Genomic DNA, 54,365 nt, shown 5'->3' with positions numbered 1-54,365 from the left:
ATCGGGCGCCCGCGCCCTCTCTTTATTACCCCCCCCCCCGCGGGGGGCCCCCGGCCCCCGGTGGGGGCGGGGCCCCCCCGCGGCTCTTGTCGTGCGTACGCGGGTGTGGGGTGTCGTGTCGTACGCGGGTGTGGGGCCCGGTCGCCGGTGCCCCGGTCACCCCGCGCGGCTCACGGTGTCAGGGGCGCCCGGGGACCGTCGTCGTTCCGCTGCGGGTACGTCTGCGCCGGGCTGTCCTCGCGGACGACCTCGCCCTGGACGACCTTGCCGTCCGGCCGGTGCATCCGTGCCTGCTGGAAGACGTCACCGAGGCTGCCGGGCTGCCGCACGGCGTTCATCCGGCGCTCCAGGGACTTCTCCGCGTACCGCCCGAGCGCCCTGCGCACGGGCGGCAGCAGGACCAGCAGTCCCAGCACGTCGGAGAGCAGCCCGGGCAGGACGATCAGCAGCCCGCCGAGCATCAGGAAGCCGTTGCCCGAGCCCTTGCGGTCCTGGTCCGCGGACGGGTCGTAGGTGCCGCCGCTCTGCTGCTGACGCTGGATCGTCTCGCTGAGATTCCTGAAGGCGCGGCGGCCCGCCCGCTTGATCACGGCACCGCCGAGCACGGCCCCGCCGGCCAGCAGCAGGAAGACGGTCAGTCCTCCGGCCTCGCCGGCCACGAAGGTCAGCAGCCAGATCTCCAGCACCAGCCAGGCGGCGATGCCGAGAGGAACGAACGTACGGGCGCGGGAGCGCTTGCGGGCGGTCGTCGGGGCGGGCGGGGGCGGGGTGCCGGTCGTCATGCCCCCAGTGTGCCTGGCAGGGCGCCTGAACGGCGTAAAGAGGGCGTGAGGGCGGAACCGGTGCCGGTCGCCGGGGGCGGGCGTCAGTCGGGCTTGCGGCCGAGCATCTTGTTGGCGCGCGAGCCGACACCCCAGGCGGTGACCCGCCAGAGCGCCTCGACCAGGATGTCGTTGCTCATCTTGGAGTCGCCGCGCTCTCGCTCGACGAAGGTGATCGGGACCTCGACCACGTGGTATCCGGCGTCGACGGTGCGCCGCGCCAGGTCGACCTGGAAGCAGTAGCCGGCGGAGGCGACCTCGTCGATGCCGATGCCTTCGAGGGTCTCGCGGCGGAACGCCCGGTAGCCGCCGGTGACGTCGCGGATCGGGACGTTCAGCAGCAGGCGCGAGTAGGTGGAGCCGCCGCGCGAGATGTACTCGCGGTACTTGGGCCAGTTCACGATGCGGCCGCCGGGCACCCAGCGCGAGCCGAGCACGAGGTCGGCGCCCTTGAGGGCGGTGAGCAGCCGGGGCAGTTCCTCGGGCTGGTGGGAGCCGTCCGCGTCCATTTCGACCAGGACGCCGTATCCGTGGTCCATGCCCCAGCGGAAGCCGGCGAGGTAGGCGGCGCCCAGGCCCTCCTTGCCCTTGCGGTGCAGGACGTGCACCTGGTCGTCGGCCGCGGCGAGCTCGTCGGCGAGCTTTCCGGTGCCGTCGGGGCTGTTGTCGTCGGCGACCAGGACGTGCGCTTCGGGAACGGATTCCCGGACCCTGGCGACGATCGGCTTGATGTTCTCGGCCTCGTTGAAGGTCGGGATGATCACCAGAACGTTGCCGAGCGGGCCGTAACGTTTCTGACCGCCGTCGTTCACTACTGCCCCTTTTCATGCCCGAACACAGAGGCACCCACCATAGCGAGCGTGTATCGGCGCGCGGCGCAGGGTCTTTCGTTTCCCCTGTGCGGGTTCGGCGGAGGCCGTGGTCTGCGGATGGGGGCCCGGCGTCCTTCGGGCCGGCCAGGTGCCCGCCGGCTGCGGACATCCTCGCCGTTGTCTACTGAACGCCGGGGCCCTACCCGGGTCGCACCGTCCGTCGGAAAAAACCTTCCCTCGCCCCCGAGGCGCGGGCGCTGAACCTGGTTCCCGGGGCGGCGTGCCGGTGCGGCACTCCGTCCCATGACCCAGCGGCGTTCGACGACTGCGTGGAAGGTTTCCGGCCGGACGTTTCGTGGTGGACCCGGCCGAACCTACCCGCCGGTGGCCGCTTTCTGTCAACACCCGTGCGACCTGCGGCGATTCGTCGAATCAGCAGGTCAGTGCCGAGAGGACGGAGAACTCCCCGGCGGGCCCGGCGTCACCGATCGGCGGTACGCGGAGCGTCCTGTGTCACGCGTTCGGCCGTACGTGGACGGTGTGGCCGGCCACCACCGTGCGCAGACAGACCGGCAGGGGCGCGTCCGGCGAGAGGTCCGGCAGCCCGGGCGTGCCGGAGCGCGGGTCGGTGGACCAGCGGGCGACCCGGTCGTCGGGGGCCTGGACCACCAGCTCCCCGGTCTGCCAGATCGCGTAGTCGGCGGGCGCGCCGGGCACCAGGGTGCCCGCGTCGTCGCGGCCGACCGCCCGCCAGCCGCCCCTGGTGTGGGCGGTGAACGCGGCCCGTACGGAGACCCGGTGCTCGGGGGTGCGGTGGTGCGCGGCGGCCCGGACTGTGCCCCACGGGTCGAGGGGGGTGACCGGGCTGTCGGAGCCGAGGGCGAGCGGGATGCCGGCCTTGAGCATGGCGGCGTACGGGTTGAGGGTGCGGGCCCGCCCGGTGCCGAGGCGCTGGGCGTACATGCCGTCCTCGCCGCCCCAGGCCGCGTCGAAGGCGGGCTGGACGGAGGCGGTGAGGCCGAGGTCGGCGAAGGCGGTGAGCGTGTGCGGGGTGAGCATCTCGGCGTGCTCGACGCGGTGGCGGGCGGCCCGTACGCGGGCGAGCCCGACCTGCTCGGCGGCGGTGCGGAAGCCGTCGACGACGGCGCTCAGAGCGGCGTCGCCGATGGCGTGGAAGCCGGCCTGCAGGCCGGCTTCGGTGCAGGCGACGACATGGGCGCCGATGGCGGCGGCGTCCAGGTGGGCGGTGCCGGTGTGCGGGGCGTCCGCGTACGGCTGGTGCAGGCAGGCGGTGTGCGAGCCCAGTGAGCCGTCGACGAAGAGGTCGCCCGCCGCGCCGACGGCCCCGAGGTCACGGACGCGCTGTGCGTCCTTCGCGTTCGCGACGAGTTCGGCCCAGTAGCCGAAGACGCGCGGGCCGGGTTCGGCGGCGGCCGTCTCCAGCAGTCCGAGGAGGTCGTCCTCGCTGGAGATGTCGGGGCCCGCGCACTCGTGCACGGAGCCGATGCCGAGGGACGCGGCCCGGGCGAGCGCGGCTCGCTGGGCGGCGGCTCGCTGGGCCGGGGTGATCGCCCGGTGGGCGGCGGCGCGGACGGCGTGGTGGGCGGCGCCGGTGAGCGGGGCGTCCGGGTGGAAGCCGGTCATCTCCGTGACACCGGGGACCAGTTGGAGCAGCGCGGTGCTGACAACGGCGGAGTGGACGTCGATGCGGGGCAGGTAGAGCGGACGTCCGCCGGCCGCGGCGTCGAGTTCGGCACGCGAGGGGTGGCGCCGCTCGGGCCACCGGGAGGCGTCCCAGCCGCCGCCGAGCAGGACTTCACCGGCCGGGCGGGTCGCGGCGTACGCCCGTACCGCCTCCAGCGCCGCGGCCAGCGTGCGGGCGCCCGAGAGGTCGAGACCGGTGAGGGCGAGCCCGGTGGCCGTCGTGTGCACATGTGCGTCCGTGAACGCCGGGGTGACCAGTGCGCCTTCGAGGTCGAGCACCTCGTCGACCCCGCTCGCGAAGGCGTCGGCCGCCCCTTCGGAGCCCACCCAGGCGATGTGTCCGCGTTCGACGACCATCGCCGTGGCGAAGGGGTCGGCGGGACTGTGGACCTCGCCGCCGCGCAGCAGCACGGTCCGGTCGGAGGGGGTGGGGGCAGAGGGGGCGGTGCGCTGGGTCATGGGGACCAGTCTCGCGCAGCCCGCGGGGCGCTCACGACCAGGGGGCCGCACGACCGGTGGCCGCGGGACGGGACGGCCGGATGCCGCACCCGCCCGGCTCCGCGGTCGCCCGGGCCCGCATGCGAGGGGGGACACGCGGCGGGACTAGTGGACGCGGGGCGGCCGGGCTTCGTAGGGGGTGGAGAGGACGACGGTGGTGCGGGTGGAGACGCCGGCCAGGGTGCGGATCCTGGTGAGCAGGTGCTCCAGTTCCAGGGGAGTGGCCACGCGCACCTTGAGGATGTAGTTCTCGTCGCCCGCGACACTGTGGCAGGCCTCGATCTCGTCGATGCCCGCCAGCCGTTCGGCGATGTCGTCGGGGGCACTCGGGTCGAACGGCGCCACCGAGATGAACGCCGTGAGCGGCAGCCCGACGGCCGCCGGGTCCACGACCGCGGCGTACCCGCGGATCACCCCGCGCTGCTCCAGCCTGCGGACCCGCTGATGCACCGCCGAGGTGGACAGGCCGGTGGCCTTGCCCAGGTCGGTGTAGCTCATCCGCCCGTCCTTGACGAGCAGGTCCACGATCTGACGATCCAACTCCTCCATGGGCCAAGAACCTACAGGGCGCGGCGTCCGAACGGCACCGGAGCGTCCGGCGTCTTGCCTGGTGGAACGGCGGATGCCGGGCGGACGTCCGGGTGCACTCCGGGAGGGCATCTGCGAACGGCATGTGACGAAGACCACACATCTGTGACCGTGTCCTTCTCGGTTGTGGGGTTATCGCGCAGGCGCGCAGGGAAGTGCTTGCTGTGGCCGAGGCCGCAGCGCCTTGTCGGCCCACCTCGAGGGGGAGAGTCTCCATGCAGAGCCTGAAGCGCACCGGTCGTTCCGAACCGGAGCCCTCCGATATCGTCGATATCACCGACGCCGCTTCCTTCGACGCCGCCCGGTACCCCGGTGCGGACTCGGAGCTGGACCCGGACGCGGACCCGGACTCGTACGACACCTTTGAGATGTTCCGGGTGATCTGCCCGGACTGCGCTCAGCCGATCGCGCTGCTCGCCGGGGAGGACGTCCTTCCGGAGCACGCGAAGTGCCCCACCCCGTGGAACCCCTTCGGCCTGACGGCCTGTGCCGGTACGGGGCGCCCCGCGTCCGACGCGCGTCCGGCCGACGAGACCCGGGCGGTCCAGGAGCAGGACACCGCGCTGCTGCTGACGCTCCCTCAGGGGCTCGACTGGCGGACGCAGCCGTTCTCGCACGTGGGCGGTCCCGGCTCGCGTCCGCTCAAGGTGCCGCGTCGGCGCGCGGCGTAACGGCCCCTACCGGTAGCCCAGTTCGCGCCAGTAGGTGCCGCGCACCATGGCTTCCAGCGAAGCCGGGTGCAGGACGAGCACATCCGGGTCCTCGGGGACCCGGACCTCGCCGAAGTGCACCTGCCGGTAGGCGATGCGCAGCATGACGACTGCATGCCGGAGCGCGGCGTAGAGGGTGTGGAACTCCATGTCGCGCGGAGTGTGGCCGGTCAGCCGCGCCTACCGTTCCTCGATCGCGTCCCTGCGCAGGAAGTCCGGCAGGCCTGCTTGCCCGAAGGACTCCGTGAGGTCCTGGAAGAAGCGGTGCAGGTACACGGTCCAGCCGAGGTCGAGTTCGCGGGGGCCGTAGGCGGCCATTTCCCAGTCGAGCACGGCCGCGGGCTCGAAGCCGTCGTAGACGATGTTGCCGATCCGGGCGTCGCCCCAGCAGAGCACCGGCTCGCCCTCCTCCTGCGGCCGGCGAGTGTCGAGCAGGTCGAAGGCCTCCTCGATCAGCGGGGAGCGGGGCAGCCCGTCGACCACCCACTCGTAGAAGGAGCGCTGGGCTTCGATGTGGCGGCCCAGTGGACTGCTCGCACCTTGCGGGCCGTCTGGGCCTTCTGGGCTTTCTGGGCGTTCTGGGTCTTCTGGGCCTCCGGAAACTTCCGAAAGCAGAAACTCCGCCTCCTTCGCGGGGAATTGACTGTGCAGCCGGGCGAGGACGCCGATGCTGGCGGCTTCCAGGGCGGCACGTTCGGTGTCCGTCGCGGAGTGCAGCCAGTTGCCCTCGTAGGTGTACGGCATGACGTCGGGCGGCACCCTGCCCTCGGCGCGGGCCATCACGAAGAAGGGTGCCCCGAGGGCGCCGGCGTCCTCCTCCAGCCACAGGACGCGCGGGACGGGCACGTCGGTGTACTCGCCGACGAGGCGCATCACGCGGTGCTGGCGGGCCATGTCGTAGACGGGGAAGACGGTGTACGCCGCCGGGTCGGCCGCCAGGCGCAGGGCGCAGCCGGTGACGGGCGCCTCCGGGTGGTCGAGGTCGAAGAGCAGGGTCTCGCTCGACATGCCGTTGGAGTCCGGTACCCGGATGTGGGAGACCCGGGCGCCCGGGAGGCGGGCGCCGAGCCAGCGGGTGAGGCGGCGTCCGAGTTCCTCGGGGTCGCGGGTGGTGGTGCGGGGGCGCGGCGCGGAGACCATGTCCGTACTCCTCTGGGCGGGAAGGGCGGGCCGGGAGCGGCGTGCGGCGTGCCGTGTCTCAGGGTGCGGTCGAGTCGTAGCCGGTGAAGCCGCTGGGGTCGTGCCGGCCGAAGCTGCCGTGTTCGAAGATGCCGTAACCGGTGCGGCCTTCGAGGGTGAAGCGGGCGGCGTGGTCGATGACGCCGTACGCCGCCATGGGGTGGGCGGCCGGGTCGGAGAGGTCGTAGGTGCGGCGGTCGGTCCAGCCGCGGCCCTGCCAGGTGCCGTGCTGCCAGTCGGTGGCGGGCGGGTAGCCCGCGCCCACGGCCAGCGGCGAGGAGGCCAGGACCTCGACGCCGAGTTCGAGGGGTTTGCGGTCCTGGCCGGTGAGGTGGACGGTGGCGTGGGTGGGGTGGCGGGTGCCGGAGCGGTAGGTGATGTCGGTGCGTGGCCAGCCGAGTTGGATGTCCCGGGGGGGCCTTGTTCTGGGGCTGGTTCTTGGAGTGTCCCGCGGAGGAGCCGCCGAGCGGACCTTCGCGGACGAGGAGGGCGTCGTTGAGAGTGCGGTGGCCGTCGGCGTCCTCCTGCACGACGACCATGACGAAGCGGTCGTCGAAGCGGGCCGGTATCCAGAGCCAGTGGAAGCCTTCGGGCCGCAGCTCATCGGCGGCACGCCCGCCCTCCTCACCCGGGATGGGCCGCACTCCCCAGCTGCGGTCGCGCGTTCCGGTCCACTCCCCCGGTGCCGGGCGGATCTCCTCCCCGCCGGCGCGGAGGGTGCCGGTGCAGCTGCCCGCCTGCACGAAGCGGCGACCTTCGAGCATCAGCCGGTCGCCGCGGTACTGGATGTGGTGCGGCTCCCAGACCGGCGCGAAGTCCGCGGTCCAACTGATCTCGTACGAGAGGGAGTCGGGGTCGGCCGGATCGGGGTCGCAGCTGAGGGTGAAGCGGCGCAGCGGCTCATCGACGGTGATCCGCAGCGGGCCGACGGAGAGCCGGGTGCGGTCGTCGGGGAGGGCGTCGGAGGCGCGGACGGCGTGCAGGGTGTCGCCGATGCGGAGGGTGGCGTAGGCGTCGATGACACCGGTGTTGGGATAGACGCCCAGGCCGAGGACGAGGAGGGCGTGGCCGGTGTGGTCGACGAGGTGGAAGATGCAGCGGTCGTAGGCGTTCCGGTCGCCGGTGACGACTTGCTTCATGGACAGCGGGGCTTGGTGGATGGGGTATTCGTCGAGCGCGACGGGGCGGTCGGCGGGGGTGGGCATGGGGTCCTCCTGGCCTGTCCTGGGGGACTTGCGGTCGTGCGGGGGCACGGGCGCGGGGCCGGGGATGGTGGTGGAGGGTGCGGGCCCGGCTTTGATCCTGACGGTACGTCAGGGGCGTTGGCGGGGGCCAGGGGTGGGGCGGGGCCGGGGTGGGGTGGGGGGTTGGGCGGAGGTGGGGCAGGGTGCGTGGTGCGGGGGTGCGTGGTGCGGCTCCGCCGGGGGCCGCCCCCTTGCCCGCCCGTTCCGCCCCCGGGGGCCGCCCCGCCGCCCAAGGGGGCTGGGGGGGGTGGGGCGGCCCCGCCGTCTCAGGCAGCGGGGCGGCGGGGGCGGGCGGGGTGGGGTCAGCGGGTTTCGGGGCCGGCCAGGTGGCGGGCGATGACCATGCGCTGGATCTGGTTCGTACCCTCCACGATCTGGAGGACCTTCGCCTCCCGCATCAGCCGCTCGACCGGGAAGTCGGCCGTGTAGCCGTACCCGCCCAGCACCTGCACCGCGTCCGTGGTGACCTTCATCGCCGCGTCGGTGCAGAAGAGTTTCGCCATCGCCGCCTGGCGGGCGAACGGGCGGCCCGCGTCGCGGAGCCGCGCCGCCGACAGGTACAGCGCCCGGCCCGCCTCGATCTGCGTCGCCATGTCGGCCAGCATGAAGCGCAGCCCCTGGAAGTCCGCGATGGGGCGGCCGAACTGCTGACGCCCGGTGGCGTACGCGAGCGCCTCGTCCAGGGCGGCCTGGGCCACGCCGATCGCACAGGCGGCGATGCCCAGACGGCCGGAGTCCAGGGCGGAGAGGGCGATGGCGAAGCCCTGCCCCTCCTCTCCGATGCGGCGCGCGTCCGGGACCCGTACGCCGTCGAAGTGCAGCTGGGCCGTGGGCGAGCCCTTCATGCCCATCTTCTTCTCGGGGGCGGCGGCGCTCAGTCCGGCCGCGTCGCCGGGCACCAGGAAGGCGGTGATGCCGCGCGGGCCCTCCACACCCGTTCGGGCGAGGACCGTGTAGAAATCGGCGACGCCTCCATGGGTGATCCACGCCTTGGTGCCGGTGATGACCCACTCTCCCCCGCTCTCGGCTCCGCTCGAGCGGGAGGTGCCCCCTCCGTCCCGCACCGCCTTGGTGCGCAGGGAGGCCGCGTCGGAGCCCGCGGCGGGCTCGGAGAGGCAGTACGCGCCGAGGAGTCCGCCGCCGAGCATGGCGGGCAGGTGGGCGCTCTGCTGTTCCTTGGTGCCGTAATTGGCCAGTGCGTGGCAGGCGAGGCTGTGCACGCTGACGCCGAGGCCGACGGTCAGCCGGGCCGCCGCGAGCTCTTCGAGCACCTGGAGGTAGACCTCGTACGGCTGGTCGCCGCCGCCGTGTTCCGAGTCGTACGGCAGGCCGAGCAGGCCGGAGGCGGAGAGCAGGGAGAAGACCTCGCGCGGGAAGTGCCCGGCGTCCTCCTCCGCCGCGGCCTGCGGAGCGATCTCCCGCTGGATCATGTCGCGTACGAGCGCGAGCAGGTCGCGGGACTCCTCGGTGGGCAGCTGTCGTTCCACCGGCTGCGGAGTGCGGTCGGGCATGTGCGGCGTCCTCCCTGTCGGGCGCGGCGGCAGACGCGCGCGCAGGGTGTGGCGGCGCCGCCGGGTGTCTCTCCTGCCAGCCTGAACCACCGCTCCGGGTTACGGAAGCGGAGTGTCCGGGGCCGTGGCGGCTGAGTATGCCCGATCGCCCCCCATCCGTCACGGGTCGAAAAGCCGCAGGCCGGGCAGGGCGGGCCGGTGTTACGCGACCGTGTCGTCCAGCGGTGGAGCGGGGCACTCCGGGACCAGCTCCGCGACGGCAGCGAAGGTGGCGCGCAGCAGCGCGACGAGCAGCTCGCACACCTCCTCCCTGGGCAGCACCGGATCACCGATCCAGTCGAGGGTGATGCCCTCCACCGCGGTCATCCACCCGAGCAGGGCGAGTCTGGCCTTCGGCGGGAGGCCGCTGCGGCCGTACGCGCCTTCGGCGAGGGTGGCCAGCAGCTGTTCGCGCACGGTGTCGCGGATCGACTGGACCTGGACGTCGGAGCCGACGCCGCCGGTGACGATCGTGCGGTACGCCGCCTGGTGGTGCTGGGCGTAGCGCAGATAGCCGTCGACGGTGTGCCGCACCCGCTGGGCACGCGGGAGCTCGGGGTGGCTGCCGGCGCGGGCGACGAGGTCGGCGACGGACTCCTGGACGATGGCCAGGTAGTAGCCCCGCTTGTTGGTGAAGTAGTAGTAGATGAGGCCCTTGGCGACGCCCGCGTGGCGCGCGATGTCGTCCATGGACAGGGCGTCGTAGGAGGTGTCGGCGAACAACTTCCGCCCTGTTGCGATGAGTTCGGCTCTGCGCGCCTGGGATTTCCCGGTCGCCCCGCGCTGTTGACTCTTATTCAAATGAGGCCCTAGTCTCCCACTCCGGAAGGATGGCCGCAGTATTCCACGGCCCGCCCTCCGCTCCTCATGCACTTCCCCCTGCGCACTTCTGCGACGTACGGGAGGACCCAGTGAGCGCAGCAAGGAAACCGTGGCAGCAGTCGGCCCGGCAGCAGTACCCCGAGGGCAGAACGGCCTGGCGGCGCAGCGCCGTTCTGGCGGTACCGGCGGTGCTCGCCGTCGGGGCGATGGCGGTGATGATGGGCCAGGGAGCACTGGCCGCGTCGTTCGCCGTCTCGGGCACCAGTTTCCAGGTCTCCTCGGGCAAGTTGTCCAGTACCGGCCTGTCGTCGTACGTGCACACCGACAGGTCCGCGGACGGCAAGGGTCATCCGGTCGCCCTGCTGGGCATCGGGGACGCCAGGCTCTCCGACATCTGTCAGTCGGCGGAGGTGAAGACCCCGGTCGGGACGGTGGTGTTCAAGCTGACGGCGGGTGGCGCGGCGGGCGAGGTCACCGCTTCCAGTCTGATCATCGACGCCGAGGACCTGGCAGGTGACGCCCGCTTCGGTACGGCCGAGATCGGCCGGGACGCCTCCACGCTGGACGCGGTGCCGGGGGTCAGGGGCGAGGCGGGCAAGTTCGGCCTCCAGGCGGGGAACATCGAGGTGGTGGGCGTGCGGTCGCACGCCTGGTCGGCCACCGGCGGGAACTTCCGGCTGAAGGGCCTGCGGCTGGACGTGAACCTGGACGGCAAGAAGTGCTTCTGAGGCGCCGTCCCGGGAGCCGGGACCGCGGTACAGGGTCCGGGCGGGGCGACGGCGGCGGTACGGGCGGGCGCGACGGCACGGGCGAAGGCGGGTCCGTGGCCGGGTCCGCCCGCACGGGCAGCAGGCCCGGCAAGGCGGGTGGACGCCACAGTGGCGGGTGGCTCGACGCGCTGCTGCCCTGGCCGGAGCGCCGGCACCGGTTCCGCGGCTGGCGGCGCCGACGGCCGTTCTGGGCGGGACTGCTCCTGATGTGCTCGGGAGCCGAGCTGCTGCTCGTCCCGCTGTCGCCGCTGCCGATCCTGGTCAGTCTGGGGCTCGGCGGGCTGGCGGCGCTCGGCATCGGGCTGGCACTGATCGCGGCCGGGCTCTTCCTGTGGTTCCTGCCGCACACCCGGCACTACGTGAGCGTCCACGCGCTGATCCTGTCGGTGCTGTCGTTCGCGGCGACCAACCTCGGCGGGTTCCTGGTGGGCACCCTGCTGGGCATCGCCGGCAGCGCGATGGGGTTCGGCTGGACCCCACTGCCCGAGGAGGACCCCGAGCGGGCTCCCGGGCAAGCCGGGGAGGACGGGAGGAGCCGGGAGACCGGGCGGACGGACACGCGTGAGACCGGGCACACGGACTCGGGCAAGGACGCGCGCCGGCCGCCCCCGGTGCGGCAGCAGGGGCCGCGCACCCTGGCCGTGGCACTGCCCGTCCTGCTGCTCACCGCTCTGGGCATGCCCGCGCAGAAGGCGGTGGCCGTCGCGGCCGAGCCACTGGCCCCCCGGGTGCCGCCCACCGTCACCACGGCCCGCTTCGCCCCGGACGGATTCCTGATCGCAGGGGTGAAGGACGTGCGTACCGCGGACGGCCCGTTGAAGGTGATGGTCCTGAAGATGAGGGCCGCCTCCCTCACCGACTACCGGCTGCGGACCCGCGACGGCGGGGACGAGCTGTCCCTGGGCGCCGACACCCTGGACCTGGACGGCGACGTCACCCTGTACCTCACCAGGTTCAGCGGGTGCCTGCAGGGGCTGCTCTGTCTGACCTTCACGCCGGACCGGCTGCCGGTGCCTCCGGTGGTGCCGCCGTTCGTCTTCATGACGGACGTGAGCGCCGAACAGGCCATGGTCACCTCGGACTCGATCGTCACGAACGGACTGACGCTCGGCGCCTCCTGAGCCGGGCGCCCGCCACCCCCTCCGAGGGGCACCGCCGCGAGGCTCAGGGCGTCACAGCAGGCCGGCGCCCGTGACGAGCATCGCAACCACGACCACCAGGGTCCAGCCGAGCACGTGCTCCAGCAGCTTCGGTCCGTCGAGGTCGTCGGGGCCGCCGGTACGGGCACGGAAGAGGTCGGACAGGGCGGCGGTGGCAGCGGTGGCAGTCATACGGGGCTCACAGGGGGAGAGGGAGCAGCAGACGGTGGAAACGGAACGGAACCACCCCTTCCACAGTGCCAGCGGTCCGGGCCCCGGTACAGATGACGTTCGTCACCGCACCGGGGCCGGGGAGAGTCACCAGAAGATCCCATCCCCTTGATACTGACTATCATTTCCATATAGTCTGCGTGGCCTGAACCTTACGGGTGGCGCCCTGTGCGAAGTCCCCCTTGTCACAGCGGAGTTGACGTGAGCGAACCGGCCGGAGCGGTCCGGGCCCCGCAGCCGGTGTCCCTCACGGCGGGCGCGGCCTCGATGCTGCTGCTCTGCGCGATCCTGTGGGCGGCGGGCGCGGTCGACTGGCTGAACTCCCCCGCGGCACTCGCCTGGCAGACGACCTGTGTGGCCATCACCGTGCAGGCACTGCCCTTCCTGGTCCTCGGCACGCTGGTCTCGGGGGCCGTCAACGCGTTCGTCCCCGCGTCGGTGTTCACCAAGGTGCTGCCCCGCAGGCCCGCGCTGGCGGTGCCGGTGGCCGGTGCCGCGGGGGCCGTGCTCCCGGGGTGCGAGTGCGCGTCGGTCCCGGTGGCCGGCAGTCTCATCTCCCGTGGGGTGCCGCCCGCCGCGGCCTTCGCGTTCCTTCTCTCGGCGCCCGCCGTGAATCCGATCGTGCTCGTCTCGACGGCGGTCGCCTTCCCCGACAGCCCGCAGATGCTGCTCGGCCGCTTCCTCGCCTCACTGGCCGTCTCCATGGTCATGGGCTGGCTGTGGCTGCGGTTCGGCCGCGCCTCCTGGCTCCGGATGCCCACCCGGCACGGCGGACACCAGCAGGGCGGCAGCCGCCTGACCGAGTTCCGGCTCGGCTTCCAGCACGACTTCCTGCACGCGGGCGGCTTTCTCGTCCTGGGCGCGGCAGCCGCCGCCACCTTCCACGTGGTGGTCCCGCCGTCCGTCCTGGAGACCTTCTCCGGCTCCCCCTGGGGCGGGGTGCTGTTCCTGGCGTTCCTGGCCGTCGTCCTGGCGGTGTGCTCGGAGGCCGACGCCTTCGTGGCGGCCTCCCTGACGGGGTTCTCGCCCACCGCGCAGCTGACGTTCATGGTGATCGGGCCGATGGTCGACGTGAAGCTCGTCGCCCTTCAGGCGGGAACGTTCGGACGCCCCTTCGCGCTCAGGTTCTCCTCCGCCACCGCGGTGGTGGCGGTCGTGGGCAGCGTACTGGTGGGCTGGTGGCTGCTGTGAAGCTCTCGCTCCAGCCCGTCCTCCTGCTGCTGACCGGCGCCGGCCTGCTGCGCATCTCCTTCTTCAGCGACCTCGCGCTGCGTTACGTGAAGGCAGGGCTGCTGCCCTTCCTCGTCGCTTCCGGCATCGTCCTGCTCATCGCCGGGACGATCGGCGTCCTGCGTCCCGGGCTCCGTGCCGGGAGCGGTCACGGACACGAGCACACCCACGACCACGACCACGGTCCCCGGATCGCCTGGCTGTTGCTGCTGTCGGCGCTCGTCGTGCTTCTCTTCCCGCCGCCCGCCCTCGGCTCGTACAGCGCGTCCCGGGACAACCCCGTGGTCGTCGCGCCCTTCGACCACTTCCGGCCCTTCCCCGCGACCGGGGCCGTCCCGCTCTCGCTGACCGAGTTCATCGCCCGCGCACAGCAGGACGAGGAAGGCAGTATCGAGGGGCGCAGCGTGGTGCTCCAGGGCTTCGTCACCCCGCGCGAGGACGGCATCTGGGACCTGACGCGCCTGGTGGTCTCCTGCTGTGCGGCCGACTCCCGGCCGCTGACGGTCACCGTGCACGGTGCGCGGGCGCCGCGCGCGGACTCCTGGGTGCGTGTGACCGGTACATGGCGCCCCGGCGGCACCCTCGGCACCCTCGCCGCGGACCTCGCCCTGAACGCCACCGAGGTCACCCCCGTCCCCGAGCCCGCGAACCCCTATCTGGACCGGCCGCCGGCACCGCGCTGAACCGTGGGCCGTCGGCGGCCGCCCGGCGCACAGCGGTACGGGAAGAGCCGGGCCGAGGGAGTCAGGCCAGGCCGAGGGACCGCAGCGCACGGCGCCGGGCCGGATCCGGGGCCGTCGGCCAGTACACGTAACACACCCCGCCGGAGGCGCTCCGCACCTTGCCCTGTGCGTCGTACCGCTTGGTCCGCAGCCAGATGTTCTCCCACTCCCGTCTGCGGTAGACCCGGCGCACGGCGTCGTTCGTGGGCGAGGCAGGGTCGTTGGCGATCACGTCGCCCGCGGCGGTGAAGCCGATGACGGTCATCAGGTGGCCCGCGGTGCCGTAACCGGCCCCCGTCAGCTCCTCCTTGCGGAAGGACAGCGAGGCGACGACCGGGATGCCGGCCCCCAGGAGCACCGTCAGCTCGTCCAGCGAGCCCAGCCGGGTGACGACCCCGTTCATGTCGCGGTACGTGGCGGCGTACGCGGCGTTGAAGGGCCAGTTGCCGCAGCCCTCGTACTGGTAGTCGTACGTATGGCGGGCGGCATGGCAGATCTGCGGGTCCTCGTACGAGGGGTCGACCCAGGCCAGCTGCTCGGGGGTGGCCCTGCGTCCCCAGTACTCCAGCACCATCTGGGAGGAGGTCGGACTGCACCAGGCCTCTCCCCCGTTGTCGTACTCCGGGTACCGCCCCTTGTGGATCTCCTGCGAGTGGCGCGGCACCCGCAGTTCGCGCGCGGGGCGCGGTGCGGAGGCCGGCACGGTGAACCGGTCGGGTACGCCGGAGGCCATCGCCCCGAGCCGCCACACCATCGGCGTGCCAGCCGAGCCCGGCAGCCGGTGGAGGGTCACGCGCAGCCGGTGGCCGGTCAGCCGGGGGCCTGCCGCCGGGTCGGCCAGTACGAGGGTGTCGGTGGAGACGCTGCTGCGGCCGTCGCCCTGGCCGTCGACGGAGGTCCGCCTGATGTCGGCATCTCCGGCGGCCCAGCGGCCCATGACGTACCAGGGGGTGTGCGACCCGTCGGTGTACTCGGCGCTCAGTTCGACGGTGAGCCACGTGCCGGGCGGGGTGTCGGCGTTCCAGGAGGCGATGATCTCGGTGGCGGGGACGGGGAAGTGGTGCGGCGGGGAGGTCCAGACCGCGTATTCGTAGGCGGTGGTCCGCCCGGTGTGCGGGTCGGCATGGTCCGCCAGGCCGTCCGGGGTGTCGATCACCAGGCCGGGCCTGCGCCCGCCGACCGCGCGGGTGCCGGCTCCGGTGCCGGAGCGCCAGTCGGTGTACGTGTGCCAGAAGCGGTTGTCGACGTGCGAGGGCTCCTCGGGAGTGGTTGCGGCGGCGGGCGGCGGCAGTGCGGGAACGGCTGCGGCCGGCAGCGGCAGCGCGGGCACGGCGGCGGCAGCGGCGAGCGCGGCGGTGAGGACGGTTCTGCGGGACGTGTGCAGCGGGTCGGGTCCGGCCATGGTCGAAGGCCCCCAGTCGGGTGTGGTGGATGCGGTCCGGTCGCTCGGCGCGGCACTCGGATGGCTACCCCGCGGCGGCCGCCCGCACCCCGGGTCCGCCCCATACTGCGACGGCCCGCCCCTCGACCCGCGACGGCACGCGGGCCGGACGGTCCGGGCATTCGAAGGGCCCGCCCGCACCGGGCCCAGGACCCGCCCGCCCGCACCGGGCCCAGGACCCCCACCCGTCCGTGCCCGGCCCAGGACCCCGCTCGTCCGCGCCCGGGCCCAGGACCCGCCCCTCCGCCCCGTCGCCGCGCCCCTCGCCGGGCGGGTCAGTGGCCGGACTCCTAGGGTGGGCCGGATGAACAGCATCGCCCCCCTCGCCGCCCGGCTGCGTGCCCTGCCGCCGTCCTGCGGCCCGGTCCGGCTGGTCGCCGTCGACGGCCACGCGGGCTCCGGCAAGAGCACCTTCGCCGCCCGGCTTGCCGACGCGCTCGGCGGGGCGCCCGTACTGCACCTCGACGATCTGGCCACCCATCGGGAGCTGTTCGACTGGACGGAGCGGCTGCGCACCCTGGTGACCGGCCCGCTGTCGCGGGGCGAGAGCGCGCGGTACGCGCCGTACGACTGGACTCTCCGCCGCTTCGGGCCCGCCACCCGCGAGCTGCCGCCCGCGCCGGTCGTCCTCATGGAGGGCGTCGGCGCCGGGCGGCGCGCGCTGCGCCCCCTGCTCGCCCACCTCCTCTGGATGGACCTGGACGCGGAGGCCTCGTGGCGGCGCGGCCGGGAACGGGACGGAACGGCACAGTCCGTTTTCTGGGACGGCTGGACGAGGGCCGAGACGGAGCATTTCTCTGCGGACCCCTCCCGTCCGTTCGCCGACGCCCTGGTGCGGCAGGTGCCCGGGGGATACGAGTGGCACCAGAGGAGCTCCGCGACCGCGTGAGCGAACCACTCCGTCACTTTCCGTGATCCCCCGCCCCGACCCCGCCCGGCGTCCGGAAAAGCGTCCGGCCAGTGCCCCAACTCCGCTTGACCCAGGGGGCGTACAGGTCTTACGTTCTCAATGTGCGGCTTTTCGAAGCCGCCCGCAGACACGAAGCCCCCGGTTGTTCCCCCGTGATCGGGGGCTTCGTTCTGCCCTCTTCTGGCCTGCGGGGCGCGCGTAGACCCGGTTCGCTCACCCAGGGTCACCTTCCGTGCGGTCCCCGCGCCACCCTTATTCAGCTGCCCCCTGCCCGGGTACGATGCCCTTCGGTGCGGTCAATTCCCGTCCGGGACACAGCGGTTCGGGCATGTGCCAACGGCATTCGGCCACTGGCGCACGCCCGGCAGCACATCACGGGGGGCACGGTCTGTGGGGGACGTGATGGACTTCGGCACGCAGGGCACGCACGCCCCGGCCGACCTCGCCTGGCTGCGCGGCGTGGACGCCTACACGATGGGGGCGTATCCGCAGGCGGAGGAGGAGTTCCGGTCGGCGGTACGACTCGATCCGGGCATGGCGGACGGCTGGCTCGGCCTGCACGCCCTGCGCATCGACACGACGACGGCGCTCTTACGCATGCACCGCCACCGGGAGCGGTTCGGCGAGCAGCGCTCCCGGCACCGCCGCAGGCTCAACTCCTGGTACTGGCTGGGCTGGTGGGTGCAGCCGGTGCTGGAGAGCCCGCGCGATCTGCTGCTGGCGCACGCCTCGCACTGGCTGGACGGGCGCCACGTCCCGGAGCTGGACCGGGCGCTGGCGGGGCTGCCGCCCGTGGACACGGACAGCCAGGTGCGCTTCCTGCACGCGTGCCGGGCGTATCTGGTCAAGGACTGGGAGCAGTTGGTCCGGCACACGGACTCGCTCGTCGACGATCCGCTCCTGGGCATCGAGTCGGGGCTCTTCGGCGGCATGGCACGGGTCAGGCTGGAGATGTTCGGCCAGGCCGAGCCGCTGCTCTCCGCCTCCCTGATGCGCTGCCGCAGCGAGCAGCCGCAGCGCAAGGAGCTGCGGTACTGGCTGGCACGGGCGCACGAGGGCACCGGGCGCAGCGCCGCGGCCCTCCCCCTGTACCGGGCGGTGCACCGGGTCGACCCGGCGTTCATGGACACCGCGGCACGCCTCGCGGCGATCTCCGAGGGCGACGGGCTGGAGGGGTACGACGATTCGGCGGCGGGACTGGCCGCGGTGTCGCTCGCCGGGGCGGGACTCGGCCAGGAGGCGGTGGAGTCCCAGGGCGAGCTGGAAGCGCTGGAGGGCGGCGGGGACCTGCGGACGGGCGGCGACGGGCAGCTGCCGTTCGGTGGGTCCGTGCCACCCGGCATCCCGATGGGCGTACGGGAGAAGGCGGGGCCGCCGCTGCCGGCCGGGCTGCCTCCGTTCCCGGCCGGGCCCTCCGATCCGGCGCTGCTGGAGCAGGCGCTGGGCGAGCTGGACCGGATGGTCGGCATGGAGCCGGTGAAGCGCCAGGTGAGGGCGCTTTCGGCCCAGTTGAACATGGCGCGGCTACGGGCCGGCCAGGGCCTCCCGGTCCAGCCGCCGAAACGTCACTTTGTCTTCTCGGGGCCCTCGGGGACGGGCAAGACGACCGTCGCCCGCATCCTGGGGCGGGTCTTCTACGCGCTGGGGCTGCTGGGCGGTGACCACCTGGTGGAGGCGCAGCGGGCGGATCTGGTGGGCGAGTACCTGGGGCAGACGGCGGTGAAGGCCAACGATCTGATCGACTCCGCGCTGGGCGGTGTGCTGTTCGTCGACGAGGCGTACAGCCTGGCCAACTCGGCCTACAGCAAGGGCGACGCGTACGGCGACGAGGCCCTCCAGGTACTGCTGAAGCGCGCCGAGGACAACCGGGACCATCTGGTGGTGATCCTGGCCGGCTACCCGGAGGGGATGGACCGGCTGCTCGCCGCCAACCCGGGGCTGTCCTCCCGCTTCACCACGAGGGTCGACTTCCCCAGCTACCGTCCGCTGGAGCTGACCAGCATCGGGGAGGTGCTGGCCGGGGAGAACGGCGACGCGTGGGACGAGGAGTCCCTGGAGGAGCTGCGGAGCATCAGCGGGCACGTGGTGGATCAGGGGTGGATCGACGAGCTGGGGAACGGGCGGTTCCTGCGGACGCTGTACGAGAAGAGCTGCGCGTACCGGGACCTGAGACTGTCGGGGTACGCGTCGACGCCGACGCGGGACGACCTGGCGACGCTGCGGCTGCCGGACCTGATGCAGGCGTACGGGGAGGTGCTGTCGGGGCGGGGGCCGGTGGGACGGGGGCCGGGCGAGGCTCCGGGGATCTAGGGCGGGAAAGGGCCGGCGGCGCGCGCACCGCCAGCCGCCTTCCGACCGTCGCACGCCGCCGCCGGCCCCCGACCGGCCGCACACCACCACGCCGCCGGCCACCCTCCGCACTCCGCGGGGTCACCGGCCGGCGGGCGGGCCGCCCGTGACCGCCGGCTATCCCGCCAGCGCTTCCGTCCTCGGCTCCGTCTTGGCCTCGGTCCGCGGCCGGGCGAGTGCTGCCCCCGGCGCGGCGGGCGCGGTGTCCCGGTGGGCCGGGTCGCGCACTTCCCCGACCAGCTTTCCCAGGACGTCCTCCAGGGCGACCAGGCCGAGCACCCGTCCCGCCCCGTCCGCCACCTGAGCCAGGTGCGTCGCCGCCCTGCGCATCACCGACAGCGCTTCGTCCAGCGGCAGTTCGGCGCGCAGGGTGGTCATCGGGCGCCACACCTGCTGCGGCACCGCACGGTCGGGCTCGTCCAGGTCGAGGACGTCCTTGACGTGGATGTACCCCATGAAGGCACCCGCGGGCCCCGGCGCGCACACCGGGAAGCGCGAGTAACCGGTGCGCACCGTCAGGTCCTCGATCCGGCGCGGGGTGGCCGAGGGGTCCACCGTAACCAGCCCGGCCCTGTGCAGCAGGACGTCCGTGATGGGGCGGCTGCCCAGTTCCAGGGCGTCCTCCAGACGCTCCTGCTCCCCCGGTTCCAGGAGTCCGGCCTGGCCGGAGTCCTCCACCAGGCGGTTCAGCTGCTCGCTGGTGAAGACGGACTCGACCTCTTCCCTGGGTTCGACGCCGAAGAGCCCGAGCACCTTGCGCGCGCACCAGCCAAGACCCGCCGTGACCGGCCCGCACAGTCGCGCGAAGGCGACCAGGCCGGGGCTGAACCACAGTGCGGTCTTCTCCGGGGCGGCCATCGCCAGGTTCTTCGGCACCATCTCGCCGATGACCAGGTGGAGGAAGACCACGAGGGTGAGCGCTATGGCGTAGCCGAGCGCGTGGCTCAGCCCGTCGGGCACGTGGGCCGCGCGGAACACCGGCTCCAGCAGGTGCGCGACGGTCGGTTCGGCGACCGCGCCCAGTGTCAGCGAGCAGACCGTGATGCCGAACTGGGCCGCCGCCATCATCTGTGGCAGGTGCTCCAGCCCGTGCATGACCCGCTTGGCGCGGGCCGAGCCCCCGGCCGCGAGCGGCTCGATCTGGCTGCGCCGTACGGACACCAGGGCGAATTCGGCGCCGACGAAGAATCCGTTGGCGACTACCAGGAGGAGGGCGAAGAGGAGTTGCAGGGCGCTCATCGGGCCGCCTCCGTGAGCTGCGAGGCGGCCGGTGCGGGGCGGGGCACGGACACGGCCGGCGCTCCCCCGGTGGTGGCGGTGCGGACCAGCCGCACCCGTTCCGCGCGGTAGCGGTCCACCTGCCGTACGGACAGCTTCCAGCCGGGCAGTTCCGCCCGGTCGCCGGGGGCCGGGATCCGGCCGAGCAGGTCGGCCACCAGGCCCGCGACCGTCTCGTACGGTCCTTCGGGGACGTCCAGGCCTATCCGGTGCAGGGTGAGGACCCGGCAGCTGCCGTCGGCCTCCCAGCTGGGGCTGCCGTCCTCGGCGGGGGCGACGGGGAGCAGTTCGGGCCGGCCGGCGCCCTCGGCGTCGTGCTCGTCGCGGACCTCGCCGACGAGTTCTTCGACGATGTCCTCCAGGGTGACGACCCCTGCGGTGCCGCCGTACTCGTCGACGACGACCGCGATCGGCTGTTCGCTGCGCAACCGCTCCAGGAGCGGCTGGACGGGCAGTGTCCCGGGAACCAGCAGCGGCGGCAGCGCGATCCTGCCGACCGGCACCCTCATCCGGTCGTGCGCCGGCACGGCGAGTGCGTCCTTGAGGTGCACCATGCCGACGATCTCGTCGATCCGCTCCCGGTAGACGGGGAAGCGCGAGAGGCCGGTCGCCCGGGTGAGGTTGACGACGTCGGCGGCGGACGCGGAGGACTGCAGCGCGTTGACCTTCACGCGCGGCGTCATGACGTGCTGCGCGGTGAGGTGGCCGAGGGAGAGGGTCCGTACGAAGAGGTCCGCGGTGTCCTGCTCCAGCGTTCCGGCCCGTGCCGAGTGGCGGGCCAGGGAGACCAGTTCGCCGGGGGTGCGGGCGGACGCCAGCTCGTCGGTCGGCTCGACGCCGAGCAGCCGTACGAGCCGGTTGGCCACGTTGTTCAGCAGCGAGATCACCGGGCGCAGTGCGGTGGCGAAGCGGTGCTGCGGGCCGGCCACGAAGCGGGCGACCTGGAGCGGCCTGGAGACGGCCCAGTTCTTCGGCACGAGTTCGCCGATCACCATCTGCACGGCGGAGGCCAGCAGCATGCCGATGACGACGCCGATGCCGGAGACGGCACCGGCCGGTATGCCGGTGGCGGTCAGTGGTCCCTTCAGGAGCGCCGCGAGCGCGGGTTCGGCGAGCATGCCGACGACGAGCGAGGTGAGGGTGATGCCGAGTTGGGTTCCGGAGAGCTGGAACGACAGCTCGCGCAGGGATTTCACGACCTGGCCGGCCCGTTTGTCGCCGTCCGCGGCGGCGCGTTCGGCGTCGGGGCGCTCCACCGTGACGAGACCGAATTCGGCCGCCACGAAGAAGCCGTTGGCGAGGATGAGGAGGAATGCCGCTGCGAGCAGCAGAAGCGGGATGGTCATGCCGCCGCCTCGGGAAGGGAGGGGGCGGCGCAGATACTGCCGGACGATCCGTCCATTGCTGGAGGGAGTCACTCCTTGGGTCGAAGGTACGACCCCGCCGGCCGCAGGGGCCGTGTACGCGGGGCGGGACGCGCTCGGCGTCCCACCTCTCAGAGTAAACAGGACCGCCCGGCGCGGCGGCAGGGGCTTCGCCGGTGAGTGCCCCGGTCGGGCGACGCGGTGCGGGCCGCCCTGGCCCCCCGACGCGGCGCGGATCGCCATGGCCCCCGACGCGGTGCGGGCCGCCGTGGCCCCGGTCGCGCCGTCAGCCGCTGTGCGTGCCGCGTGCCTCGGCGAGCGCACGCAGGGTGCGGGCGTCGCGGATGGCCTTCTCCTTGGCGATGCCGGGCTGGATGCCGAGGGCGGGCAGGCTGGTGCCGTCGCTCAGGTCGAGGAAGACCCAGGCGTCACCGGGGCGCAGGTTGACCTTGACGATCTCGGCCCACTCCAGCCGTCGCTTGCTGGTGAGGTTGACCACGGTGACGCCCGCCTCGTCGGCGACCACCTTGGGGCGGCTGAGGAGGATCAGCACCCCGAACATGAGGGCTCCGGTGAAGACGAAGCTGACCCGCTCCCCGGGACTCAGCGTCTCCAGAAGGAGGCCGACCGCCGAGATCGTCGCGAACATCAGCACGCCTATGGTCAGCAGGACCACCCTGGTGCGGTGCGGCCTGAAGGTGACCGGGAGGGCGGGGAGTTCGGGCTGCGGCACGGCGGACGGCATCCTTCTGCGTACGTACGGGAGAGAGGGAAGGCGGGCGGCCGTCAGAGGCGGCAGGCGTGAATGGCCGTGGTGAGGATGGCGCGCGCGCCCAGGTCGTAGAGGTCGTCCATGATCCGCTGTGCCTCCTTGGCGGCGACCATGGAGCGGACCGCGACCCAGCCCTCGTGGTGGAGGGGGGAGATGGTCGGGGACTCCAGACCGGGGGTCAGCGCGACGGCCTTCTCCAGGTGCTCGACCCGGCAGTCGTAGTCCATCATCACGTACGACCTGGCCACCAGGACGCCCTGGAGGCGGCGCAGGAACTGCTGGACCTTGGGGTCGTCGGCGGGGGCGCCGGTGCGGCGGATGACGACGGCCTCGGACTTCATGATCGGCTCGCCGATCACCTCGAGGCCCGCGTTGCGCAGCGAGGTGCCGGTCTCGACGACGTCCGCGATGATCTGGGCGACGCCCAGCTCGATGGCGGTCTCCACCGCGCCGTCCAGGTGCACGACGGAGGCGTCGATGCCCTCGTCGGCGAGGTGCTTGGCCACGATGCCCTCGTAGGAGGTGGCGACGGTCATGCCGCCGAAGTCCTGGACTCCGGTCGCGGTGCCCGGGCGGGTGGCGTACCGGAACGTCGAGCGGGCGAAGCCGAGCTGGAGGATCTCCTCGGCGTTCGCCCCCGAGTCGAGCAGCAGGTCGCGGCCCGTGATGCCGATGTCCAGCTTGCCGGAGCTGACGTAGATCGCGATGTCGCGGGGGCGGAGGTAGAAGAACTCGACCTCGTTCTCCGGGTCGACCAGGACCAGTTCCTTGGACTCCTTGCGCTGCTGGTAGCCGGCCTCATGGAGCATCGCCGACGCAGGTCCGGAGAGGGAGCCCTTGTTCGGAATGGCGATGCGCAGCATGAGGTCAGCTTCCTTAGTGCAGGAGTGAAAGGGGGAAAAGCGGGGGGGTGTGCTCAGAGGTGGGCGTAGACGTCGTCGAGCGAGATCCCGCGGGCGACCATCATCACCTGGACGTGGTACAGCAGCTGCGAGATCTCCTCGGCGGCGGCTTCCTTGCCCTCGTACTCGGCGGCCATCCAGACTTCGGCGGCCTCCTCGACGACCTTCTTGCCGATGGCATGAACGCCCTTTTCCACCAGCTCGGCGGTGCGGGAGGTGGTGGGGTCGCCGTTGGCGGCCTTGAGCTGGAGCTCGGTGAAGAGCTCTTCGAAAGTCTTGTTGGCCATGATGGTCCTTAGAGTACGGGGTTGCCGTGCGGCACTCAGCGCCAGGGTTCCGCGATGGTGCGCAGTGTGGTCGCGGTGGCCACGGCCGCGGTGACCGCCTCGTGCCCCTTGTCCTCCCGCGAACCCTCCAGGCCTGCCCGGTCCAGGGCCTGCTCCTCGGTGTCCACGGTCAGTACGCCGAAGCCGACCGGGACGCCGGTGTCGACGGAGACCTGGGTGAGGCCCTGGGTGACCCCCTGGCACACGTACTCGAAGTGGGGGGTGCCGCCGCGGATGACGACGCCCAGGGCGACGATCGCGTCGTAGCCGCGGCCCGCGAGGACCTTGGCGACGACGGGCAGCTCGAAGGAGCCGGGGACCCGGAGCAGGGTCGGCTCGTCGATGCCCAGTTCGTGCAGGGCGCGCAGGGCGCCGTCGACCAGACCGTCCATGATCTTTTCGTGCCACTGGGCCGCGATCACCGCCACCCGCAGGTCGTTGCAGTTCTTGACGCTCAGTTCGGGTGCACCCTTGCCGCTCACGCTTGCTCTCTCCTCTAGGTGGGTGTGGGGTTACTTGGTGGGTGTGGAGTTAGTTGGTGGGTGTGGGGTTACTGGTGGGTGTGGGGTTACTGGTGGGTGTGGGGTTGCCAGGTGTGTCTGGAGTTACTGATTGCCGCAGGTGGGGGCGGCCGCGCCGTCCAGCCAGGGCAGGTCGTGGCCCATCCGGTCCCGCTTGGTGCGCAGGTAGCGCAGATTGTGCTCGCCGGCCATGACGGGCATGGCCTCGCGTGCGCTGACGGTGAGGCCGTGCCGTACCAGTGCGGTGATCTTGTCCGGGTTGTTGGTCATCAGACGCAGACTGCGCACGCCGAGGTCGGCGAGGATGCGCGCGCCCGCCGCGTAGTCGCGGGCGTCGGCGGGCAGGCCCAGTTCGAGGTTGGCGTCGAGGGTGTCGGCGCCGCGCTCCTGGAGTTCGTATGCGCGCAGCTTGGACAGCAGACCGATGCCCCGGCCCTCGTGGCCGCGCAGATAGACGACGACGCCGCGTCCTGCCTCGGTGACCCGGCGCATGGAGGCGTCCAGCTGGGGGCCGCAGTCGCAGCGCTGCGAGTGGAAGATGTCGCCCGTGAGGCACTCGGAGTGGACCCGGACCAGGACGTCCTCGCCGTCACCGATCTCGCCGTGGACCAGGGCCACGTGCTCGACGCCGTCGGCGGTGGCCCGGTAGCCGTACGCGGTGAACTCGCCGAGGGAGGTGGGGAGGTGCACCTCGGCCTCGCGGACCACGGTCGGGTCGGGCGCCGGGGACACGGGTGCGGTCTGCGTCTCGGTGGCCAGCCGGTGGGCGACCAGGTCCTCGATGGAGATGATCGTCAGGCCGTGCTTGCGGGCGAAGGGGATCAGCTCGGGCAGCCGCAGCATCACGCCGTCCGCGTCGGCGATCTCCACGATGGCTCCGGCCGGGCGCAGCCCCGCGAGACGGGCCAGGTCGACGGCGGCCTCGGTGTGGCCGTTGCGGGCCAGGACGCCGCCGGCGCGGGCGCGCAGCGGGAAGATGTGGCCGGGGCGGACGAAGTCGCCCGCGGTGCTCTCGCCCGAGGCGAGCAGGCGCAGGGTGACCGCCCGGTCGGAGGCGGAGATGCCGGTGGTCACTCCGTGCGCGGGGCCTGCGTCGACGGACACGGTGAACGCGGTGCGCATCGACTCGGTGTTGTGCTCGACCATCTGCGGCAGCGCGAGCCGCTCCAGCTCCGCGCCCTCCATCGGGGCGCAGATCAGACCGCGGCACTCGCTCATCATGAACGCGACGATCTCGGGGGTGATCTTCTCGGCGGCGACGATCAGGTCGCCCTCGTTCTCCCGGTTCTCGTCGTCGACGACGACGACGGGCCGGCCGGCCGCGATGTCGTCGATCGCCTGCTGGACCGGGTCGAGGACCAGGTCCTGACGGTGGTCCTGCGGGGCGTCGTGCACGAGTGCCTCCGGGGTTGCGTACGGGGTGGGCAGCGGCGCGCCGGCCGGGCCCGCGGGGCGGGGAGGGGCGGTGGTCATGCCGGTGCTCCTTCCAGAGCGGGAGCCGGGGCGGCCGCGCGGGAGCGGAGCCACCAGTCGCGCATGCCCCACAGGACGAGGACGAGGTAGATGACGTACACGAAACCGGAGAAGGCGAGTCCGCTGGTGAAGGCGAGCGGGACGCCGACCAGGTCGACCAGCAGCCAGGCGAACCAGAACTCGACCAGGCCGCGTGCCTGCGCCACCATCGCGGCGAGGGTGCCGACGAAGATGTACGCGTCGGCCCACGGGCTCCAGGACAGCGAGGGGTAGAGGGTGAAGAGCCCGCCGACGGCGAGGGTGCCGAGGGCCGCGCCGCCCAGGAGCAGGCCGCGCTCGCGCCAGGTGGCGAAGCGGACCGCGATCGTTCCGTCCTGCGCCTGCTGCTTGCCGCGCTGCCACTGCCGCCAGCCCCACAGGGCGACGCCGATGACCAGGAGCTGCTTGCCGACACCGCCGCTGAGCTGCACCGACGCATAGGCGGCGACCAGGATCAGGCCGGAGGCGAACTGGGCGGGCCAGGTCCATATGGAGCGCCGCCAGCCCAGTGCGAGGGCGAGCAGACCGATGCTGTTGCCGATCATGTCGGACCACATGATGTGCTGGCCGAAGGCCGTGAAGGCTTCGGAGTTGAGCCAGGCGAGGGAGCTCACTTCACGGTCTCCTTGAGGTCGGCGGGAACGGTGCGGTCGGTGCCGGGGGTGCGGTCGGTGCCGAGCAGGCGTTCGACGTACTTCGCGAGGACGTCCACTTCGAGGTTGACCGGGTCCCCGGCCTGCTTGATGCCGAGGGTGGTCAGCGCGAGGGTGGTGGGGATGAGGCTGATGGTGAAGTAGTCGTCGCCCGCTTCGACCACGGTGAGGCTGACGCCGTCGACCGTGATGGAGCCCTTCTCGACGACGTACCGGGCGAGGCCGTCCGGCAGGGCGACCTTGACGATCTCCCAGTGCGCCGAGGGTGTGCGGTCGACGATGGTGCCGGTGCCGTCGACGTGGCCCTGGACGAGGTGGCCGCCGAGGCGTCCGCCGAGTGCCATGGGGCGTTCCAGGTTGACCCGGGAGCCCGGGGCGAGGGCGCCGAGGCTGGAGCGGTTCAGGGTCTCGGCCATCACGTCCGCGGTGAACTCGCCTTCGGCGGTGTCCACGACGGTCAGGCACACCCCGTTGACCGCGATCGAGTCGCCGTGCTTGGCGTCCTCGGTGACCAGGGGGCCGCGCAGGCGGAAGCGGGAGGAGTCGCCGAGGTTCTCGACGGCGGTGACCTCACCCAGTTCTTCGACGATTCCGGTGAACACGCTCAGCGCTCCTTCGAGGGGACGGCAGTGGGGACAGCGGTGCGGGCGGCGGTGTGAACGGCAGAAGGGACGGCGGTGCGGGCGGCCGTGGGGACGGCGGTGATCCGGAGGTCGGGACCGATACGGACCGTCTCGGTCACCGTCAGTCGCAACGCTTCGGCGAGAGTGCTGATTCCGGCGTCGCCGAGTGCGGCGGGGCCCGCGCCGAGCAGCACGGGAGCGAGGTAGCCGACGACCTTGTCCACGGCGCCCGCCGCCACGAAGGCTCCGGCGAGGGTCGGTCCGCCTTCGAGGAGGACCGAGCGCACTCCGCGGTCGTACAGCTCGCCGAGCAGGGCGGGGATGTCGAGCCCGGTGGCACCGGCGGGCAGGCGTACGGCACGGGCACCCGTCCCGGACTCCGCGGCGTCGTCGGTCTTCAGGCCGGCGGCGGCCTCGGGAAGATGGGTCCGGGCGTCCTGCCCGATCGCGATGAGCGTCGCAGCCGCGTCGTCCAGTACCCGGGCGTCCGGCGCGACGGTGGCGTGGGTGTCGACGACGACGCGCAGCGGCTGGACGGCTCCTTCGATGCCCCGTACCGCCAGGTGCGGGTCGTCGGCCCGCAGCGTGCCGGAGCCGACCACGACCGCGTCCGCCTCGGCGCGCAGCCGGTGGACGTCGGCACGGGACTCGGCCGAGGAGATCCAGCGGCTGCTGCCGTCGGCCGCGGCGATCCGGCCGTCGAGGGTGGCCGCGTACTTCCAGAGCACGTACGGACGATGCAGTCGTACGGAGGTGAGCCAGGCGGCGTTCCCGGCGGCGGCCTCGGCTTCGAGGAGGCCCTGCTCGACTTGGACGCCGGCCGCGCGGAGGGTTTCCGCACCGCCCTCGGCCTGCGGGTTCGGGTCGGCGACGGCGTAGACGACGCGGGTGATCCCGGCGTCGAGGAGGGCTTGGGCGCAGGGGCCGGTGCGACCGGTGTGGTTGCAGGGCTCCAGGGTGACGTACGCGGTGCCGCCCCGGGCCTTCTCCCCCGCGTCGCGCAGGGCGTGCACCTCGGCGTGCGGTCCGCCCGCGCGCTGGTGGTGACCCTCGCCCACGACGGTGCCGGTGGGACCGGTGATCACGCAGCCGACGACCGGGTTGGGGCTGGTGGCGCCGAGTCCGCGTGCGGCGAGCTCGACGGCACGGCGCATGGCCCACGCGTCGGGCGCGTCGTGGGGCACTGGCTGGGCTGCGGCGGATGCCACCGGGTCCTCCTGCCTCTTCGGGCACGGACTCCGGGGCCTGTCGATGACGACAGAGAAAACGGACACGCATCACGGGTGACGACAACGGCGACGCCGTGCCGGAAAAGAGAGGTCTCCCGTGCTTCCGGGAAAAACCCCGCCCGACGGCGGCGTACCGAACGACCTGTGACGGCCCGCCGCGCACTGCCTCCCATCCGGACTTTCACCGTCGGTCCAGGAATTTCACCTGGTCAACCGGTCACTGGAGGTGACCGGGTCGCGGACTGTAACCGCCGGTTCGGAATTACACCGACCCCGGAGTGCGCTGCTGCTGATACAGGCCCAGTGTGCCACGACTGATCGCAGGTGTGACCCACACGTACTTGTGTGCTGACTCACAACACTTGGTCCGGACCTATTGACCGCGCTGGTCTAGTCCTCTTAACGTCTGCGTCACCTCCCAGGAGACGGCCCGACGGTGTGCGCACACCCAGGGCGTGTACGGCCCATCCCCGTTCCGTCGCGTGACGCCCGAGCCTCCACAGGAGGACCAGACGTGCTGTCCCCCACTCGTACACGATCCACCGGCCCCGTTCCGGCACGGTCGGCCCGCTCGGTGCTGCTGGCCGCGGGCACCGCGACCGCCGCACTCGCCGCCCTCCTCGGCGGCGCCCTCACCGCCGGGGCCGCGCCGGCTCCCGACACCCCCGCCGCGGTGGACCACGAGACCTGCCGCCCCGACGGGCTCCACCGGACACCGGGAGTCGCCGTCCCGTACTGCTCGGTCTACGACGCCGACGGCCGCGAGAAGATGGGCGCCGACCACCAGCGCCGCGTCATCGGCTACTTCACCGGCTGGCGCACCGGCAAGGACGGGCTGCCCGCCTACCTGGCCTCCGACATCCCGTGGAACAAGGTCACCCACCTCAACTACGCCTTCGCCCACATCGGCGGGGACAACAAGATCTCCGTGGGCGCCGACGGTGAGAAGAACGCGGCCACCGGCATGACCTGGCCCGGTGTCGCGGGCGCCGAGATGGACCCCGCACTTCCCTACAAGGGCCATTTCAACCTGCTGAACAAGTTCAAGAAGCAGCACCCGGACGTCAAGACCCTCGTGTCGGTGGGCGGCTGGGCCGAGACCGGCGGCTACTTCGGCGAGGACGGCAAGCGCGTCGGCTCCGGCGGCTTCTACACCATGGCCACGCACGCCGACGGCACGGTGAACCAGGCGGGCATCAACACCTTCGCCGACTCGGCCGTCGCCTTCATCAAGAAGTACGGCTTCAACGGCGTCGACATCGACTACGAGTACCCGACGTCGATGAAGGACGCGGGCCATCCGGCCGACTTCGGGATCTCCAACGCCCGGCGCGGCGGCCTGGTCAAGGGCTACGCGGCGCTGATGAAGACCCTGCGCGAGAAGCTCGACACCGCGGGCGCGGCCGACGGCAGGCACTATTTGCTGACCGTCGCGGCCCCCTCGTCCGGGTATCTGCTGCGCGGCATGGAGACCTTCCAGGTCCAGAAGTACCTGGACTACGTCAACATCATGTCCTACGACCTGCACGGCGCCTGGAACGAGCACGTCGGGCCGAACGCCTCCCTCTTCGACAACGGCAAGGACGGCGAACTGGCCGCCGCGAACGTCTACGGCAGCGCCCAGTACGGCGGCATCGGCTATCTGAACACCGACTGGGCCTACCACTACTTCCGCGGCTCGATGCCGGCCGGCCGCATCAACATCGGCCTGCCCTACTACACACGCGGCCACAAGAACGTGCAGGGCGGTACCGACGGACTCTGGGGCAAGGCCTCCGCGGCCACCTGTCCGGCCGGATCCGGCCTGACCAAGTGCGGGGACGGCGCCGTCGGCATCGACAACCTGTGGCACGACAAGGACGACAACGGCCAGGAGTCCCCGGCGGGCTCCAACCCGATGTGGCACGCGAAGAACCTGGAGAAGGGCGTCGTCGGCGACTACGTCTCCAAGTACGGCTTCCCGACCGGCACCAGGCTGACCGGTGCCTACACCCGCAAGTACGACTCGACGCTGGTCGCGCCGTGGCTGTGGAACGCCGAGAAGAAGGTCTTCCTGTCGACGGAGGACGAGCAGTCGGTGGGCGCCAAGGCCGACTACGTGGTGGACCGTGGCATCGGCGGCACGATGATCTGGGAGCTGGCCGGCGACTACGGCTGGAACGCGGCCAAGGGCCAGTACGAGACCGGCTCCACGCTGACCTCGCTGATGTACGACAAGTTCAAGGCGGCGAAGCCGTACGGCGCGGCCGTCTCGAACAAGGCGCTGCCGAAGAAGGCCGTCGACATCGGCGTGGAGTTCGGGGACTTCAAGCTCGGCGACTCCAACTACCCGATCACTCCGAAGGTGAAGATCACCAACCACACGAAGACGACGCTGCCGGGCGGTACGGAGTTCCAGTTCGACTACTCGACCTCGGCCCCGGGCAACGCGTCCGACCAGTCGGGCTTCGGCACCAAGGTGATCAGCAGCGATCACACCGGGAGCAACGCGGGCGGCCTGAAGGGCGACTTCCACCGGGCTTCGCTGAAGCTGCCCGCGTGGCAGACGCTGGCGCCGGGGGCGTCGGTGGAGCTGTCGTTCAACTACTACCTGCCGGTCTCCACGCCCTGGAACTGGACGGTGAACATCGGCGGCACGTCGTACGCGCTCACCGGTGACCTGGCCCGCGGCACCGAGACCGTCGAGCCCGGCACGGGCACGGGTCCCGGACCCGACCCGACCCCGACCCCGACGCCCACGCCCACGCCCACGCCGGGGGCGTGCACCGCGCCCGCCTATGCGGCGGACCGTGCGTACGGCGGCGGTGCCACCGTGTCGCACAAGGCGCACCAGTGGAAGGCCAAGTGGTGGACGCAGGGCGCTGAGCCCGGCACCACCGGCGAATGGGGCGTCTGGCAGGACCTCGGGTCCTGCTGACGTTCCCCCCTGTGCTCGGCCCCGGCTCCCCCGTCCGCACGGGGGGCCGGGGCCGAGTGCTGTGCAATGTGTATGCCGTGCCGGGTGCCGGATGCTCGTGACCGGGTGCCGGATCTCTGCGCCCGCCGCACCGGTGACCGGCCGCCGCGGCTACCGCGCCGGGGCGAAGAGTTCGTCCTGGGCGGCTTCGCGGGCGATCAGCAGCGCCCCGTCGAGCACCGCGCCGCCGCCGAGCTCCCCGGCCCGTACCTCCGTGTGCAGCGGTGACAGCTCCGCGAGCCGGGCCTCGACGCGGGCGGCCAGCGCCGCGCCGCCCGCCTGGCCGATGTCGCCGCCCAGGACGAGGAAGCCGGGGTCCAGAACCGCGACCACGGCCGCCGCCCCCAGGGCGAGGCGTTCCGCGAGGGCGGCCAGGAAGGGTTCGGCCCGCTCGCCGGCCGAGAGGGCGGCGGTGAGGACGGCAGGCGCGTCGGGGCCGGCCGGCAGGCCGTGCGCGGCCGCGAGTTCGCAGACCGCCGTACCTCCGGCCAGGGAGTGGAAACCGCCGTCGCAGCCGGTGGCCGACGGCAGCCCCTTGGCTCCCGGGACGGGCAGAAAGCCGATCTCACCCGCACCGCCGGAGGCTCCCCGGCGCAGCCTGCCGTCCAGGACGACGGCGGCGCCCACCCCCTCGCCCAGCCAGAGCAGGACGAAGGTGTCCTGTCCGCGGGCGGCGCCCAGGCGCTGTTCGGCGACGGCGGCGAGGTTGGTCTCGTTCTCGACCAGGACGGCGGCGGGCAGCCGCTCCTGGAGCACGGCGACGAGCCGACGGTGCCAGGCGGGCAGCCCCGTGCTGTCCCGCAGCTCGCCGGTGGCCGGGTCGATCAGGCCGGGTGCGCCGATGCCGACACTGTGCAGGGTCTGCGCGCCGGCCGCGCGGGCGGTGCGCTCCAGCAGAGCCACGGCCGCGTCCACCGCCGCCTCCGTGGGGACGTCGTCCGCGACGGGCAGGGTCGCCTGGGCGAGGGTGCGGCCCAGAAGGTCGGCGATGCCCACGCCGACGCTGCCGGTCCGGACGTCGAGGGCGGCCAGATACGCGCGCGCGGCGACGATTCCGTAGACCCGTGCATTGGGCCCCCGGCGCTCGGTACCCGTCTCACCGACGACCTCGATCAGGCCCGCCTCCTGGAGGCGCTCCACCAGGTCCGCCACGGAGGGGCGGGAGAGGCCGGTGAGGGACTTGAGCTGGCCCGCGGTCAGCGGACCCTCCTCCTGGAGCAGGTGCAGGGCACGCCGGTCGTTGATGGCGCGGGCGGTGCTCGGAGAGGCGGGCATGGGCCGGATCCTTTCAGATCTATTTATCAGGCAGGCTTCCTGATAGTTTACGGCCCGATACGGATCGACGCGCACGCCCTCACGGCCGCCGGCACCGCCTCAGGACGCCGGGCCACCACGCCACAGGTCGTACGACACAGGACCCCAAGGGGGAGACATGGAATTCGGTACGGAACGGCTGAAGCGGGCGCGGTACGCCGTCGCGGCCGTCTTCTGCGTCCACGGGGCGGTGACCGGCAGCTTCGCCACCCGTGTCCCGTGGATCCAGGACCACGCCTCGATCAGTGCGGGCCAGCTCGGCCTGGCGCTCGCCTTCCCGGCGATCGGCGCCTCCGTCGCGATGCCGCTCGCGGGGTCGATAAGCCACCGCTTCGGTGCGCGCACCGCGCTGCGCGGGCTGCTCGCGCTCTGGACCCTGGCCCTGGTCCTGCCCTCGCTGGCGCCGGACATCTGGACGCTGTGCGCCGTGCTCTTCGTGTACGGGGCGACGGCCGGCATGTCGGACGTGGCGATGAACGCGCTCGGCGTCGAGGTGGAGAACCGGCTCGGCAAATCGATCATGTCCGGGCTGCACGGCATGTGGAGCGTGGGCGCCCTGATCGGTTCGGCGGGCGGCACGCTCGCCGCGCACCTGGGCAGCGATGCCCGGCTGCACCACCTGCTCGCGGCCCTCGTCCTGACCGCGCTCGGCCTGGTCGCCTGCCAGGGCGTACTGGACCTGCGCAGCGCCCCGGAGGCGGAGGCTCCGCCGCGTTTCACGCTGCCGCCGAAGTCTGCGCTGGTCATCGGCGCGGTGGGCTTCTGCGCGGTGTTCGCCGAGGGGGCCAGCCTGGACTGGTCGGCGGTCTATCTGCGGGATGTGCTGCACACCGATCCGGGCCTGGCGGCGGCGTCCACCACGGCGTTCGCCCTGACCATGGCGGTGGCGAGGCTGGCGGGCGACAGGGTGGTGGACCGGTTCGGCCCGGTGCCGACGGTGCGGGTGGGCGGCGTGGCCGCCACCGCCGGCGGACTGCTGGTCGTCCTCGCGCCGAACGTGCCGCTGGCGCTGGCCGGGTTCGCCCTGCTGGGGCTGGGGGTGGCGGTCGTCGTTCCGCTGGCCTTCGCGGCGGCCGGGCGCAGCGGACCCCATCCCAGCCAGGCCATCGCGGGTGTCGCCACGATCACGTACACCTCGGGCCTGATCGCGCCCTCGGCGATCGGCGCGGTGGCGGACGCGACGTCGCTGGTGGTGTCGTTCGCTCTGGTGACGGTGCTGGCGTTCGGGCTGGTGGTGGGTGCTCAGGTACTGCGCGGGGCGGGCCGCCAGGCGGCTCCGGCAGCCGGGGCCACGACGCAGCCCACTCGGAAGTGATCATCCCTTTTCAGCCATAGCATTTGCTTCGATCGAAAACGGTCGTCTTTGGATCAGAAGCACAGCTGAACGGGAGTACCCATGGGCCTCGGTGTCCGCTGGACCTTGCACGGTGACGGGCGCACTCCGGCGCCCGGAGCCGTCGTCCGCCCCGACGAGCGGCTGTCCTGGCCGCGCACGGCGGGGCTGGGTGCACAGCATGTGGTGGCCATGTTCGGGGCGAGCTTCGTCGCGCCCGTCCTGATGGGTCTCGACCCGAACCTGGCCATCATGATGTCGGGCGTCGCGACCGTCATCTTCCTGCTTGCCACCAAGGGCAGGGTGCCCAGCTATCTGGGCTGCTCGCTGTCCTTCGTGGGTGTGGCGGCGGCGATCCGGGCGAGCGGCGGGGACAGCGGCACGGTCACCGGTGCGGTGTTCGTGGTCGGGGCGGCGCTGTTCCTGTCGGGTCTGGCCGTGCGGCGGTTCGGTGCGCGGATCATCCATGCGGCGATGCCGCCGGTGGTGACCGGCGCCGTCGTGATGCTGATCGGCTTCAACCTGGCGCCCGTCACGGCCTCGACGTACTGGCCGCAGGACCAGTGGACGGCGCTGCTGGTGATGCTGTTCACCGGATTGGCCGTGGTGGCCCTGCGCGGATTCCTCTCCCGCATCGCGATCTTCCTCGGCCTGATCTTCGGTTACGGCATCTCCTGGGTCTTCGACCTCGTCTTCGGGAAGATCAACTCCTCGGTGGGCGGCGGGCCGGCCGCCGAGCACTGGCGACTGGACCTCTCGGGCGTCGCGAAGGCGGACTGGATCGGTCTGCCGTCCTTCCACGCGCCGAGCTTCGAGTGGTCGGCGATCCTGGTCGCCCTGCCGGTCGTGATCGCGCTGATCGCCGAGAACGCGGGCCATGTGAAGGCCGTCGGCGAGATGACCGGCGACAACCTCGACGACAAGCTCGGCACCGCGATCGCCGCGGACGGCGCGGCCTCGATGCTGTCGACCGCGGTGGGCGGACCGCCCAACACGACGTACTCCGAGAACATCGGCGTGATGGCGGCGACCCGGGTCTACTCCACGGCCGCGTACTGGGCCGCCGCCTGCTTCGCGCTGCTCTTCGGTCTCTGCCCCAAGTTCGGGGCGGTCGTGGCGGCCATCCCCGGTGGGGTGCTCGGCGGTATCACCGTCATCCTGTACGGCATGATCGGGCTGCTCGGCGCCCAGATCTGGATCAACGCCGAGGTCGATCTGCGCAATCCGCTGAACCTGGTGCCGGCCGCGGCGGGCATCATCATCGGTGTGGGCGGCGTCAGCCTGAAGTTCACGGACAGCTTCGAGCTGAGCGGGATCGCGCTGGGCACGATCGTGGTGATCACCGGATACCACGTGCTGAGGGCACTGGCCCCCGCGCACATGAAGTCCCCGTCCCCGGAGCGGGAGCCGCTGCTGGACGCGGGGACGTCCTCGTACGACGTGTCCGACGACCACCCGGCGGGCACGCCGAAGCCCTGACGGGAGCGCTGCGGGGCCCGGCCGGCAGCCGGTCCTGGCCCCGCGTCCGTCAACCGCTCGCCAGCTCCACCGCGTAGTCCGGGGTGAAGCTGCCTGCCGCGCCCTTGCACCCGTCGGACTCGCCGGGCAGTTTGACCCACAGATAGGCGTCGATGCGGGACTCGCCGGTGCTCGTCGTCGGCGGGCGGCCCAGCGCCCGGCCCGAGGGGTCGCACCACTGTCCCGCCGCGGGCGCGCCGTTGCCGTTGCGGCTGGTGTCGATCACCGCGCCCAGCGAGGAAGGCCCGCCGAGTGCGGAGAGCACCCGGCGCGCGTAGGCGACCTCGTCCGCGGTGCGGTGGAAGTTCGACACGTTGGTGAAGATGCCGTCGCTGCTGGTCGTGGCGTTGGCCTGGCGGAGGTAGCCCGCCATCTTGGAGGCGGCGTGCCAACCGGAGTGACCGGCGTCGAAATAGACGCGGGCCTTCGGGTTCGCGGCGTGGATGGCTTTGCCTGCCCGGGACAGCGCGGCGAAGCGGTTGGCCCGCTGGCCGTCGTCGAGGCAGTCGGTCTGGGCGATCGAGTCGGGCTCCAGGATCACGACGGCCTCGCCGCTGCCGAGCCCGGCCGCGAACTTCTTTATCCAGCTGTCGTACGAGCCGAAGTCCGGGGCACCGCCCTGGGAGGCGCCCCCGCAGTCCCGCTCGGGGATCGCGTACGGCACGACGACGGGCACCCGGCCCGCGGCGGCCGCTCCGGCGGTCACGGCCCGGACCCGGCTGGTGATGGTGGCCGGGTTGTACTCGGCGAACCACACGGCGGCCGGCTGGGCGGCGATCCGCGACTGGATCAGAGCATGGCGTGGGTCGCCCCGGTTCGCCCGTACCCAGTCGAGGACCTGGGACTGCGGGTGCAGGTAGAGGTTGCCGGAGACCGGCGCGCTGCTGCGGCTCTTGGGCGGCGCGGGCTTCTGCGTCTTCGGCGGGGTCTTCTTCTTGGGCGCCGGCTTCTTCGTCGCGGTGGCGGACGGCGAAGGAGAGGCGGTGGTCGCCGTCGGGCTGGGCACCGCGGGAAGCGGCGGCACGACGGGCGCCCTGGTGATGTCGGGGCCGGCGGTGGTGCGTTCCCGCTCCTCGCCGGAGGTCGCGGAGACCACGCCGGTGACCGTGCCGACGGCCACCACGGCCGAAGCGACCACGGCCATCGCGCCGCGCAGGGCGGCACCGTTCACCCGCTTGTCCCCTCTGCGGGAGCCGCCGCCCGGTGTCCGGGCCCGCCGCGACGCACGTCCGGAGGCCGCGGCGGCGCCGCTGTCCGCACCGGCCGGCTGCTCCGGGCCGCCGGCGACCGCGCCCGTGTGCCCGGCGACTGTCCCCTCACTGTCACCACGTCTGCCTCGGACGCGGTCCTTGCGGCGTTGGCCTCGTATGCCTGACACCGTGTTCCTCCCCCCTTTCCCCCGGGTTCCGGGGGTTCGCGTTCCCTCGTTCTGGGGAAGCCCCGGCCCGGCTGCGTCGCCCAAAGCCTAGGGCTGGGACGCTGCCCCCATGGCACAGATCGAGCACTTCGCAGTGCAAAGGGACCGTACACGGCTCTCCGCACTGCTCACTCAGCCGCCGGGTGTGCGCTCCGTGGTGGAACGGATGCGCACGGTCCGCGCGGAGATGCCGCCCGGCGACGGGGTCGCGGTGTTCCACCGGATCTATTCGACGGTGACCGAGGAGATCGGCCGGCGGCTCGACGGAGGCCGGTTTCCCGATCCCCACGCCGCGGCCACCCTGGGTGTGCTCTTCGCGGAACGTTATCTCGCGGCCGTCGACGCCGCTGCCGCGGGGCGCTGTACGCCGGCCTGCTGGCGCCCGCTGTTCCAGTACCGGCACCACCCGGGGATCCGGCCGCTGCAGTTCGCGCTCGCCGGGATCAACGCGCACATCGGGCACGATCTGGCCCTCGCGGTGGTCGACACCTGTGCGGCACTGGAGTGCGGGCCGGGCGAGCTGGAGGCGGAGTTCGAGCGGGTCGGCGAGACCCTGGTGGCGCTGGAGGAGCGGATCCGCGAGGACCTGATGCCGGGCCCCGATCTGCTCCAGATCGCCGATCCGCTGACGCACCTGGTGGGGACGTGGAGCCTGGAGCGGGCCAGGGACGCCGCCTGGTCGGCGGCCAGGGTGCTCTGGGGGCTGCGCGAACTCCCGGAACTGGCACGGGAGTTCGCGGAGCGGATGGACTCGGGGGTGGGCCTGGTGGGCCGGTGTCTGCTGACCCCCCTGCGCTGAGCCGGCTCCCGCACGCGGAGCCGGCTCCACCGAGCCGCTTTCCCGGAGAGGGTCAGTCCTCCGGGAGCTCCACCGGTGCGATCTCGTCGTACACGTCGCCCGGGCCCGGGTTGCTGCTGTCGGTGGTGCCGCCGAAGTGGTGCATGACGCCCCACACCGCGTTGAGCGCGGTCTGCACCGCGCCCTCGGCCCAGCCCGCCGTCCAGGAGATGTCGTCGCCCGCGAGGAAGATGCCGCGCTTGTCCTCGGGCAGGCCGTCCTGCATGAAGTGGGTGAACAGACGGCGCTGGTAGCGGTAGTGACCGGGCAGGTTGGCCTTGAAGGCGCCCATGAAGTAGGGCTCGTTCTCCCAGGACACGGTCACCGGGTTGCCGATGATGTGCTTCCGGATGTCGACCTTCGGGTAGATCTCGCCGAGCGACTTGAGCATGACCTCCATCCGCTCGTTCGCGGACAGCGGCAGCCACTTCAGGCTGTCGTCGCACCAGGTGTACGAGAGGCAGATGACGGCGGGCTTGTCGGGGCCCTCGTCCAGGAGGTACGTACCGCGCGTCATGCGGTCGGTGAGCGTCATGGACATCACGTCCCGCCCGGTCTCCTCGTCCTTGTCCAGCCAGAAGGGCCGGTCCACGGGCACGAAGAGCTTGGAGGACTCCATGTAGTGGGTCCGCTCCATCGCCGTCCAGTGGTCGATGGGGAACAGCGAGTCGTCGCAGGAGATCTTCGACAGCAGCAGCCAGGACTGGGCGGTGAAGATCGCCGCCCGGTAGCTGCGGATGTCGCCGGAGGCGTCGGTGACCGTGATGCCGTTTCCGGCCGTACGGTGCAGCCGGGTGACGGCGGGCTTGGGGTCGCCGCCGTGCAGCGTGGCCAGCGAGGTGCCCTGCGCCCAGTGGACGATCTTCTCGGGCGCGCGCTCCCACAGCCGGACGGGGAGCTGCTGGCTCCCGCCGACGATGCCGCGGTGGTGGTCGTCGGCCTCGGTGTAGACGACGCGCAGGATCTCCAGGATGGAGTTGGGGAAGTCGGTGTCCCAGCCGCCCGTGCCGAAGCCGACCTGGCCGAAGATCTCGCGGTGCCGGAAGGACTTGAAGGCCTCGGACTCGCAGAGGAAGCCGTAGAAGGTCTGGTTGTCGAGCTTCTCGACCAGCTTGGCCCAGATCTCGCGGATGCGCGGGACGTCGCGCTCACGCATGGCCTGGTTCATGTCGGAGAAGTCGGCACCCTCCTCCAGGCACGCGCCCCACGCGGCGGCGACGTCGCGGTAGACCTGCGGAAGGTCGTCGACGGTGACCGCGTAGTGCGACTCGCCCTTGAGGTCGACGACCGTCGAGGGGGTCTCGGGGGCGAGCGGGTTGGGGAACGGCCGGGTCTGGAGTCCGACCAGGTCGATGTAGTGCTGGAGCGCGGTCGAGGACGGGGGGAAGCGCATCGCGCCCATCTCCGCGGTGAGCCCCTCCGTCTCCGGGCCTTCGAATCCGACCGTCCGCAGCCGGCCGCCTATCTGGTCCGCCTCGTAGACGACGGGCTTCAGGCCCATCTTCATCAGCTCGTAGGCCGCCACGATGCCGGAGAGCCCGCCACCGATGACCGCGACCTCACTGCCGTGCGCGGTCGCCGGTATCTGGCCGAGGCCGGCCGGGTGGGCCAGGAAGTCGTCGTACGCGTACGGGAAGTCCGGGCCGAACATGGTGATCGGCGGCTGCGCGTCGGTGTGCTGGACGGCGGTGGGCACCGTGGACGTCATGGGGTACGGACTCCTTGCGGGACGGAACAGGGGAAGAGAAGAAGGGGGGCGGGCCCGGCCGCGGGCGCCGCTGCGGGGCCGGTCAGACCAGCGAGTCGTAGAGGCCGGGGCGGCGGTCGCGCAGGTAGGGGTTGTTTTCCCGGGAGGCGCTCAGCAGGGCGGGGTCCACCTCGCCGACGAGGAGTTCCTCACCGATCCCGGCCCGGGCCCTGGTGGCTCCGTCGGGGCTCGCCAGGCAGCTCAGTCCGACGAAGTCGAACTCGCCCTCGGGGCCCGTCCGGTTGACGTACGCGAGGTACATCTGGCTCTCGAAGGCGCGCACGGGGACGACCGACTCGGCGACGAACTGGAAGGGGTGCATCTGGGCGGTGGGCACCAGGAGGAGGTCGGTGCCCGCGAGGGCGTGGGCGCGGACGTTCTCCGGGAACTCCACGTCGTAGCAGATCATCAGGCCGACCCGCAGGCCGCCGAAATCGACCTGGACGACGGCCTGCCGGCCGGGCTCGAAGACCTCCCGCTCGAAGCCGCCGAAGAGGTGGGTCTTGCGGTAGTTGGCCAGCCGGGTGCCGGTGGCGTCGATCAGCTGGACGGAGTTGAAGACCTGGGTGCCCTCGCGCTCGGGGTAGCCGTAGACGATGCCGAGCCCGTGCCGTGCCGCGATGTCGGCGACCGCGTCGGCGCAGTCCCCGTCGGCGCTCTCGGCGAGCCGGTGGACGTCGTCGCCGATGGCGTACCCCGTCAGGAACATCTCCGACGTGACCAGCAGGGCGGCCCCGGCCGCGGCGGCCCGGCGGGCGGCCTCGTCGAGGACCTCCAGGTTCGCGGCCACGGAGCCGGGCCGCCCGGAGCTCTGGAGCAGGGCGAGGCGCAGCGGCTGCGCGGACGGGGACGACGGCATGGCGGACCTCGGGCGGGTGGGGAGGGTGGGGTGGGAAGACGTATTGACGGTACGGTCCGGTACTTGTCCGGGACAAGGCGCGAGCGTTGCGGACCGACCGTTGATCCATTGCGCGAAAGGGCGGCGCGGCGGCGATTCGTTGCGTGCGGGTCGGTGCGGTCGGGCCCGTTGTTGCGTACGCGACGACGAAGGTGACGCCCGCCACGTCCGGGCCGGGCGGGCGGGCCGGTCACGGCGACGGGACAAGAGCGGGCCGGTCGCGGCGACGGGACGGGACGGGTCAGCCGTGGCGGCCGGACCGGGCGGGTGGGCCGGCCGGGGCGTCCGGGTCAGGCGGGTGAGCCCGACGAGAAGCGGCGCAGCAGCGGCGACAGCACCAGGACCGACTTGGTCCGCTCCACGAACGGCTCCCCGGCGATCCGCTCCAGCACCCGCTCGAAGTGCCTCATGTCGGACGCGAAGACCTGGACGATCGCGTCCGCCTCACCGGTCACGGTGGAGGCGGACGCGATCTCGGGGTACCGCTCCAGCCCGCGGTTGATGGCCTCCGGCGACGTGTTGCGCCGGCAGTAGATCTCGATGAACCCCTCGGTCTCCCAGCCCAGGGCCGCCGGGTCCACCCGTACGGTGAACCCGGTGATGGCGCCTTCGGCCCGCAGCCTGTCCACCCGGCGTTTCACCGCGGGGGCGGACAGGCCGACCAGGGATCCGATGTCGGCGTACGAGCGGCGGGCGTCCTCCGCCAGGGCATGGACGATGCGCTCGTCGAGATCGTTCAGTCGCACTGCGGGTGGATCACATTTCTACGCGTTTGCGGAAACCTTCTCCGGCCCGCCCTTCGCCAGCCGCGAGTGACGAATGCCGTATCCGAAGTAGAACACGAGACCCACTGCCATCCAGATTCCGAACACGATCCAGGTCTCCGTGCCCAGCCCGAACATGTTGTAGACGCAGAAGGCGAAGCCCAGGATCGGGAAGAGCGGCCCGAGCGGCACCCGGAAGGTGCGGTTCATGTCCGGCTGGGTGCGGCGCAGAATGACGACGGCGATGTTGACCAGGGCGAACGCGAAGAGCGTGCCGATGCTGGTGGCGTCGACGAGCTTGCCGAGCGGGATCGCGGAGGCGAGCACGCCGCAGAACAGCGACACGATGACCGTGTTGATCCGCGGCGTGTGGGTGCGCGGGCTGACCTTGGAGAAGACCTTGGGCACCAGGCCGTCGCGGGACATCGCGAACAGGACCCGGGTCTGGCCGTACAGCACGGTCAGCACGACGCTGGCGATGGCGATGACGGCGCCGGCCGCGAGCAGGGTGCCCCAGAAGGCCTGGCCGGTGACGTCCTTCATGATGCCGGCGAGCGCGGCCTCCGAGCCCTCGAAGCCCTCCCAGTTGCGCGCGCCCACGGCGACGGCCGCGACCAGCACGTACAGGACGGTGACGATGAGCAGCGAGAGCATGATCGCGCGCGGCAGGTCGCGCTGCGGGTTCTTCGCCTCCTCGCCGGCCGTGGAGGCGGCGTCGAAGCCGATGTAGGAGAAGAACAGCGAGGCACCGGCGGCGCTGACGCCCGTGATGCCGAGCGGCATGAAGTCCTCGTAGTTGCCGGACTTGAAGCCGAGGAAGCCGATCACGCAGAAGAGCAGCAGGGCGCCGATCTTCACCGCGACCATGATCGTGTTGGCGCGCGCGGACTCGCGCGCTCCGCCGAGCAGGAAGGCCATGGCGAGCAGCACCACTATGAGGGCCGGCAGGTTGAAGATCCCGCCGTCGCCGGGCGCCGCGGAGAGCACGTCGGGGATGGTGACGCCGATCGTCCCGTCCAGGAACTCGTTGAGGTACTCGCTCCAGCCGACGGCGACCGCCGCCACCGAGACGCCGTACTCCAGCACCAGGCACCAGCCGCAGACCCAGGCGACCAGTTCACCCATCGTTGCGTACGCATACGAGTAGGAGGAACCGGAGACCGGGATGCTGCCCGCGAGTTCCGCGTACGAGAGGGCCGAGAAGAGGGCCGTGAGGCCGGCTATCACGAACGAGATCGTGACGGCGGGGCCCGCCTTGGGGACGGCTTCGCCGAGGACGACGAAAATACCGGTGCCGAGGGTGGCACCGATGCTGATCATGGTCAGCTGCCACATCGAGAGCGAGCGCTTGAGCGAGCCACCCTCACCCTGACCACCCTCGTTGACCAGCTGGTCCACCGGCTTGCGGCGCATCAGCGGGGATCCGGTGCGGGACTTGGAGGGGGACGGGGGAACGGCGGGTGGCGCTGCGCCTTGATCCAACACGGGGGTGGCTCCTTCTGGCTGCCTGGGCGGGCGGCGGTGACCACGGCGGGCCCCGGTCGCGCAGGCATGACGAAGCAGCCGGAGCCCGGAACCGCCGAGCAGGCGGTCCCCGCCACTCCACGTACAGCGGTGAAGCCTATGAGGCGGGAGTTCCCGACCGTAATGCAGCAACCTTGCGCATTGCCGGATGATCATTGCGCACAATCGTCCGCGATGGCTTTTTCTTGCGCCCCAGCTTTCGATTTCCCTTTTGTCCGGTACGTCGGCACGGTGGTGCGACCGCGTCCACTGCTGCCGTGCGACGGCGGCGCGGCCGGGTTTACTGCCGCCGCGCGACGGCGGTGCGACCGGGCTCACCACTGTCGCGCTCATGCCCGCCCCTCGGTGCGGGCAGGGTGTCAGGAGCGGTCCCGGTGGGGCCGGACCGAATAGTCCCGGTGCGGCCGGACCGAAAAGGGGAGGCGTCGATGACCTGGCTGGATCCCGGGCCCTTCCTGCGCGGAGTGGCCTGGCGCGACGACGGCGGGCGGCCGGTGCGGGCGGACCCCGGTGACCTGGACCGGCTGCCGTGGGACGTGCTGGAGCGCGCCCGGGTGCCGGTGGGGGTGCGGCTGGAGTTCCTCGCGTACGGGGCGGACGCCGTGGAGCTGCGCTACCGCGCGGAGCCGGGTGACGTACCGCACGCGTTCGGGCTCTGGGCGGACGGCCTGGAGCAGGGCGAGGTGCTGGCCGAGCCCGCCGCCGAGTCGGTGGTGCGGCTCGAACTCCCGCCCCGCCGCGGCCCGTTCACTATCCACCCGCCCGACTCGCAGTCACCTCACTTCCTCGGGATACGGGCGGTCGGCGGGCGCATCGCCCCGGCCCCTGCCCGCCCGCGCTGGCTGGTGCACGGCGACTCGATCACCGAGGGGTGGTGGTCGACCCGGCCTGCGCACGCCTGGCCCGCCGCGGCCGGACGGCTGCTGGACCTGGACACCGTCAATCTCGGCCACGCGGGCGCCGGACGCGGGGAGCTGGCCGTCGCCGCGCAGCTGGCCGCCGCCCCCGCCGACGTCCTCACCCTCGCCTTCGGCACCAACTGCTGGGGAAGCACCCCCTTCACCCCTCCCCTGCTGGCCGAGACCGTGCGGGCCTTCCTCGCCCTCGTACGCCAGGGCCATCCGCGCACTCCGCTCCTGGTCGTCTCCCCCGTGCTGCGCCCGGCCGCCGAGCACACCCCGAACACGCTCGGTGCGACACTGGCCGGTCTGCGGGAGGCACTGGAGGGCGTGGTCTGCGAACGGATCGCCGCGGGGGACGACCGGCTGGCCCTGCTGCCGGGGTACGGGCTGCTCGGCCCCGAACACCTCCCGGACGGTCTGCACCCCGACGACGCCGGCCACGCGGTGCTCGCGCAGGCGGTGGCGACGGCACTGGGGAAACTGCTGGAGTGAATGGGACGCGTGGGTCGGGGTAGCCGCGGCGAGGCGGGCTGTGCCGCCCGGCAAGTGAATGCCGACAGCGAGAGGTGTGTGTGAGTACCAGCGAGACAACCGTGCGGGACAGGCTTCTGGACGTCCTGAAGGAACGGGAACAGGAGATCGCGGACCGCTGGGTGCGCATCCAGCTGGAGCGGTCACCGCTCGGCGCCGACATGAACGAGTTCGAGCTGCGCGAGGAGGCGGACATGCTGATCTCCGCGCTCGGCGCCGGACTCGCCAGCGGCGTGCCCGTGGAGCGGCTGGTGGCCTCCCAGCACGACCTGCGCAGGACGGTCATAGAACTGTCGCTGCGCAGGGCGCGTGCGGGCGCGACACCGACGGCCACCTCGCTCGCGGTGCTCTCCCTCAAGGAAGCACTGCTGGAGGCGATGCAGCACACCACCCGCGACGCGGCCGAGCTGTTCTCCGCCGCGGTGCTGGTGAACCGGCTCCTCGACGCGGCGGGCGCACTGTCCTTCGAGACGTACGTCGAAGGGCGCGAGGAGATCATCCAGCGGCAGTCGCGGCAGCTGATGGAGCTCTCCACACCGGTGGTGCGGCTGTGGCACCACGTACTGGCGGTGCCACTGATCGGCACGCTGGACACGGCGCGCACCCAGGTGGTCATGGAGAACGTGCTCCAGGCCATCCAGGACCACGAGGCGAAGATCGCGATCATCGACATCACCGGTGTCCCCGCCGTCGACACCGCCGTCGCCCAGCACCTGATGCACACGGTCAACGCGGTACGGCTGATGGGTGCGGACTGCGTGATCTCCGGGATCAGGCCGCCCATCGCGCAGACCATCGCCCAGCTCGGCATCGACCTGTCCACGATCCTCACCCGGGCGACCCTGGCCGACGCGCTGGCCGCCGCCGTGCGCCTCACCGACCAGCCCTCGGTCTCCGGCTCCTACGCCCCGGCGGGCCCATGACCACGCTCATGAACGGCGTGCCCGGCACGCCGCCGGTCCCCCAGCCGGGCGGAGTGCCGGTCCTGCGGCTCGGCGACGTGCTGGTGACCGGCCTGCTGAACGAGCTGGACGACAAGGCCGCGGTGGCCTTCACCGACGAGCTGACGAACCGGATCGTGAGCGACGCGGCACGCGGCGTGCTGATCGACATCTCCCGGCTGGAGGTCATCGACTCGTTCGTGGCCCGCACCCTGATGGAGCTCACCACCATGGCGCGGCTGCTGGGTGCCCGGGTGATCGTGGCGGGCATGCGGCCCGCCGTGGCGATCACCCTGGTCGAACTCGGGCTGCGGCTGACCGGGGTGGAAACGGCCCTCAACGCGGAACAGGGCCTGGTCGCGCTGGGCTGGCACCGGATGCCCCAGCCCTCCGTGGAGGCCCCCCGTGACTCTCTACGATGAACAGCTCGCGACCGGCGCCGCCATCGCCCCGCCACGCAGCCCGGACCGCCGCCCCGGCCCCGCGACGTACCCCGTCGCCACCGAGGAGGACCTGCTGACGGTCCGGCACGCGGTGCGGGCGGCCACCGTCGAGGCCGGCTTCGGCCTGGTCGACCAGACCCGGATCGTCACCGCCGCCAGCGAACTGGCCCGCAACGCCTACATCCACGGCGGTGGCGGCACCCTGGCCATCGAGCAGCTCCAGCAGAGCGGCAGGCGCGGGCTGCGGCTGACCGTCCGCGACCAGGGACCCGGCATCGCGGACCTGGAGACGGCGCTGACGGACGGCTTCACCACCGGGGCCGGGCTCGGCCACGGTCTGGGCGGGGCACAGCGGCTGATGCACGAGTTCTCGGTGCGCAGCACCACGGGCGAGGGCACCACCGTCGTCGCCACGCGGTGGAACGGGCGCTGATGCCCCTTCCGGAACCCGCGCGCGGTACGCCCGGCCGTGAGGACAGCGGCAGGGGCGGCCCCCGGGCTGCCGCGCCCGCCGACGGGCCCGGCCCCGTGGGGCCGCCCGTTTCCGCCCGGGTCCGCATCGACCACTACAGTGCGGTCCACCTCGCCGCGGCCACCGCCCGGCGGATCGCCCTCGACAGCGCGCTGCCGGGGGCCCTGCCGGACCGGGCCGCCGTCCTGGCCAGCGAGCTGGCGAGCAACATCGCCAAGCACGCGCGGGAGGGCTCGGTGTTCGTCCAGCCGCTGCCGCTGCGCGCCGGCGTGGAGATCCTGGCCGCCGACCGCGGCCCCGGCATCCCCGACCTCGGCGCCGCCCTCACCGACGGCTGGACCACCACGGGCACCCTCGGCTCGGGGCTCGGCGCGGTCCGCAGGATCGCCTCCGAGTTCACCCTCCGCACAAGGCCGGGCACCGGCACTCTGATCTGTGCCCGGGTCACCGCCCCCGGCGCCCCGCCCGCCCCCGGCCCCGATCTGGCCGCCCTCTGTCTGCCGCTGGAGAGCGAGGACAGCTGTGGCGACGGCTGGGCGGCCGCCGATACGGAGCAGGGGCAGCGCACCGTCGTGGTGGTGGACGGCCTCGGGCACGGCCCGTCGGCCGCGGAGGCCGCCGACGCGGCGCTGCGGGCGTTCCGCCGGGATCCCGCACTGCCGCTGCCCGCCCTGATGTCCCTGCTGCACAAGGCTCTGCGCAACACCCGGGGAGCCGCGGTGGGGCTGCTGCGGCTGCGCCCCGACGGGGACGCCGACCACTGCTCGGTCGGCAACGTCCGTACCCAGGCCGTCGGTTACGACCGCGTGCACTCCCGGCTCACCGGACAGCCCGGGGTGGTCGGCTGGAACATGCCGCAGCCCCGCGTGCAGCGCATCCGCGTACCCGCTCGCGCGACGCTGGTGGTGCACAGCGACGGCATCGACTCCCGCTGGACGCACGACCCTTCGCCGTTCCTGCTCCGGCTGCCGCCGCCACTGCTGGCCGCCTCGCTGGCCCACGACTTCCGGCGCAGCAGGGACGACGCGACCGTGGTGGTCACCGGCGCCTGCGCTGCGCCGTCGTCCGACCTGCCCCCGGTGGGTCCGCGGGGTACCCCGAAGAGAGACTCATGATCCCCCACAGTTCCACCCATCACTCCTTGCCCGGGTTGCGCGCCGCCCTGCGGCGTATGGCGCACCAGTTGCGGCTGCCGGTCGAGCTGCGTGCCCGGCTGGCGCTGGCGGTGGCCCAGGTGGCCGCCGGTGAGCTGGGCGCGGGCCGGTCGGTTTCGCTGCACGTGTGCCGGGAGGCCGACGTGGAGAGCGGTCGCAGCGCTCTGACGGTGCGGCTGCGCACCCCGCTCGCTCCGCGCCCGCCCTCGCTGAAGGACCTCCCGCTGCCCGCCCACCGGATGCCGGGGGCGGCGGCGGTGTGGCGGCTGCCGCTGCCCCAGGACCCGGCGTACGAGGGCCCTCGGGGTGCTCGCGGCGGGGACGCACCCGGCGTCTGCGACCTCCTGGAGGAGGAGCTGCGTGCCGCGGTCGCCCGTGCCGACGCGCTGGCCGGCGACCACCAGCGGCTCAAGGACGAACTGGCCGAGACCAACAGCGGTGTGCTGGCCCTGTACGTACAGCTGGAGGAGCGGGACGAGCAGCTGAGACGGGCGCACGGCCAGATGCTGCGCGAGCTGGAGGACGCCCTGCGCCCGCCGCCGGTGCGGGTGCCTGGTCTGGAGATGGCGGTGCACTACGAGCCGGCCGGGACCGACGCGCCCACCGGCGGCGACCTCTACGACTGGTTCCTGCTGCCCGACGGCCGGGTGCACATCACGCTGGTGGACGCGCTGGGGCACGGCGTCACCAGTACCCGCAGCGCCCTCAACGTCACCCACGCCGTACGGACCCTGGCTCTCGAAGGCCATCCGCTGGACTCGATCATCGAGCGCACCGACGAGATCCTGCTGCCCCTGGACCGCGAGCTGATGGCGACCGTCCTGCTGGCGCGGATCGATCCGGTGGGGGGCGGCCTGAAGCTGGCGAACGGCTCCCACCCGCCGGCCCTGGTGGTGCGCGAGGACGGCAGCACGGAGTTCCTCGAAGTGCGCGGCCGAGGCATCGGCTACCCGCTGCCGGGCAGCGAGCGCCTGCTGTACGACGAACTGGCGCCGGGCGATCTGCTGGTGCTGTACACCGACGGGCTGACCGAGAGCCGGAGGGACCCCCGGGAGGGCGAGCAGCGGCTCGAGGAGGCGGCCGCCCGCCATCGGCATCTGCCGATAGACAAGATCCCCGGCGCCATCGCCGCGGACATGCACACCGTGATCCTGCACCCGGACGACACGGTGGCCCTGACCGTACGCCGCACCCGCGAGGACAGCGCATGATCCCCCACCGTGACAGTGCCCAGGCCGGCGACCACGAACTGACCGTGACCGTACGGGAGAGGCCCGGCGGGACGGTGCTCGCCGTGGCGGGCGACCTGGACTTCGACAACTCGCCGCGCCTGCGGTCCGCCCTGGTCCGCCTCCCCCTCTCCCCCGGGCAGCTCCTGGTGCTGGACCTTTCGGAGCTGACGTTCTTCGACTCCACCGGCATCACGATGCTGATCGTCGCGCGCAAGCTGGCACTGGCCGCGGGTGCGGACATCGTGGTCAGCGGGGTCGGCCCGATGGTGGCGAAGATATTCCGGATCACCGGGCTCGACGAGGTGTTCCGCGCCTTCCCGGACCCGGAGACGGCGTTCGCCGCGCATGCGGACAACTGAGGAGGCCGTGGGGGAAATGAGTTCGTGAACTCGGGGTAAGCGAGCGGTTGATGACTGAGGAGCCGCCCGTGGTTGTCCTGGATTCACCGCAAGGAGCGCGCGGAGACAGCGCGTCCGCCAGGGACACCGCCGCCAGATATCTTGCCCAGCACTGTCCCTGGGCCGATCTCGACGCGGTACTGCTGGTGGTGAGCGAGCTGGTGACCAATGCCGTGCGGCACACCTCCGGATGGTGGCGGCTGCGGCTGCGCGCCGGGCAGGGAAAGCTGGTGGTCGAGATGGACGACTCCAGCCCGGAGCGGCCGGTGGCCCGCGAGCCGGACTTCGCGGGCGGGGGCGGCTTCGGCTGGCACATGGTGCACCGGCTGGCGAGCACGGTGGAGGTGCGCATGCTGCCGGAGGGCAAGCAGGTGCGCGCGACCTGGCTGCGTCCGGTGGAGTCCGCCTGCTGAGGCGCCCGGCGGAGTCCGTTTGCTGAGGCGCCCGGTGGAGTCCGCCTGCTGAGGCCAGCCGAGGGACGGTGCGTTCCCACGGCGGGCAGCCGCCCACACCGCACGGAACCCCCGTCACGAACCCGGACACCCTGCGCGGTGGGGAAGCCGTACGCGACAGGTATGCGACGACAGGAGGGGCCCGGCCAAGCCCCTGGGGGTCGTGGCCGGGCCCTCCGCCGTGCCGCTTGCTCGCTGCGCGGGCTCACGGGGTGAGCCGCGCTCCCGGAGTCTCACTCCTGGGTGAGCAGCCCTTCCCGCAGTCGCTTGGTGATGCGCGTCAGCAACCGGGAGACCTGCATCTGGGAGACCCCCAGCTCGGCCCCGATCTGGGACTGCGTCATCTCCGCTCCGTAGCGCATGCTCAGGATCTGCTTGTCGCGCTCGTCGAGCTCCTCGATGAGTGGCTTCAGCGCCTGGACGTTCTCCACGATCTCCATGTCGGCGTCGATGTCGCCGAGCCGGTCGGCGAGGGTCTGCGAACCGGAGTCCGCGCCGTCGTCGAGCGGGATGTCGATGGAGCCCGCGGTGTAGCCGTTGGAGGCGACCAGTCCTTCGACGATCTCCTCCTCCTCCATGTCGAGGTAGGCGGCCAGCTCGGCGGTGGTCGGTGCCCGGTCGAACTGCTGGAAGAGCACGTCGGACGCCTTGGCGAGGTCTATCCGCAGCTCCTGCAGCCGGCGCGGCACGTGGACCGACCAGCTGGTGTCCCGGAAGAACCGCTTGATCTCGCCGACGATGCACGGCATCGCGAAGGTGGCAAACTCGACCTCACGGGTCAGCTCGAACCGGTCGATGGCCTTGATCAGACCGATCGTGCCGACCTGGACGATGTCTTCCATCTGGTCCGCGCGGTTGCGGAACCGGGTGGCCGCGTACTTCACGAGGGCCAGGTTGAGCTCGATCAGCGTGTTGCGGGCGTACTGGTATTCGTGTGTGCCCTCCTCCAGGACGGCAAGCTGCGCGAAGAAGAGCCGCGACAACTCCCGGGCGTCCTTCGGGGCTACCTCCGACGGATTCTGCACATGCGGAAGTACCTGCTCCGTGGTGGTGCTCACGGACGTTCCACGCGTGGCTCCAGTCGGGACTGCGGTCGCCATGGACACGGTGTCCTCCCCTTCATCGGTGTATCAGCGCAAGGGCGCGTGTACCCGCAGGCATGCCTGCCATGCGCGTTCACCCCTCGCGAATTTATTGAACACCACCTTTGCCCCGCGCTACCCCGACTCCTCCCCTGCTCAAGTCATCCCAAACCGCCCACGATGCCTTTGGATGCCAGCTTCCCGCCGGAGAAGCAGAGCCGGTAGGCGTCGTCGGACATCAGTCCCGTGCTGTAGTACGCGCACTGCGCACCCGGTGGTTCCGCCGGTGCTCCGTCGGGGACGGCGTCCCTGGTGAACAGCGGCAGCCCCCCTGTCACGTCGCTCCGTGGCTCCCCCACCACCGCCCCCTCGTACGCCTGCCGGTCCAGGACCGAGAGGGCGGAGTTGACCAGCGAGACGGGGACCATGACGAGCAGGATTCCGGCGAGGGCCGCGAGCGGAGCCCAGACGGTCTGGCGGAACCGCCGCCGCACCTGGTCGCGCGCGTGCTCCAGCTCGCGGGCGGACCGGGTGGCGGCGGGCCGTCCCGCGCCGAGGGAAGCAGCTCCGGCCACGGCGGGCAACCGGGCACCGACCTCGTACCCGCCGCCGGGCAGCGGTCCGGCCCGCAGGGTGCCGCCCGCGAGCCGCACCCGCTCGTCGAGGCCGACCAGACCGGTGCCGCCGGAGGCCACGCCCAGTGCCGAAGTGCCGCGCCCCGCACGTCCGCCAGTGCCGTCCAGGGTCCCGGCGCCGTTGGTGACCGTGACCTCCAGGGCGTCCCCGGCGCGGACGACCGAGACCCGGACCGGCGCGCCCGGCGCGTGCTTGACGGCGTTGGTCACCGCCTCCTGGACGACCCGGTGCACGGCGTGCCCCACCATGGGCGGCAGCGCGCTCTGCTCGCCGTGCTGCTCCAGGACCGCGTCGATTCCGGCGGCACGCGCCCGTGCCACGACCTCCGCCGGGGAGACCGGGGCCCCCGTCTCCCCCACCGAGGACCGCTCGCCGTCCGGATCTCCTTCGTCGTCCGTGCGCAGTACGCCGATGGTCTCGCGCAGCCGCCCGGTCGCCGCGGCGGCGGCCTCGCGGAGTTCGCCCACGGCCGCCTGCTGCCGGGCGTCCAGGCCCGGATCGACCTGAAGCGCCGCCGCCCGCAGGGCGATCAGGGTGAGGTCGTGGCCCAGGGAGTCGTGCATGTCGCCCGCGATCCGGGCCCGCTCGCGCATCCGGGTGCGGTCGGCGACCGCCTGCTGCTCACGCTCCATCCGGTCGGCGAGCCGCCAGCCGGTGGTGACCAGATCCGCGTACTGGCGCCGCCAGCGCCCCAGCAGCCAGGGAAGTCCGGCGGTCAGCAGCAGCATCAGGAGTTGGGTGGGCCAGGCCCACAGATCACGTTCGAGCACGCACAACGGCAGGCCGGCCAGGGCCGCCGCCCCGAAGAAACACACCGCCGCCCGGACCTCGCCCGCCCTGCCCCCGGCGACGAAGGCGAGGACCACCAGCGCCGGCAGGAACGGCAGCGTGAGCAGCTCGACGTCCCCGGTCAGGTTCAGGGCCAGCGGCACCACCAGCACACCCAGCGGCCACCGCCGCCCCAGCACGACCGCGACGGCGAGCAGTGGCACCCCGACGGCCACCAGGAGGACGGACCGGCCCTGCTGCCCCTGCCGGGTGACGGCCAGGGTGAGGGGCAGCGCACTCACCGCGAGCCAGACCCCGAGGTCGTACAGCCGCCCCCGCCACGTGTTGTTCATGGCCCAAGTCTGTCCGCTCCGCCGGCCCGGCACCGCTGACGAAAGTAAGGAGTACGCACCGAACCGGGCGGCGGGGCGGCCTGGTTGATCCGTGGGAGGGCCGCCGGGCGGTCCCCCCGGGGGCGGGTGCCACCCACTCCTCGCCGACGGGAAGCCGACTGCCGCCGCCTGTGCGGGTGCGCGAGCCCGTGCCGCCCGTGCGGGCGCGCCGACCCATGCCGCCCGCGTCGGCACGCAAGCCCGTACCCCCGCGGTGGCGCAGCAGCCCAGGCCGCCGCTCCTCATTCCTCCGGGACGAGTCCCGCCTCGTAGGCGAGGATCGCCGCCTGTACGCGGTTCTTGAAGTCGAGCCGGGCCAGGATCTGGCTGACGTACGCCTTCACCGTCCCCTCGACGACGTGCAGCCGCCGTGCGATCTCGGCGTTGGAGAGCCCGGCCCCCACCAGGGCGAGCACCTCCCGCTCCCGGGTGGTCAGGCCCTCGGTCCTGGCCCGGGCGGAGGCCTGCTTGCCCAGGTGCCCGGTGCCGAGGTGGGTGATGACGCGCCGTGCAACGCTCGGCGACAGATAGGCGCCGCCCTCGGCGACGGCCCGTACCCCGGCGATCAGTTCGCGCGGGTCACCGGACTTGAGGACGAATCCGGCCGCCCCCGAGCCGAGCGCACTGGCGATGTACTGGTCCTCGGAGAAGGTCGTCAGCATCATCACCGCCGTCGTCGGCAGTACCCGCCGCAGTTCCTCGGCGGCCTGGAGTCCGTCCGCCTTCGGCATGCGGATGTCGAGCAGACAGACGTCGGGCCGGTGGCCGAGCGCCAGCTCGACCGCCTCGTGCCCGTCGCCGGCCTCCGCGACGATCTCGATGTCGTCCGCGACGGACAGGATCGCCCGCACCCCGGCCCTGATCATCACCTCGTCGTCCGCCAGCAGTACCCGGATCACACCGCTCCCCTTACGCCGACCGCCCTTGCGCCGCAGGCTACCCCGGCCCGGCGCACGTGAAGGGCCCGCCTCCCCCGGGGGCAGGGGAGGCGGGCCCTTCACAGGCACACCCAGGGGCCCGGAATGCCGCCCGCGGGCGCGTGGTGCCTAGCCCCAGCTGGCGTGCAGCGGCTTGCCCTCCGCGTAACCGGCGGCACTCTGCACACCGACGATCGCCTTCTCGGCGAACTCCTCCAGCGAGGCGGCGCCGGCGTAGGTGCAGGAGGACCGCACGCCCGCGACGATCGAGTCGACCAGGTCCTCGACGCCCGGACGGGACGGGTCGAGGAACATCCGCGAGGTGGAGATGCCCTCCTCGAAGATCGCCTTGCGGGCGCGGTCGTACGCCGACTCCTCGCTCGTGCGGTTGCGCACGGCGCGCGCGGAGGCCATGCCGAAGGACTCCTTGTACCAGCGGCCGTCGGCCGACTGCTGGAGGTCTCCGGGGCTCTCGTAGGTACCGGCGAACCAGGAGCCGACCATCACGTTGGACGCACCGGCGGCCAGCGCCATGGCCACGTCGCGCGGGTGGCGGACGCCGCCGTCGGCCCAGACGTGCTTGCCGTGCTTCTTCGCCTCGGCGGCGCACTCCATCACCGCGGAGAACTGCGGCCGGCCCACGCCGGTCATCATGCGGGTGGTGCACATGGCGCCGGGGCCCACACCGACCTTGATGATGTCGGCGCCGGCCTCGATCAGGTCCCGGACGCCCTCGGCGGCGACGATGTTGCCCGCGACGATCGGGACCTGCGGGTCGAGGGCGCGCACGGCCTTGACCGCGGCGATCATCGACTCCTGGTGGCCGTGCGCGGTGTCGACGACGAGCGTGTCCACGCCCGCGTCGAGCAGCTGCTTGGCCTTGCCGGCGACGTCACCGTTGATGCCCACGGCGGCGGCGATGCGCAGCTTGCCGTCGGCGTCGACGGCCGGGGTGTAGAGAGTCGCGCGCAGGGCGCCCTTGCGGGTGAGGATGCCGGCCAGCCGGCCCTCGGCGTCCACGGCGGGGGCGTAGCGGCGGTTGGCGGCGTCCAGCTTGTTGAACGCCTCGCGCGGGTCGATGTCCGCGTCGAGCAGGACGAGGTCCTTCGACATGACCTCGGAGAGCTGGGTGAAGCGGTCGACCCCGGCCAGGTCCTGGTCGGTGACGACACCGACCGGCCGCTGGTCCGCGTCGACGACGACACCGGCGTTGTGCGCCCGCTTGGGCAGCAGGGACAGCGCGTCGGCGACGGTCTGGGTGGGGGCCAGCACGATCGGCGTGTCGAGGACGAGGTGCCGGGTCTTCACCCAGGACACGACCTCGGTGACGACCTCGATCGGGATGTCCTGCGGGATGACGACGAGCCCGCCCCTGCGGGCCATCGTCTCCGCCATGCGGCGGCCGGCGATGGCGGTCATGTTGGCGACGACCAGGGGGATCGTGGTGCCGGTGCCGTCCGGGGCGGAGAGATCCACACCCTGGCGGGAACCGACCGCGGAGCGGCTCGGCACCATGAAGACGTCGTCGTACGTGAGGTCGTACGGCGGCTTGAGATCATTGAGGAAACGCACGCGCGGAACATCCAGTCGTTCGGTGTTGGCCCCGGGGCATTTCAGCCCGGGGGAAAACGCACGTACTTGATTCTCCCACGACTGTCCGGAATTGCGCTCCGGGCGGATCCTCCAGGCACCCGGGTGCGGGCATGGGCGATGCTCCAAAGCGGCACCGGGAGGCGCCGCGGCGAGCGCGGGAGGCCCGCGCCGATGGCCGGGAGGCGCCGCGGCGAGCGCGGCAGGCCCGCGCCGATGGCCGGGAGGCGCCGCGCCGAGCGCGGC

Annotated in this window: 49 protein-coding genes, 1 pseudogene and 1 riboswitch; of the genes and pseudogenes, 19 read left to right on the top strand and 31 right to left on the bottom strand. The window is 72.3% G+C overall.

The features are described 5' to 3' along the window. Positions 1 to 170 precede the first annotated feature (170 nt). The 4 genes from fxsA to ACFWVV_RS31400 all read right to left on the bottom strand — a co-directional run bounded on the left by fxsA (position 171) and on the right by ACFWVV_RS31400 (position 4,384). Positions 171 to 782 (bottom strand): FxsA family membrane protein, encoded by a 612-nt coding sequence (gene fxsA / locus ACFWVV_RS31415; protein ID WP_384355476.1) that lies wholly within the window; start codon positions 780 to 782, stop codon positions 171 to 173. Positions 783 to 865: 83 nt separating this feature from the next. Beyond that, positions 866 to 1,633 (bottom strand): polyprenol monophosphomannose synthase, encoded by a 768-nt coding sequence (locus ACFWVV_RS31410; RefSeq protein WP_384355474.1) that lies wholly within the window; start codon positions 1,631 to 1,633, stop codon positions 866 to 868. A 513-nt stretch (positions 1,634 to 2,146) separates the two neighbouring features. After that, positions 2,147 to 3,796, bottom strand: coding sequence for an amidohydrolase (locus ACFWVV_RS31405; RefSeq protein ID WP_384355472.1), 1,650 nt, complete (start codon positions 3,794 to 3,796; stop codon positions 2,147 to 2,149). Between the two features lie 144 nt (positions 3,797 to 3,940). Further along, positions 3,941 to 4,384 carry an Lrp/AsnC family transcriptional regulator gene (locus ACFWVV_RS31400; protein ID WP_384355470.1) on the bottom strand — a complete coding sequence of 148 codons (444 nt, stop codon included), beginning with the start codon at positions 4,382 to 4,384 and terminating at the stop codon, positions 3,941 to 3,943. A gap of 254 nt (positions 4,385 to 4,638) precedes the next feature. Here ACFWVV_RS31400 and ACFWVV_RS31395 point away from each other — a divergent pair, with 254 nt between their 5' ends. Continuing rightward, on the top strand, positions 4,639 to 5,094 hold the full coding sequence (locus ACFWVV_RS31395; RefSeq protein WP_384355468.1) for a hypothetical protein: 456 nt from the start codon (positions 4,639 to 4,641) through the stop codon (positions 5,092 to 5,094). 6 nt (positions 5,095 to 5,100) lie between these two features. On the opposite strand, the gene ACFWVV_RS31390 is transcribed toward ACFWVV_RS31395, so the two are convergent. The 5 genes and pseudogenes from ACFWVV_RS31390 to ACFWVV_RS31370 form a co-directional block, all read right to left on the bottom strand. Continuing rightward, positions 5,101 to 5,283 carry a hypothetical protein gene (locus ACFWVV_RS31390; RefSeq protein WP_384355466.1) on the bottom strand — a complete coding sequence of 61 codons (183 nt, stop codon included), beginning with the start codon at positions 5,281 to 5,283 and terminating at the stop codon, positions 5,101 to 5,103. 30 nt (positions 5,284 to 5,313) lie between these two features. Then, positions 5,314 to 6,273 (bottom strand): phosphotransferase family protein, encoded by a 960-nt coding sequence (locus tag ACFWVV_RS31385; protein WP_384355464.1) that lies wholly within the window; start codon positions 6,271 to 6,273, stop codon positions 5,314 to 5,316. 58 nt (positions 6,274 to 6,331) lie between these two features. After that, positions 6,332 to 7,517, bottom strand: a pseudogene (locus ACFWVV_RS31380) (hypothetical protein). Positions 7,518 to 7,858: 341 nt separating this feature from the next. After that, complete coding sequence (locus ACFWVV_RS31375) at positions 7,859 to 9,067, bottom strand: acyl-CoA dehydrogenase family protein (RefSeq protein WP_384355462.1); 1,209 nt, start codon at positions 9,065 to 9,067, stop codon at positions 7,859 to 7,861. A gap of 201 nt (positions 9,068 to 9,268) precedes the next feature. After that, the gene (locus tag ACFWVV_RS31370) at positions 9,269 to 9,907 is read right to left on the bottom strand and encodes a TetR/AcrR family transcriptional regulator (protein WP_384355460.1); all 639 of its coding nucleotides are present in this window, start codon (positions 9,905 to 9,907) and stop codon (positions 9,269 to 9,271) included. A gap of 227 nt (positions 9,908 to 10,134) precedes the next feature. Between ACFWVV_RS31370 and ACFWVV_RS31365 the strand changes: the two genes are divergently transcribed. Both ACFWVV_RS31365 and ACFWVV_RS31360 read left to right on the top strand, forming a co-directional pair. After that, positions 10,135 to 10,656, top strand: coding sequence for a DUF6230 family protein (locus ACFWVV_RS31365; RefSeq protein WP_384355506.1), 522 nt, complete (start codon positions 10,135 to 10,137; stop codon positions 10,654 to 10,656). Between the two features lie 170 nt (positions 10,657 to 10,826). Further along, complete coding sequence (locus ACFWVV_RS31360; RefSeq protein WP_384355504.1) at positions 10,827 to 11,819, top strand: DUF6114 domain-containing protein; 993 nt, start codon at positions 10,827 to 10,829, stop codon at positions 11,817 to 11,819. A 51-nt stretch (positions 11,820 to 11,870) separates the two neighbouring features. On the opposite strand, the gene ACFWVV_RS31355 is transcribed toward ACFWVV_RS31360, so the two are convergent. After that, positions 11,871 to 12,029, bottom strand: coding sequence for an SCO1431 family membrane protein (locus tag ACFWVV_RS31355; protein WP_384355458.1), 159 nt, complete (start codon positions 12,027 to 12,029; stop codon positions 11,871 to 11,873). Positions 12,030 to 12,335: 306 nt separating this feature from the next. On the opposite strand from ACFWVV_RS31355, the gene ACFWVV_RS31350 reads away from it, so the two are divergent. After that, positions 12,336 to 13,259: a permease gene (locus ACFWVV_RS31350; protein ID WP_384355502.1), complete on the top strand. Its 924-nt coding sequence runs from the start codon at positions 12,336 to 12,338 to the stop codon at positions 13,257 to 13,259. Then, positions 13,247 to 13,981, top strand: a complete 735-nt coding sequence (locus ACFWVV_RS31345) for a TIGR03943 family putative permease subunit (RefSeq protein WP_384355456.1) — start codon at positions 13,247 to 13,249, stop codon at positions 13,979 to 13,981. Before ACFWVV_RS31350 ends, ACFWVV_RS31345 begins: the two co-directional genes overlap by 13 nt. A gap of 61 nt (positions 13,982 to 14,042) precedes the next feature. Here ACFWVV_RS31345 and ACFWVV_RS31340 read toward each other — a convergent pair whose 3' ends face one another. Next, the gene (locus ACFWVV_RS31340; protein WP_384355454.1) at positions 14,043 to 15,422 is read right to left on the bottom strand and encodes a peptidase C39 family protein; all 1,380 of its coding nucleotides are present in this window, start codon (positions 15,420 to 15,422) and stop codon (positions 14,043 to 14,045) included. A 343-nt stretch (positions 15,423 to 15,765) separates the two neighbouring features. Between ACFWVV_RS31340 and ACFWVV_RS31335 the strand changes: the two genes are divergently transcribed. Then, positions 15,766 to 16,350, top strand: coding sequence for a uridine kinase (locus tag ACFWVV_RS31335; RefSeq protein WP_384355452.1), 585 nt, complete (start codon positions 15,766 to 15,768; stop codon positions 16,348 to 16,350). Positions 16,351 to 16,773: 423 nt separating this feature from the next. Next, positions 16,774 to 18,681 carry an AAA family ATPase gene (locus ACFWVV_RS31330; RefSeq protein WP_384355450.1) on the top strand — a complete coding sequence of 636 codons (1,908 nt, stop codon included), beginning with the start codon at positions 16,774 to 16,776 and terminating at the stop codon, positions 18,679 to 18,681. A 156-nt stretch (positions 18,682 to 18,837) separates the two neighbouring features. Here ACFWVV_RS31330 and ACFWVV_RS31325 read toward each other — a convergent pair whose 3' ends face one another. The 10 genes from ACFWVV_RS31325 to ribD all read right to left on the bottom strand — a co-directional run bounded on the left by ACFWVV_RS31325 (position 18,838) and on the right by ribD (position 27,825). Next, positions 18,838 to 19,959, bottom strand: coding sequence for a hemolysin family protein (locus ACFWVV_RS31325; RefSeq protein ID WP_384355448.1), 1,122 nt, complete (start codon positions 19,957 to 19,959; stop codon positions 18,838 to 18,840). Next, the gene (locus ACFWVV_RS31320; RefSeq protein WP_384355446.1) at positions 19,956 to 21,344 is read right to left on the bottom strand and encodes a hemolysin family protein; all 1,389 of its coding nucleotides are present in this window, start codon (positions 21,342 to 21,344) and stop codon (positions 19,956 to 19,958) included. The genes ACFWVV_RS31325 and ACFWVV_RS31320 overlap by 4 nt, the downstream gene beginning before the upstream one ends. A 304-nt stretch (positions 21,345 to 21,648) precedes the next feature. Next, complete coding sequence (locus ACFWVV_RS31315) at positions 21,649 to 22,107, bottom strand: PH domain-containing protein (RefSeq protein WP_384355444.1); 459 nt, start codon at positions 22,105 to 22,107, stop codon at positions 21,649 to 21,651. Positions 22,108 to 22,148: 41 nt separating this feature from the next. Beyond that, positions 22,149 to 22,997: an ATP phosphoribosyltransferase gene (gene hisG / locus ACFWVV_RS31310; RefSeq protein ID WP_384355442.1), complete on the bottom strand. Its 849-nt coding sequence runs from the start codon at positions 22,995 to 22,997 to the stop codon at positions 22,149 to 22,151. Positions 22,998 to 23,050: 53 nt separating this feature from the next. Then, entirely contained in the window at positions 23,051 to 23,323 is a 273-nt protein-coding gene (locus ACFWVV_RS31305; protein WP_185030482.1) for a phosphoribosyl-ATP diphosphatase, read from the bottom strand. A gap of 35 nt (positions 23,324 to 23,358) precedes the next feature. Beyond that, a complete protein-coding gene (ribH, locus tag ACFWVV_RS31300) occupies positions 23,359 to 23,844 on the bottom strand; it encodes a 6,7-dimethyl-8-ribityllumazine synthase (RefSeq protein WP_384355439.1) in 486 nt (161 codons plus the stop codon). 123 nt (positions 23,845 to 23,967) lie between these two features. Then, positions 23,968 to 25,356 (bottom strand): bifunctional 3,4-dihydroxy-2-butanone-4-phosphate synthase/GTP cyclohydrolase II, encoded by a 1,389-nt coding sequence (locus ACFWVV_RS31295; RefSeq protein WP_384355437.1) that lies wholly within the window; start codon positions 25,354 to 25,356, stop codon positions 23,968 to 23,970. After that, the gene (locus ACFWVV_RS31290; protein WP_384355435.1) at positions 25,353 to 26,009 is read right to left on the bottom strand and encodes a nicotinamide riboside transporter PnuC; all 657 of its coding nucleotides are present in this window, start codon (positions 26,007 to 26,009) and stop codon (positions 25,353 to 25,355) included. The genes ACFWVV_RS31295 and ACFWVV_RS31290 overlap by 4 nt, the downstream gene beginning before the upstream one ends. After that, positions 26,006 to 26,650: a riboflavin synthase gene (locus ACFWVV_RS31285; protein WP_384355433.1), complete on the bottom strand. Its 645-nt coding sequence runs from the start codon at positions 26,648 to 26,650 to the stop codon at positions 26,006 to 26,008. The genes ACFWVV_RS31290 and ACFWVV_RS31285 overlap by 4 nt, the downstream gene beginning before the upstream one ends. Positions 26,651 to 26,652: 2 nt before the next feature. Then, complete coding sequence (ribD, locus tag ACFWVV_RS31280) at positions 26,653 to 27,825, bottom strand: bifunctional diaminohydroxyphosphoribosylaminopyrimidine deaminase/5-amino-6-(5-phosphoribosylamino)uracil reductase RibD (protein WP_384355500.1); 1,173 nt, start codon at positions 27,823 to 27,825, stop codon at positions 26,653 to 26,655. 230 nt (positions 27,826 to 28,055) lie between these two features. Next, positions 28,056 to 28,186: riboswitch (FMN riboswitch) on the bottom strand. A 228-nt stretch (positions 28,187 to 28,414) separates the two neighbouring features. Here ribD and ACFWVV_RS31275 point away from each other — a divergent pair. Continuing rightward, positions 28,415 to 30,817, top strand: a complete 2,403-nt coding sequence (locus ACFWVV_RS31275; RefSeq protein WP_384355431.1) for a chitinase C-terminal domain-containing protein — start codon at positions 28,415 to 28,417, stop codon at positions 30,815 to 30,817. Positions 30,818 to 30,967: 150 nt separating this feature from the next. On the opposite strand, the gene ACFWVV_RS31270 is transcribed toward ACFWVV_RS31275, so the two are convergent. After that, the gene (locus ACFWVV_RS31270) at positions 30,968 to 32,131 is read right to left on the bottom strand and encodes an ROK family transcriptional regulator (RefSeq protein WP_384355429.1); all 1,164 of its coding nucleotides are present in this window, start codon (positions 32,129 to 32,131) and stop codon (positions 30,968 to 30,970) included. Positions 32,132 to 32,288: 157 nt separating this feature from the next. Here ACFWVV_RS31270 and ACFWVV_RS31265 point away from each other — a divergent pair, with 157 nt between their 5' ends. Together ACFWVV_RS31265 and ACFWVV_RS31260 are read left to right on the top strand one after the other, a co-directional pair. Then, entirely contained in the window at positions 32,289 to 33,485 is a 1,197-nt protein-coding gene (locus ACFWVV_RS31265; RefSeq protein WP_384355427.1) for an MFS transporter, read from the top strand. 81 nt (positions 33,486 to 33,566) lie between these two features. After that, positions 33,567 to 34,982, top strand: a complete 1,416-nt coding sequence (locus ACFWVV_RS31260; protein ID WP_384355425.1) for a uracil-xanthine permease family protein — start codon at positions 33,567 to 33,569, stop codon at positions 34,980 to 34,982. 49 nt (positions 34,983 to 35,031) lie between these two features. Here the strand turns inward: ACFWVV_RS31260 and ACFWVV_RS31255 are convergent, their stop codons facing one another. Further along, on the bottom strand, positions 35,032 to 36,165 hold the full coding sequence (locus ACFWVV_RS31255; protein WP_384355498.1) for a glycoside hydrolase family 6 protein: 1,134 nt from the start codon (positions 36,163 to 36,165) through the stop codon (positions 35,032 to 35,034). Positions 36,166 to 36,508: 343 nt separating this feature from the next. Between ACFWVV_RS31255 and ACFWVV_RS31250 the strand changes: the two genes are divergently transcribed. After that, positions 36,509 to 37,237 carry a DUF5995 family protein gene (locus ACFWVV_RS31250; RefSeq protein ID WP_384355423.1) on the top strand — a complete coding sequence of 243 codons (729 nt, stop codon included), beginning with the start codon at positions 36,509 to 36,511 and terminating at the stop codon, positions 37,235 to 37,237. A gap of 52 nt (positions 37,238 to 37,289) precedes the next feature. Here ACFWVV_RS31250 and ACFWVV_RS31245 read toward each other — a convergent pair whose 3' ends face one another. From ACFWVV_RS31245 to ACFWVV_RS31230, 4 genes are all read right to left on the bottom strand, one after another. After that, a complete protein-coding gene (locus ACFWVV_RS31245) occupies positions 37,290 to 38,984 on the bottom strand; it encodes a flavin monoamine oxidase family protein (RefSeq protein WP_384355421.1) in 1,695 nt (564 codons plus the stop codon). A gap of 82 nt (positions 38,985 to 39,066) precedes the next feature. Beyond that, positions 39,067 to 39,855 (bottom strand): carbon-nitrogen hydrolase family protein, encoded by a 789-nt coding sequence (locus tag ACFWVV_RS31240; RefSeq protein WP_384355496.1) that lies wholly within the window; start codon positions 39,853 to 39,855, stop codon positions 39,067 to 39,069. Between the two features lie 356 nt (positions 39,856 to 40,211). Further along, on the bottom strand, positions 40,212 to 40,667 hold the full coding sequence (locus tag ACFWVV_RS31235; protein WP_384355419.1) for an Lrp/AsnC family transcriptional regulator: 456 nt from the start codon (positions 40,665 to 40,667) through the stop codon (positions 40,212 to 40,214). 18 nt (positions 40,668 to 40,685) lie between these two features. Further along, positions 40,686 to 42,170: an amino acid permease gene (locus ACFWVV_RS31230; protein ID WP_384355417.1), complete on the bottom strand. Its 1,485-nt coding sequence runs from the start codon at positions 42,168 to 42,170 to the stop codon at positions 40,686 to 40,688. A 467-nt stretch (positions 42,171 to 42,637) separates the two neighbouring features. Between ACFWVV_RS31230 and ACFWVV_RS31225 the strand changes: the two genes are divergently transcribed. The 8 genes from ACFWVV_RS31225 to ACFWVV_RS31190 all read left to right on the top strand — a co-directional run bounded on the left by ACFWVV_RS31225 (position 42,638) and on the right by ACFWVV_RS31190 (position 48,695). Next, a complete protein-coding gene (locus tag ACFWVV_RS31225; protein WP_384355415.1) occupies positions 42,638 to 43,603 on the top strand; it encodes a GDSL-type esterase/lipase family protein in 966 nt (321 codons plus the stop codon). A gap of 80 nt (positions 43,604 to 43,683) precedes the next feature. After that, positions 43,684 to 44,565 (top strand): STAS domain-containing protein, encoded by an 882-nt coding sequence (locus ACFWVV_RS31220; protein ID WP_384355413.1) that lies wholly within the window; start codon positions 43,684 to 43,686, stop codon positions 44,563 to 44,565. Beyond that, positions 44,562 to 45,005, top strand: a complete 444-nt coding sequence (locus ACFWVV_RS31215; RefSeq protein WP_384355411.1) for an STAS domain-containing protein — start codon at positions 44,562 to 44,564, stop codon at positions 45,003 to 45,005. Before ACFWVV_RS31220 ends, ACFWVV_RS31215 begins: the two co-directional genes overlap by 4 nt. 22 nt (positions 45,006 to 45,027) lie before the next feature. After that, a complete protein-coding gene (locus ACFWVV_RS31210) occupies positions 45,028 to 45,459 on the top strand; it encodes an anti-sigma regulatory factor (protein WP_384355494.1) in 432 nt (143 codons plus the stop codon). After that, positions 45,459 to 46,613 carry a hypothetical protein gene (locus tag ACFWVV_RS31205; protein ID WP_384355409.1) on the top strand — a complete coding sequence of 385 codons (1,155 nt, stop codon included), beginning with the start codon at positions 45,459 to 45,461 and terminating at the stop codon, positions 46,611 to 46,613. The genes ACFWVV_RS31210 and ACFWVV_RS31205 overlap by 1 nt, the downstream gene beginning before the upstream one ends. After that, the gene (locus ACFWVV_RS31200) at positions 46,610 to 47,863 is read left to right on the top strand and encodes a PP2C family protein-serine/threonine phosphatase (RefSeq protein ID WP_384355407.1); all 1,254 of its coding nucleotides are present in this window, start codon (positions 46,610 to 46,612) and stop codon (positions 47,861 to 47,863) included. Before ACFWVV_RS31205 ends, ACFWVV_RS31200 begins: the two co-directional genes overlap by 4 nt. Then, the gene (locus ACFWVV_RS31195) at positions 47,860 to 48,243 is read left to right on the top strand and encodes an STAS domain-containing protein (RefSeq protein WP_384355406.1); all 384 of its coding nucleotides are present in this window, start codon (positions 47,860 to 47,862) and stop codon (positions 48,241 to 48,243) included. Before ACFWVV_RS31200 ends, ACFWVV_RS31195 begins: the two co-directional genes overlap by 4 nt. A gap of 68 nt (positions 48,244 to 48,311) precedes the next feature. Beyond that, positions 48,312 to 48,695: an ATP-binding protein gene (locus ACFWVV_RS31190; RefSeq protein ID WP_384355404.1), complete on the top strand. Its 384-nt coding sequence runs from the start codon at positions 48,312 to 48,314 to the stop codon at positions 48,693 to 48,695. A gap of 272 nt (positions 48,696 to 48,967) precedes the next feature. Here ACFWVV_RS31190 and ACFWVV_RS31185 read toward each other — a convergent pair whose 3' ends face one another. The 4 genes from ACFWVV_RS31185 to ACFWVV_RS31170 all read right to left on the bottom strand — a co-directional run bounded on the left by ACFWVV_RS31185 (position 48,968) and on the right by ACFWVV_RS31170 (position 54,044). Further along, positions 48,968 to 49,840 (bottom strand): RNA polymerase sigma factor SigF, encoded by an 873-nt coding sequence (locus ACFWVV_RS31185; RefSeq protein ID WP_384355402.1) that lies wholly within the window; start codon positions 49,838 to 49,840, stop codon positions 48,968 to 48,970. A 137-nt stretch (positions 49,841 to 49,977) separates the two neighbouring features. After that, complete coding sequence (locus ACFWVV_RS31180; RefSeq protein WP_384355400.1) at positions 49,978 to 51,573, bottom strand: sensor histidine kinase; 1,596 nt, start codon at positions 51,571 to 51,573, stop codon at positions 49,978 to 49,980. Between the two features lie 281 nt (positions 51,574 to 51,854). Beyond that, positions 51,855 to 52,511, bottom strand: coding sequence for a response regulator (locus tag ACFWVV_RS31175; RefSeq protein WP_384355398.1), 657 nt, complete (start codon positions 52,509 to 52,511; stop codon positions 51,855 to 51,857). A gap of 147 nt (positions 52,512 to 52,658) precedes the next feature. Beyond that, complete coding sequence (locus ACFWVV_RS31170; protein WP_384355492.1) at positions 52,659 to 54,044, bottom strand: GuaB1 family IMP dehydrogenase-related protein; 1,386 nt, start codon at positions 54,042 to 54,044, stop codon at positions 52,659 to 52,661. Between the last annotated feature and the right edge of the window lie 321 nt (positions 54,045 to 54,365).

Source organism: Streptomyces sp. NPDC058663, from assembly GCF_042716745.1.
In the GTDB taxonomy this organism is placed as follows: Bacteria; Actinomycetota; Actinomycetes; order Streptomycetales; family Streptomycetaceae; genus Streptomyces.
The sequence above is the reverse complement of the archived record's forward strand: the minus strand, read 5'-3'. Positions and strand labels throughout refer to the sequence as shown.

Bases quoted from the DNA above. Each gene is read 5' to 3' on its own strand.
- ribD (WP_384355500.1), bottom strand. From the start codon at position 27,825: ATGCGCCGTGCCGTCGAGCTCGCCGCACGCGGACTCGGCGCCACCAGC.
- ACFWVV_RS31335 (WP_384355452.1), top strand. From the start codon at position 15,766: ATGAACAGCATCGCCCCCCTCGCCGCCCGGCTGCGTGCCCTGCCGCCG.
- ACFWVV_RS31305 (WP_185030482.1), bottom strand. From the start codon at position 23,323: ATGGCCAACAAGACTTTCGAAGAGCTCTTCACCGAGCTCCAGCTCAAG.
- ACFWVV_RS31315 (WP_384355444.1), bottom strand. From the start codon at position 22,107: ATGCCGTCCGCCGTGCCGCAGCCCGAACTCCCCGCCCTCCCGGTCACC.
- ACFWVV_RS31325 (WP_384355448.1), bottom strand. From the start codon at position 19,959: ATGAGCGCCCTGCAACTCCTCTTCGCCCTCCTCCTGGTAGTCGCCAAC.
- ACFWVV_RS31340 (WP_384355454.1), bottom strand. From the start codon at position 15,422: ATGGCCGGACCCGACCCGCTGCACACGTCCCGCAGAACCGTCCTCACC.
- hisG (WP_384355442.1), bottom strand. From the start codon at position 22,997: ATGCTGCGCATCGCCATTCCGAACAAGGGCTCCCTCTCCGGACCTGCG.
- ACFWVV_RS31255 (WP_384355498.1), bottom strand. From the start codon at position 36,165: ATGGCCGTGGTCGCTTCGGCCGTGGTGGCCGTCGGCACGGTCACCGGC.
- ACFWVV_RS31270 (WP_384355429.1), bottom strand. From the start codon at position 32,131: ATGCCCGCCTCTCCGAGCACCGCCCGCGCCATCAACGACCGGCGTGCC.
- ACFWVV_RS31205 (WP_384355409.1), top strand. From the start codon at position 45,459: ATGCCCCTTCCGGAACCCGCGCGCGGTACGCCCGGCCGTGAGGACAGC.
- ACFWVV_RS31245 (WP_384355421.1), bottom strand. From the start codon at position 38,984: ATGACGTCCACGGTGCCCACCGCCGTCCAGCACACCGACGCGCAGCCG.
- ACFWVV_RS31405 (WP_384355472.1), bottom strand. From the start codon at position 3,796: ATGACCCAGCGCACCGCCCCCTCTGCCCCCACCCCCTCCGACCGGACC.
- ACFWVV_RS31170 (WP_384355492.1), bottom strand. From the start codon at position 54,044: ATGGTGCCGAGCCGCTCCGCGGTCGGTTCCCGCCAGGGTGTGGATCTC.
- fxsA (WP_384355476.1), bottom strand. From the start codon at position 782: ATGACGACCGGCACCCCGCCCCCGCCCGCCCCGACGACCGCCCGCAAG.
- ACFWVV_RS31250 (WP_384355423.1), top strand. From the start codon at position 36,509: ATGGCACAGATCGAGCACTTCGCAGTGCAAAGGGACCGTACACGGCTC.
- ACFWVV_RS31320 (WP_384355446.1), bottom strand. From the start codon at position 21,344: ATGACCATCCCGCTTCTGCTGCTCGCAGCGGCATTCCTCCTCATCCTC.
- ACFWVV_RS31180 (WP_384355400.1), bottom strand. From the start codon at position 51,573: ATGAACAACACGTGGCGGGGGCGGCTGTACGACCTCGGGGTCTGGCTC.
- ACFWVV_RS31215 (WP_384355411.1), top strand. From the start codon at position 44,562: ATGACCACGCTCATGAACGGCGTGCCCGGCACGCCGCCGGTCCCCCAG.
- ACFWVV_RS31260 (WP_384355425.1), top strand. From the start codon at position 33,567: ATGGGCCTCGGTGTCCGCTGGACCTTGCACGGTGACGGGCGCACTCCG.
- ACFWVV_RS31295 (WP_384355437.1), bottom strand. From the start codon at position 25,356: ATGACCACCGCCCCTCCCCGCCCCGCGGGCCCGGCCGGCGCGCCGCTG.
- ACFWVV_RS31265 (WP_384355427.1), top strand. From the start codon at position 32,289: ATGGAATTCGGTACGGAACGGCTGAAGCGGGCGCGGTACGCCGTCGCG.
- ACFWVV_RS31385 (WP_384355464.1), bottom strand. From the start codon at position 6,273: ATGGTCTCCGCGCCGCGCCCCCGCACCACCACCCGCGACCCCGAGGAA.
- ACFWVV_RS31225 (WP_384355415.1), top strand. From the start codon at position 42,638: ATGACCTGGCTGGATCCCGGGCCCTTCCTGCGCGGAGTGGCCTGGCGC.
- ACFWVV_RS31375 (WP_384355462.1), bottom strand. From the start codon at position 9,067: ATGCCCGACCGCACTCCGCAGCCGGTGGAACGACAGCTGCCCACCGAG.
- ACFWVV_RS31395 (WP_384355468.1), top strand. From the start codon at position 4,639: ATGCAGAGCCTGAAGCGCACCGGTCGTTCCGAACCGGAGCCCTCCGAT.
- ACFWVV_RS31330 (WP_384355450.1), top strand. From the start codon at position 16,774: ATGGACTTCGGCACGCAGGGCACGCACGCCCCGGCCGACCTCGCCTGG.
- ACFWVV_RS31350 (WP_384355502.1), top strand. From the start codon at position 12,336: ATGCTGCTGCTCTGCGCGATCCTGTGGGCGGCGGGCGCGGTCGACTGG.
- ACFWVV_RS31390 (WP_384355466.1), bottom strand. From the start codon at position 5,283: ATGGAGTTCCACACCCTCTACGCCGCGCTCCGGCATGCAGTCGTCATG.
- ACFWVV_RS31365 (WP_384355506.1), top strand. From the start codon at position 10,135: ATGGCGGTGATGATGGGCCAGGGAGCACTGGCCGCGTCGTTCGCCGTC.
- ACFWVV_RS31200 (WP_384355407.1), top strand. From the start codon at position 46,610: ATGATCCCCCACAGTTCCACCCATCACTCCTTGCCCGGGTTGCGCGCC.
- ACFWVV_RS31355 (WP_384355458.1), bottom strand. From the start codon at position 12,029: ATGACTGCCACCGCTGCCACCGCCGCCCTGTCCGACCTCTTCCGTGCC.
- ACFWVV_RS31195 (WP_384355406.1), top strand. From the start codon at position 47,860: ATGATCCCCCACCGTGACAGTGCCCAGGCCGGCGACCACGAACTGACC.
- ACFWVV_RS31400 (WP_384355470.1), bottom strand. From the start codon at position 4,384: ATGGAGGAGTTGGATCGTCAGATCGTGGACCTGCTCGTCAAGGACGGG.